This window comes from Aeromicrobium sp. P2_G6 (assembly GCF_056403535.1).
Genome location: NZ_JBFUFH010000004.1, coordinates 389,548 through 444,898, shown reverse-complemented (window position 1 = coordinate 444,898; position 55,351 = coordinate 389,548). Strand labels below are relative to the sequence as shown.

At 67.6% G+C, this 55,351-nt stretch carries 62 protein-coding genes and 1 pseudogene (2 of these 63 running past the window's edge); 53 read left to right on the top strand and 10 right to left on the bottom strand.

Going from position 1 to position 55,351, the window contains the following annotated elements; all coding sequences use genetic code 11:
- The 3 genes and pseudogenes from AC1DVU_RS15645 to AC1DVU_RS15635 all read left to right on the top strand — a co-directional run.
- A protein-coding gene (locus AC1DVU_RS15645) for a bifunctional riboflavin kinase/FAD synthetase (RefSeq protein ID WP_476923389.1) crosses the window boundary here: on the top strand, positions 1–280 show its 3' end. It extends 647 nt beyond the left edge of the window; 280 of the gene's 927 nt are visible here — the last part of the coding sequence; the start codon falls outside the window, past its left edge; the stop codon is at positions 278–280.
- A gap of 77 nt (positions 281–357) precedes the next feature.
- A pseudogene (locus tag AC1DVU_RS15640) lies at positions 358–2,022 on the top strand (glycoside hydrolase family 3 protein); the annotation flags it as partial.
- Positions 1,964–2,566 carry a fibronectin type III-like domain-contianing protein gene (locus AC1DVU_RS15635; protein ID WP_476923388.1) on the top strand — a complete coding sequence of 201 codons (603 nt, stop codon included), beginning with the start codon at positions 1,964–1,966 and terminating at the stop codon, positions 2,564–2,566. The pseudogene AC1DVU_RS15640 and the gene AC1DVU_RS15635, both read left to right, overlap by 59 nt.
- On the opposite strand, the gene AC1DVU_RS15630 is transcribed toward AC1DVU_RS15635, so the two are convergent.
- A complete protein-coding gene (locus tag AC1DVU_RS15630) occupies positions 2,563–3,459 on the bottom strand; it encodes an SGNH/GDSL hydrolase family protein (protein WP_476923370.1) in 897 nt (298 codons plus the stop codon). The two genes, AC1DVU_RS15635 and AC1DVU_RS15630, sit on opposite strands and share 4 nt — an antisense overlap.
- A 222-nt stretch (positions 3,460–3,681) precedes the next feature.
- Between AC1DVU_RS15630 and rpsO the strand changes: the two genes are divergently transcribed.
- From rpsO to dapB, 4 genes are all read left to right on the top strand, one after another.
- Entirely contained in the window at positions 3,682–3,936 is a 255-nt protein-coding gene (gene rpsO, locus AC1DVU_RS15625; protein ID WP_056215938.1) for a 30S ribosomal protein S15, read from the top strand.
- 226 nt (positions 3,937–4,162) lie between these two features.
- On the top strand, positions 4,163–6,391 hold the full coding sequence (locus tag AC1DVU_RS15620) for a polyribonucleotide nucleotidyltransferase (RefSeq protein ID WP_476923369.1): 2,229 nt from the start codon (positions 4,163–4,165) through the stop codon (positions 6,389–6,391).
- Positions 6,392–6,588: 197 nt separating this feature from the next.
- A complete protein-coding gene (gene kynU / locus AC1DVU_RS15615; protein ID WP_476923368.1) occupies positions 6,589–7,791 on the top strand; it encodes a kynureninase in 1,203 nt (400 codons plus the stop codon).
- Between the two features lie 9 nt (positions 7,792–7,800).
- Positions 7,801–8,544 (top strand): 4-hydroxy-tetrahydrodipicolinate reductase, encoded by a 744-nt coding sequence (gene dapB, locus AC1DVU_RS15610; protein WP_476923367.1) that lies wholly within the window; start codon positions 7,801–7,803, stop codon positions 8,542–8,544.
- Positions 8,545–8,643: 99 nt separating this feature from the next.
- Here dapB and AC1DVU_RS15605 read toward each other — a convergent pair whose 3' ends face one another.
- The 4 genes from AC1DVU_RS15605 to AC1DVU_RS15590 all read right to left on the bottom strand — a co-directional run bounded on the left by AC1DVU_RS15605 (position 8,644) and on the right by AC1DVU_RS15590 (position 10,730).
- A complete protein-coding gene (locus AC1DVU_RS15605; protein ID WP_476923366.1) occupies positions 8,644–8,949 on the bottom strand; it encodes an AzlD domain-containing protein in 306 nt (101 codons plus the stop codon).
- On the bottom strand, positions 8,946–9,617 hold the full coding sequence (locus AC1DVU_RS15600) for an AzlC family ABC transporter permease (protein WP_476923365.1): 672 nt from the start codon (positions 9,615–9,617) through the stop codon (positions 8,946–8,948). Before AC1DVU_RS15600 ends, AC1DVU_RS15605 begins: the two co-directional genes overlap by 4 nt.
- A complete protein-coding gene (locus tag AC1DVU_RS15595; RefSeq protein WP_476923364.1) occupies positions 9,614–10,150 on the bottom strand; it encodes an N-acetyltransferase family protein in 537 nt (178 codons plus the stop codon). The genes AC1DVU_RS15600 and AC1DVU_RS15595 overlap by 4 nt, the downstream gene beginning before the upstream one ends.
- A gap of 79 nt (positions 10,151–10,229) precedes the next feature.
- Positions 10,230–10,730, bottom strand: a complete 501-nt coding sequence (locus AC1DVU_RS15590) for a hypothetical protein (protein WP_476923363.1) — start codon at positions 10,728–10,730, stop codon at positions 10,230–10,232.
- A 50-nt stretch (positions 10,731–10,780) separates the two neighbouring features.
- On the opposite strand from AC1DVU_RS15590, the gene AC1DVU_RS15585 reads away from it, so the two are divergent.
- Both AC1DVU_RS15585 and AC1DVU_RS15580 read left to right on the top strand, forming a co-directional pair.
- A complete protein-coding gene (locus tag AC1DVU_RS15585) occupies positions 10,781–11,575 on the top strand; it encodes a thymidylate synthase (RefSeq protein WP_476923362.1) in 795 nt (264 codons plus the stop codon).
- The gene (locus AC1DVU_RS15580; RefSeq protein WP_476923361.1) at positions 11,572–12,045 is read left to right on the top strand and encodes a dihydrofolate reductase; all 474 of its coding nucleotides are present in this window, start codon (positions 11,572–11,574) and stop codon (positions 12,043–12,045) included. The genes AC1DVU_RS15585 and AC1DVU_RS15580 overlap by 4 nt, the downstream gene beginning before the upstream one ends.
- A 19-nt stretch (positions 12,046–12,064) precedes the next feature.
- Here AC1DVU_RS15580 and AC1DVU_RS15575 read toward each other — a convergent pair whose 3' ends face one another.
- Complete coding sequence (locus tag AC1DVU_RS15575; RefSeq protein ID WP_476923360.1) at positions 12,065–12,853, bottom strand: thioesterase family protein; 789 nt, start codon at positions 12,851–12,853, stop codon at positions 12,065–12,067.
- 54 nt (positions 12,854–12,907) lie between these two features.
- Here AC1DVU_RS15575 and dapA point away from each other — a divergent pair, with 54 nt between their 5' ends.
- The 24 genes from dapA to AC1DVU_RS15455 all read left to right on the top strand — a co-directional run bounded on the left by dapA (position 12,908) and on the right by AC1DVU_RS15455 (position 39,621).
- Entirely contained in the window at positions 12,908–13,816 is a 909-nt protein-coding gene (gene dapA / locus AC1DVU_RS15570; protein ID WP_476923359.1) for a 4-hydroxy-tetrahydrodipicolinate synthase, read from the top strand.
- A 91-nt stretch (positions 13,817–13,907) separates the two neighbouring features.
- Positions 13,908–15,587, top strand: a complete 1,680-nt coding sequence (locus AC1DVU_RS15565; protein WP_476923358.1) for a ribonuclease J — start codon at positions 13,908–13,910, stop codon at positions 15,585–15,587.
- A 369-nt stretch (positions 15,588–15,956) separates the two neighbouring features.
- Positions 15,957–17,516 (top strand): MFS transporter, encoded by a 1,560-nt coding sequence (locus AC1DVU_RS15560; RefSeq protein ID WP_476923357.1) that lies wholly within the window; start codon positions 15,957–15,959, stop codon positions 17,514–17,516.
- Positions 17,513–19,594: a molybdopterin oxidoreductase family protein gene (locus AC1DVU_RS15555; RefSeq protein WP_476923356.1), complete on the top strand. Its 2,082-nt coding sequence runs from the start codon at positions 17,513–17,515 to the stop codon at positions 19,592–19,594. The genes AC1DVU_RS15560 and AC1DVU_RS15555 overlap by 4 nt, the downstream gene beginning before the upstream one ends.
- Before the next feature lie 79 nt (positions 19,595–19,673).
- Positions 19,674–21,146: an FAD-dependent oxidoreductase gene (locus AC1DVU_RS15550; protein WP_476923355.1), complete on the top strand. Its 1,473-nt coding sequence runs from the start codon at positions 19,674–19,676 to the stop codon at positions 21,144–21,146.
- 46 nt (positions 21,147–21,192) lie between these two features.
- The gene (gene nirB, locus AC1DVU_RS15545) at positions 21,193–23,778 is read left to right on the top strand and encodes a nitrite reductase large subunit NirB (RefSeq protein ID WP_476923354.1); all 2,586 of its coding nucleotides are present in this window, start codon (positions 21,193–21,195) and stop codon (positions 23,776–23,778) included.
- A complete protein-coding gene (gene nirD / locus AC1DVU_RS15540; protein WP_476923353.1) occupies positions 23,775–24,125 on the top strand; it encodes a nitrite reductase small subunit NirD in 351 nt (116 codons plus the stop codon). The genes nirB and nirD overlap by 4 nt, the downstream gene beginning before the upstream one ends.
- Positions 24,122–25,240: a uroporphyrinogen-III synthase gene (locus tag AC1DVU_RS15535; protein ID WP_476923352.1), complete on the top strand. Its 1,119-nt coding sequence runs from the start codon at positions 24,122–24,124 to the stop codon at positions 25,238–25,240. Before nirD ends, AC1DVU_RS15535 begins: the two co-directional genes overlap by 4 nt.
- On the top strand, positions 25,237–25,950 hold the full coding sequence (locus AC1DVU_RS15530; RefSeq protein WP_476923351.1) for a sirohydrochlorin chelatase: 714 nt from the start codon (positions 25,237–25,239) through the stop codon (positions 25,948–25,950). The genes AC1DVU_RS15535 and AC1DVU_RS15530 overlap by 4 nt, the downstream gene beginning before the upstream one ends.
- A 269-nt stretch (positions 25,951–26,219) precedes the next feature.
- Positions 26,220–26,936 (top strand): sirohydrochlorin chelatase, encoded by a 717-nt coding sequence (locus AC1DVU_RS15525; RefSeq protein ID WP_476923350.1) that lies wholly within the window; start codon positions 26,220–26,222, stop codon positions 26,934–26,936.
- A gap of 69 nt (positions 26,937–27,005) precedes the next feature.
- On the top strand, positions 27,006–29,453 hold the full coding sequence (locus AC1DVU_RS15520) for a DNA translocase FtsK (protein WP_476923349.1): 2,448 nt from the start codon (positions 27,006–27,008) through the stop codon (positions 29,451–29,453).
- A gap of 4 nt (positions 29,454–29,457) precedes the next feature.
- Entirely contained in the window at positions 29,458–29,895 is a 438-nt protein-coding gene (locus AC1DVU_RS15515) for a hypothetical protein (RefSeq protein WP_476923348.1), read from the top strand.
- A gap of 30 nt (positions 29,896–29,925) precedes the next feature.
- Positions 29,926–30,549 (top strand): CDP-diacylglycerol--glycerol-3-phosphate 3-phosphatidyltransferase, encoded by a 624-nt coding sequence (pgsA, locus tag AC1DVU_RS15510; protein ID WP_476923347.1) that lies wholly within the window; start codon positions 29,926–29,928, stop codon positions 30,547–30,549.
- Entirely contained in the window at positions 30,546–31,034 is a 489-nt protein-coding gene (locus AC1DVU_RS15505) for a CinA family protein (protein WP_476923346.1), read from the top strand. The genes pgsA and AC1DVU_RS15505 overlap by 4 nt, the downstream gene beginning before the upstream one ends.
- Before the next feature lie 33 nt (positions 31,035–31,067).
- A complete protein-coding gene (locus tag AC1DVU_RS15500) occupies positions 31,068–31,382 on the top strand; it encodes a helix-turn-helix domain-containing protein (RefSeq protein WP_149689563.1) in 315 nt (104 codons plus the stop codon).
- A 2-nt stretch (positions 31,383–31,384) separates the two neighbouring features.
- A complete protein-coding gene (locus tag AC1DVU_RS15495; protein WP_476923345.1) occupies positions 31,385–31,579 on the top strand; it encodes a DUF3046 domain-containing protein in 195 nt (64 codons plus the stop codon).
- 140 nt (positions 31,580–31,719) lie between these two features.
- A complete protein-coding gene (locus AC1DVU_RS15490) occupies positions 31,720–33,012 on the top strand; it encodes an ABC transporter substrate-binding protein (protein ID WP_476923344.1) in 1,293 nt (430 codons plus the stop codon).
- Between the two features lie 128 nt (positions 33,013–33,140).
- Complete coding sequence (locus AC1DVU_RS15485) at positions 33,141–34,052, top strand: carbohydrate ABC transporter permease (protein ID WP_476923343.1); 912 nt, start codon at positions 33,141–33,143, stop codon at positions 34,050–34,052.
- A 1-nt stretch (position 34,053) separates the two neighbouring features.
- On the top strand, positions 34,054–34,875 hold the full coding sequence (locus AC1DVU_RS15480; protein WP_476923342.1) for a carbohydrate ABC transporter permease: 822 nt from the start codon (positions 34,054–34,056) through the stop codon (positions 34,873–34,875).
- Positions 34,872–36,233 (top strand): GH1 family beta-glucosidase, encoded by a 1,362-nt coding sequence (locus tag AC1DVU_RS15475; protein WP_476923341.1) that lies wholly within the window; start codon positions 34,872–34,874, stop codon positions 36,231–36,233. The genes AC1DVU_RS15480 and AC1DVU_RS15475 overlap by 4 nt, the downstream gene beginning before the upstream one ends.
- Positions 36,230–37,294, top strand: a complete 1,065-nt coding sequence (locus tag AC1DVU_RS15470) for a LacI family DNA-binding transcriptional regulator (RefSeq protein WP_476923340.1) — start codon at positions 36,230–36,232, stop codon at positions 37,292–37,294. Before AC1DVU_RS15475 ends, AC1DVU_RS15470 begins: the two co-directional genes overlap by 4 nt.
- Before the next feature lie 177 nt (positions 37,295–37,471).
- The gene (gene recA, locus AC1DVU_RS15465; protein ID WP_476923339.1) at positions 37,472–38,548 is read left to right on the top strand and encodes a recombinase RecA; all 1,077 of its coding nucleotides are present in this window, start codon (positions 37,472–37,474) and stop codon (positions 38,546–38,548) included.
- Positions 38,549–38,551: 3 nt separating this feature from the next.
- Positions 38,552–39,070, top strand: a complete 519-nt coding sequence (locus AC1DVU_RS15460; protein WP_476923338.1) for a regulatory protein RecX — start codon at positions 38,552–38,554, stop codon at positions 39,068–39,070.
- A gap of 23 nt (positions 39,071–39,093) precedes the next feature.
- Positions 39,094–39,621, top strand: a complete 528-nt coding sequence (locus AC1DVU_RS15455; protein ID WP_476923337.1) for a GNAT family N-acetyltransferase — start codon at positions 39,094–39,096, stop codon at positions 39,619–39,621.
- A gap of 10 nt (positions 39,622–39,631) precedes the next feature.
- On the opposite strand, the gene AC1DVU_RS15450 is transcribed toward AC1DVU_RS15455, so the two are convergent.
- A complete protein-coding gene (locus tag AC1DVU_RS15450; protein ID WP_476923336.1) occupies positions 39,632–40,183 on the bottom strand; it encodes a PadR family transcriptional regulator in 552 nt (183 codons plus the stop codon).
- A gap of 49 nt (positions 40,184–40,232) precedes the next feature.
- On the opposite strand from AC1DVU_RS15450, the gene AC1DVU_RS15445 reads away from it, so the two are divergent.
- The 16 genes from AC1DVU_RS15445 to AC1DVU_RS15370 all read left to right on the top strand — a co-directional run bounded on the left by AC1DVU_RS15445 (position 40,233) and on the right by AC1DVU_RS15370 (position 50,000).
- A complete protein-coding gene (locus AC1DVU_RS15445) occupies positions 40,233–41,318 on the top strand; it encodes a WD40/YVTN/BNR-like repeat-containing protein (RefSeq protein ID WP_476923335.1) in 1,086 nt (361 codons plus the stop codon).
- 46 nt (positions 41,319–41,364) lie between these two features.
- Positions 41,365–41,823, top strand: a complete 459-nt coding sequence (locus AC1DVU_RS15440; RefSeq protein ID WP_476923334.1) for a hotdog fold domain-containing protein — start codon at positions 41,365–41,367, stop codon at positions 41,821–41,823.
- 124 nt (positions 41,824–41,947) lie between these two features.
- Positions 41,948–42,550, top strand: a complete 603-nt coding sequence (locus AC1DVU_RS15435) for a hypothetical protein (RefSeq protein WP_476923333.1) — start codon at positions 41,948–41,950, stop codon at positions 42,548–42,550.
- Positions 42,550–43,812 carry an SRPBCC family protein gene (locus AC1DVU_RS15430; protein WP_476923332.1) on the top strand — a complete coding sequence of 421 codons (1,263 nt, stop codon included), beginning with the start codon at positions 42,550–42,552 and terminating at the stop codon, positions 43,810–43,812. The genes AC1DVU_RS15435 and AC1DVU_RS15430 overlap by 1 nt, the downstream gene beginning before the upstream one ends.
- Positions 43,813–43,817: 5 nt before the next feature.
- On the top strand, positions 43,818–44,069 hold the full coding sequence (locus tag AC1DVU_RS15425; protein ID WP_476923331.1) for a hypothetical protein: 252 nt from the start codon (positions 43,818–43,820) through the stop codon (positions 44,067–44,069).
- A gap of 5 nt (positions 44,070–44,074) precedes the next feature.
- Positions 44,075–44,524 (top strand): gas vesicle protein GvpJ, encoded by a 450-nt coding sequence (gvpJ, locus tag AC1DVU_RS15420; protein WP_476923330.1) that lies wholly within the window; start codon positions 44,075–44,077, stop codon positions 44,522–44,524.
- A gap of 2 nt (positions 44,525–44,526) precedes the next feature.
- A complete protein-coding gene (locus AC1DVU_RS15415) occupies positions 44,527–45,276 on the top strand; it encodes a GvpL/GvpF family gas vesicle protein (RefSeq protein WP_476923329.1) in 750 nt (249 codons plus the stop codon).
- Positions 45,267–45,503 (top strand): gas vesicle protein GvpG, encoded by a 237-nt coding sequence (locus tag AC1DVU_RS15410; RefSeq protein ID WP_476923328.1) that lies wholly within the window; start codon positions 45,267–45,269, stop codon positions 45,501–45,503. The genes AC1DVU_RS15415 and AC1DVU_RS15410 overlap by 10 nt, the downstream gene beginning before the upstream one ends.
- The gene (locus AC1DVU_RS15405) at positions 45,496–45,750 is read left to right on the top strand and encodes a gas vesicle protein GvpO (RefSeq protein WP_476923327.1); all 255 of its coding nucleotides are present in this window, start codon (positions 45,496–45,498) and stop codon (positions 45,748–45,750) included. Before AC1DVU_RS15410 ends, AC1DVU_RS15405 begins: the two co-directional genes overlap by 8 nt.
- Positions 45,750–46,130, top strand: a complete 381-nt coding sequence (locus AC1DVU_RS15400; protein ID WP_476923326.1) for a gas vesicle protein — start codon at positions 45,750–45,752, stop codon at positions 46,128–46,130. The genes AC1DVU_RS15405 and AC1DVU_RS15400 overlap by 1 nt, the downstream gene beginning before the upstream one ends.
- Entirely contained in the window at positions 46,117–46,896 is a 780-nt protein-coding gene (locus AC1DVU_RS15395) for a GvpL/GvpF family gas vesicle protein (RefSeq protein ID WP_476923325.1), read from the top strand. Before AC1DVU_RS15400 ends, AC1DVU_RS15395 begins: the two co-directional genes overlap by 14 nt.
- Positions 46,893–47,105 (top strand): gas vesicle protein, encoded by a 213-nt coding sequence (locus tag AC1DVU_RS15390; RefSeq protein ID WP_476923324.1) that lies wholly within the window; start codon positions 46,893–46,895, stop codon positions 47,103–47,105. Before AC1DVU_RS15395 ends, AC1DVU_RS15390 begins: the two co-directional genes overlap by 4 nt.
- Positions 47,105–47,740: a GvpL/GvpF family gas vesicle protein gene (locus AC1DVU_RS15385; protein ID WP_476923387.1), complete on the top strand. Its 636-nt coding sequence runs from the start codon at positions 47,105–47,107 to the stop codon at positions 47,738–47,740. The genes AC1DVU_RS15390 and AC1DVU_RS15385 overlap by 1 nt, the downstream gene beginning before the upstream one ends.
- Positions 47,737–48,072 (top strand): gas vesicle protein K, encoded by a 336-nt coding sequence (locus tag AC1DVU_RS15380; RefSeq protein WP_476923323.1) that lies wholly within the window; start codon positions 47,737–47,739, stop codon positions 48,070–48,072. The genes AC1DVU_RS15385 and AC1DVU_RS15380 overlap by 4 nt, the downstream gene beginning before the upstream one ends.
- A gap of 62 nt (positions 48,073–48,134) precedes the next feature.
- Positions 48,135–49,187: an esterase/lipase family protein gene (locus AC1DVU_RS15375; protein ID WP_476923322.1), complete on the top strand. Its 1,053-nt coding sequence runs from the start codon at positions 48,135–48,137 to the stop codon at positions 49,185–49,187.
- Between the two features lie 48 nt (positions 49,188–49,235).
- Positions 49,236–50,000 carry a hypothetical protein gene (locus tag AC1DVU_RS15370; RefSeq protein WP_476923321.1) on the top strand — a complete coding sequence of 255 codons (765 nt, stop codon included), beginning with the start codon at positions 49,236–49,238 and terminating at the stop codon, positions 49,998–50,000.
- Positions 50,001–50,002: 2 nt separating this feature from the next.
- On the opposite strand, the gene AC1DVU_RS15365 is transcribed toward AC1DVU_RS15370, so the two are convergent.
- Entirely contained in the window at positions 50,003–50,920 is a 918-nt protein-coding gene (locus AC1DVU_RS15365; protein WP_476923320.1) for an SPFH domain-containing protein, read from the bottom strand.
- Between the two features lie 144 nt (positions 50,921–51,064).
- On the opposite strand from AC1DVU_RS15365, the gene AC1DVU_RS15360 reads away from it, so the two are divergent.
- Positions 51,065–51,613 (top strand): hypothetical protein, encoded by a 549-nt coding sequence (locus AC1DVU_RS15360; protein WP_476923319.1) that lies wholly within the window; start codon positions 51,065–51,067, stop codon positions 51,611–51,613.
- A gap of 97 nt (positions 51,614–51,710) precedes the next feature.
- Positions 51,711–52,421 (top strand): GAF and ANTAR domain-containing protein, encoded by a 711-nt coding sequence (locus AC1DVU_RS15355; RefSeq protein WP_476923318.1) that lies wholly within the window; start codon positions 51,711–51,713, stop codon positions 52,419–52,421.
- A gap of 4 nt (positions 52,422–52,425) precedes the next feature.
- Here AC1DVU_RS15355 and AC1DVU_RS15350 read toward each other — a convergent pair whose 3' ends face one another.
- A complete protein-coding gene (locus AC1DVU_RS15350) occupies positions 52,426–52,734 on the bottom strand; it encodes a hypothetical protein (protein ID WP_476923317.1) in 309 nt (102 codons plus the stop codon).
- Positions 52,735–52,829: 95 nt separating this feature from the next.
- Complete coding sequence (locus tag AC1DVU_RS15345; protein ID WP_476923316.1) at positions 52,830–53,279, bottom strand: hypothetical protein; 450 nt, start codon at positions 53,277–53,279, stop codon at positions 52,830–52,832.
- A gap of 179 nt (positions 53,280–53,458) precedes the next feature.
- Here AC1DVU_RS15345 and miaB point away from each other — a divergent pair, with 179 nt between their 5' ends.
- Together miaB and AC1DVU_RS15335 are read left to right on the top strand one after the other, a co-directional pair.
- Positions 53,459–54,922 carry a tRNA (N6-isopentenyl adenosine(37)-C2)-methylthiotransferase MiaB gene (miaB, locus tag AC1DVU_RS15340; protein WP_476923315.1) on the top strand — a complete coding sequence of 488 codons (1,464 nt, stop codon included), beginning with the start codon at positions 53,459–53,461 and terminating at the stop codon, positions 54,920–54,922.
- 60 nt (positions 54,923–54,982) lie between these two features.
- Positions 54,983–55,351, top strand: the start of a protein-coding gene (locus tag AC1DVU_RS15335) for a glycoside hydrolase family 16 protein (protein ID WP_476923314.1). 393 nt of this gene lie beyond the right edge of the window; only the first 369 of its 762 coding nucleotides appear in the window; the start codon lies at positions 54,983–54,985; its stop codon lies beyond the right edge, outside the window.

Sequence of the window (55,351 nt, the reverse complement as noted above, 5' to 3'; positions counted from 1 at the left end):
CGTGCCCCCTGACGGCGTCTATGCCGGCCGGCTCGTGCGCGCCGACGGCGAGCGGCTGTCTGCGGCGATCTCGGTCGGCACCAACCCCACGTTCGACGGCGTCGAGCGACGGGTCGAGTCGTACGTCCTCGACCGCACCGACCTCGAGCTCTACGGCGAGGCGATCCGGGTCGAGCTGGTCGAGCGGCTGCGGGGCATGGTCAAGTACGAAGGCATCGAGCCGCTCATCGCGCAGATGCATCAGGACGTCGAGAAGACCCGCTCGATTCTGCAAACCTGAAACCTGTTCCACTTCGCGCAGAACGCCTGTACGTTGACGGCACTCTGCGCGCCTGCGCGCCCGACGTGGGGAGCCCCATGACATCGCGACGCCTCCTCGGCCTGGTCCTCGCTGCCGTGACGGTCGGTTCGACCCTTGCCCTCACACCGGCCCCTCCGGCCGTCGCCGCGGGCAGGTGCGGCAACCACCCGTGGTGCGACACCACGTTGAGCCCCAGCCAGCGGGCCGACCTGCTCCTCGCCGAGCTCACGCTCGACGAGAAGATCGGTCTGCTCGGCGGCGACGACCTGATGGGCGGCGCGTTCAGCAGCCCGGACACCCACACCGGCGTCCAGGAGGGCATACCCCGCCTGGACGTGCCGACGATCTACTACAGCGACGGACCGGTCGGCCCGCGTCAGGGCAAGTCGATCGGGCTGCCGGCACCGCTGACGCTTGCCGCGACGTTCGACCCCGAGCTGGCTCGGTCGCACGGCACGGTCGCCGCGTCGGAGGCCAAGGCCAAGGGCAACGACGTCATCTACGCCCCGACGGTCAACATCGCGCGTACCCCGCTGGCCGGCCGTACGTTCGAGGGCTATGGCGAGGACCCGCTGCTGACCAGCCGTCTGGGCGTGGCGTGGATCGAGGGTGCGCAGGCGACCGGTGTGATCGGCAACGTCAAGCACTTCGCGGCCAACAACCAGGAGGGCATCGACTTCACGGGTGGGCTCCTCAACGAGCACCTGCCCGCCGGGCTCGGCATCGTCGGGACCCGCTATGCGCAGAACTCGATCGTCGACGACCGCACGATGCGCGAGATCTACCTGCCGCAGTTCGAGGCCGCCGTCAAGGAGGCCAAGGTCGGCACGATCATGTGCGCATACAACAGGGTCAACGGTGAGTACGCCTGCCAGAACTCCACGTTGCTCAAGAAGATCCTGCGCGACGAGTGGGGCTTCAAGGGCTACACGATCGCCGACTACCTGGCGATCCACACGACCGACGGCGGCCTCAACAACGGGCTCGACTTCGAGCCGTGGCCACCGGTCGGCTATCAGCCGCTGCTGGTCTCGGCGGCGGTCACGCTCGGGCAGGTCAAGAAGTCCACGATCGACCAGCACGTCCGCGTGATGCTCGAGACGTGGTTCCGGTTCGGTGTCTTCGACCGCGCGGCCTACCGCAACGACGACGCGCAGATCGACAAGGTGGCCGACGGCCAGGCCTCCCAGCGGATCGCGGAGCAGTCGACGACGCTGCTGCGCAACCAGGGCGACATCCTGCCGATCTCGCCGTCGGTCAGGTCGATCGCCGTGATCGGCAAGCCCGCGACCGAGTTCGCGGTCGGCGGCGGGTCGGGCGAGGTCGAGCCGTTCGAGAACCACTCGCTCCTCGACGGCCTCACCGCTCGCGCGGGCGGCGGCGTCACGGTGACGTATGACGACGGGACCGACCGTGCCCGCGCGGCTGCCGCCGCCAAGGCCGCGGACATCGCGATCGTCGTCGCCAAGGACCAGTACGGCGAGGGCTCGGACCGCAACTGCCTGTCGCTCGAGTGCCCCGGCACCTACGGCGACCAGGACGCGCTGATCGAGGCCGTGGCGGCGGGACAGAGCAAGACCGTCGTCGTGCTCGAGTCAGGCGGCGCCGACCTGACACCGTGGCGCTCGAAGATCGCAGCGCTCGTGCAGGCTTGGTATCCCGGTGCGCACGGCGGGCCTGCGCTCGCCCGGGTGCTGTTCGGCGACGTCGACCCCGGCGGCCCTGCCCCTCACGCTGCCCGACAGCGAGTCCCAGCTGCCCACGGCGGTCAGCTCGTCCCGCTACCCAGGGAGCGGGGTGCTGGGCCTCGAGACGCACTACGACGAGGGCGTCTTCGTCGGCTATCGCTGGTACGACGAGAAGAACCTGACGCCGGCCTACCCGTTCGGCTTCGGGCTGTCCTACACGTCCTTCGCGCTGTCCGACCTCACCGTCGACCAGGGCAGCGGCGTCGTGAAGGCAGTCGTCACGAACACCGGCGAACGTACGGGCTACGCCGTGCCACAGCTCTACCTCGGGCTGCCGGACCAGTCGACGACGGTGCAGCAGCCGCCCGCCGCCCTCAAGGGATTCACCAAGGTCCAGCTGGCGCCGGGGGAGTCCCGCACGGTGTCGTTCCCGCTCACCAGTCGTGCGCTGTCCTACTGGGACACCGCGGCGTACGCGTGGAAGGTGACGAAGGGCTGCGCGCAGGTCAAGGTCGGGTTCTCCTCGCGGGACCTGCCGCTGAACGGCAAGCTGCCGATCGGTGGGGGCAGCTGCTAGCCCTCGGCGAGCTGATTCGCCACGGCCCGGGCGACGGCCTGCATGCCGGCGAGCCGAGGGTGGAAGGCGACGCCGTCGTCATCCTTGACTTGGGCGCCGTTGGTCCAGGCCTGTGTGCCCGCGCATGCGTCGTGGCCGCGCGAGGCCTTGCGCATCGAGACGTACGGGACGCCCGTCTGGTGCGCGGCATCGGCGAGCGCCCGGTCCAGGGCCTCCTCGGCACTGGCCACCGCGGTGGCATCGCCGGCTGAGATGCCGATCGTCGGGCAGCTTCCCGAGTCCGGCATGATCCGCAGGTAGCCCACGAGCAGCACCGTCGCCTTCGGCGCCTTGGCGCGTATGTCGGCCAGCACTGCGGCGATGTCCGTGACCGTCTGCCGGAGGATCACCGGGGCTGAGTCGCGCGAGAACGGGTCGCATGCGCCCTGGCCGCCCGTGCAGGCCGAGATGAGCGACGCGAACAGGTTGCCGTCGTTGCCGCCGATGCCGACCGTGACGAGGTCGGTTCCGGGCGTGACCGCCTCGATCTGCGGCCGCGCCTCAGCTGGTCCCGTCCCGTTCTGCAGGACGTCGTGGGTCGTCGCTCCGGCGCAGCTCACGTCGACGAACGTCGTGGGGTCGAGCTCGTGCGCGAGCAGGGACGGCCAGTTGTGGTCAGACCTGAGGCAGAACGCGCCGCCGTCACGCAGGTCGGCAAGCCCGGGCCCTGCGGTGAACGAGTCGCCGATCGCGACGTATGAGCGTACGGCCGGCAGGTCGGGACTCGCGCTCGGCGCGGGTGTCGCGGTCGTGGCGGTCCTCGTCGGGCTCGGATCGCCGGACGTCGACGAGCACCCCGTCAGCAGCAGGGCGACAACGACTGCGATGCCTGCGATTCGGCCGGACGACGACATGCCGACGACGCTAGCCGTACGGTGGTGACTCGCCCGACCGCGACCGGCTGCGCGGCCCGTCGGCGATTCGCCCCGGGAGCGTCGGCGCTGATACTCTGGACGTTGCCGTCTGATCGGCCACGGATCCAGAGTGCCCCGGTGGACAAGCCCGGGCGCGCCGTGCAACGAAACCCTCAGAGGAGAACAGTGTCAAAGAAGACTGCTGCGCCCACGGTCGCAGGCATTGCCAAGGAAGACATCATCAAGCAGTACGCGCTCAGCGACGGCGACACCGGATCCCCTGAGGTCCAGATCGCGCTCCTGACGGGTCGCATCTCGCACCTGACCGCGCACCTGCAGGAGCACAAGCACGACCACCACAGCCGTCGTGGCCTGCTGCTCCTGGTCGGACAGCGTCGTCGTCTGCTCAACTACCTGCAGAACAACGACATCGAGCGCTACCGCTCGCTCATCGAGCGTCTCGGTCTGCGCCGCTAGATCCCGTGAGGCGGTCACTTCCCCGTGGAGTGACCGCCTCTCTTCACAACTGCACATCGCACCACCCATGACGAGAGTGCCCAGGCACGACGTGCTCGGTCCTCGGTAGTGGCCCTCGGGACGTTCCACAGGAACGCCCGCAGGCCTCGATCGAAGACCGACAAGGTTCCACCGTCTGGCACCTCTCGTCCCAACAGGCAGGCATACGCCTGCGGAAGGGACTTCCATGTCGGAATCCACACTTCACACCGCTGAGACCGTCATCGACAATGGCAGCTTCGGCACCCGCACGATCCGTTTCGAGACGGGCGTCCTCGCCCAGCAGGCCGCCGGCTCAGTCGCAGCCTTCCTCGACGACGACACGATGCTCCTGTCGGCCACGACGGCCGGCAAGCACCCCAAGGACCACTTCGACTTCTTCCCCTTGACGATCGACGTCGAGGAGCGGATGTACGCCGCTGGTCGCATCCCGGGCTCGTTCTTCCGCCGTGAGGGACGCCCCAGCGAGGACGCGATCCTCACGTGCCGCCTGATCGACCGCCCGCTGCGCCCGACCTTCAAGAAGGGTCTGCGCAACGAGGTCCAGGTCGTCATCACTGTCCTGGCGCTCAACCCCGACACCCCCTACGACGTCCTGGCGATCAACGCGGCTTCCGCGTCGACCCAGATCTCGGGCCTGCCGTTCACCGGCCCGGTCGGCGCCACGCGCGTCGCCCTGATCGACGGCCAGTGGGTCGGCTTCCCGACGCACAGCCAGCTCGAGAACGCTGTGTTCGACATGGTCGTCGCCGGCCGCATCGCGGGTGACGACGTCGCCATCATGATGGTCGAGGCCGAGTCGACCGAGTCGACCTGGGACCTCGTCCAGAGCGGTGTCCAGGCGCCCACCGAGGAGATCGTCGCAGGTGGCCTCGACGCCGCCAAGGTCTTCATCAAGCAGCTTTGCGAGGCGCAGATCGCTCTCGCCGAGACTGCCGCCAAGCCGGTCCGCGAGTTCCCGATCTTCCTCGACTACGAAGACGACGTCTACGAAGCCGTCGAGTCCGTCGCCAAGGCCGATCTGGCCCAGGCCCTCACGATCGTCAGCAAGGCTGACCGCGAGGAGCGCGAGTCCGAGATCAAGGCCGACGTCATCGAAAAGCTCGGCGAGCAGTTCGAGGGTCGCGAGAAGGAGATCGGCGCTGCGGTTCGCTCCGTGACCAAGGCTGTCGTCCGCGAGCGCGTCCTGCGCGACAAGGTCCGCATCGACGGCCGTGGCCTCGAGGACATCCGTGCCCTCAGCGCCGAGGTCGGCATCGTTCCCCGCGTGCACGGCTCGGCGCTCTTCCAGCGCGGCGAGACCCAGATCATGGGCATCACGACGCTCAACATGCTGGGCCTCGAGCAGAAGCTCGACACGCTCTCGCCCGAGACGTCGCGTCGCTACATGCACAACTACAACTTCCCGCCCTACTCGACCGGTGAGACGGGCCGGGTCGGTTCGCCGAAGCGCCGCGAGATCGGTCACGGCGCCCTCGCGGGCCGTGCGCTCCTCCCGGTCCTGCCGACGCGCGAGGAGTTCCCCTACGCGATCCGTCAGGTGTCCGAGGCGCTCAGCTCCAACGGTTCCACCTCGATGGGCTCGGTGTGCGCCTCGACGCTCGGCCTGCTCAACGCCGGTGTGCCGCTGCGTGCGCCGGTCGCCGGTATCGCGATGGGCCTCATCTCCGGTGAGATCGACGGCAAGCAGACGTTCGTCACGCTGACCGACATCCTGGGAGCCGAGGACGCCTTCGGCGACATGGACTTCAAGGTCGCCGGAACGCGCGAGTTCGTCACCGCCCTGCAGCTCGACACCAAGCTCGACGGCATCCCCGCCGACGTGCTGGCCGGCGCGCTGACGCAGGCGTACGGTGCGCGCGTCGCGATCCTCGACGTCATGGCCGAGGCCATCGACGAGCCCGACGAGATGAGCCCCTACGCCCCGCGGATCATCACGATCAAGATCCCCGTGGACAAGATCGGTGAGGTCATCGGCCCCAAGGGCAAGATCATCAACCAGATCCAGGACGAGACGGGCGCCAACATCTCGCTCGAGGACGACGGCACGGTCTACGTCGGTGCGGAGAGCGGCGAAGCTGCCGAAGCCGCGCGTGACGCGATCAACGCCATCGCCAACCCGACGATGCCCGAGGTCGGCGAGCGCTACCTCGGCACCGTCGTCAAGACGGTCGACTTCGGCGCGTTCGTGTCGCTGGCACCGGGGCGCGACGGCCTGCTGCACATCAGCAAGCTGCGCGAGCTCAACGGCGGCCAGCGCGTCAACAACGTCGAGGACGTCGTCAAGGTCGGCCAGAAGATCCAGGTCGAGATCGCCGAGCTCGGCGACCGCGGCAAGCTCTCGCTGATCCCCGTGCTCGAGGACAAGGGCGAAGAGGCTGCACCGGCTGAGGAGCCGGTCAGCTCCGACGCCTGATCCGTACGTCTGTGAAGGGCCCCGTCGCACTGCGGCGGGGCCCTTCCGCGTTCGTGGTGACCGATCTCCATGCGTTTGCGCTGCTGGGACGACACGAACGCAGGGAGATCCGTCCCCATCGCGACCGACGTCCCTGCGTTTGCGCTGCTGGGACGACACGAACGCAGGGAGATCCGTTCCTGTGAGAGCATCAGCCGGTGACGACACCCCCTGACGTCCTGGATGCCGCCGACCCGCTCGCCGGGTTCCGCGACCGCTTCGCGATCGACGACGATCTCGTCGCCTACCTCGACGGCAACTCGCTCGGCCGCGTGCCGAAGGCGACGGTCGACCGCCTCGAGACCTTCGTGCGCCAGGAGTGGGGGAGCCGGCTGATCCGTGGCTGGGACGACTCATGGGTCGACCTCCCGGTCACGGTCGGCGACGAGCTCGGCACCGCCCTGCTGGGTGCCGCTGCCGGGCAGACGATCATCGCCGACTCCACCTCCGTCAACATCTACAAGCTGCTGCACGCTGCGGCCGGTCTGCGTCCCGATCGCGACGAGATCGTGATCGACGCGACGAACTTCCCGACCGACCGCTATCTCGTCGAGTCGGTGGCGGCCGCGCGCGGTATGACCGTGCGCTGGCTGCGGCCTGATCTCATCGACAACGTCACGCTCGACGCGCTGGGCGAGGCACTCAGCGAGCGTACGGCCGTCGTGGTGCTCAGCCAGGTCGACTACCGTTCCGGCACGTTGGTCGACCTGCCAGCCGTCACCCAGCTCGTGCACGATGCAGGGGCTGTGGTGCTCTGGGACCTGTGCCACTCGGCCGGTGTGATGCCGATCGGGCTCGACGAGGCGCAGGTCGACTTCGCGGTGGGCTGCACCTACAAGTACCTCAACAGCGGACCCGGCTCACCGGCGTTCATGTACGTCGCGCAGCGCCACGTCTCGCAGGTGACCCAGCCGATCGCCGGCTGGTTCAGCGCTGCCGACCTGTTCGCGATGGCCGACACGTACGAGGCTGCGCCGACGATCCGGCGGATGCTCAGCGGCACGCCGTCGGTCTCCGGCATCGTCGCCGTGCAGGAGGGCGTACGCCTGATCGCCGAAGCGGGCGTCGAGGCGATCCGCACCAAGTCGGAGGCCCTCACTGCGTACACGATCGAGCTCCTCGACGAGGCGGGCCTCGAGATCGCAACGCCGCGCGACCCTGCCCTGCGGGGCAGTCACGTGACGGTGCGCCATCCGGACTCGCGGGGCATCACCGACCGGATGATCGAGCGCGGCGTCGTCCCGGACTTCCGCGAGCCTGACCTCATCCGGCTGGGCCTGTCACCGCTGTCGACGTCGTTCGCCGAGGTGGAGGCGGGGGTGGGTGTCCTCGTCGACGTGGCCGCCGGCACGCGCCGATAGGCTGACGACATGACACGGGTCGCAGTGCTGGGCGCCAAGGGGCGTATGGGTTCGGAGTCGGTCCGGGCACTCAACGATGCCGACGGCATCGAGGTCGTGGCGCAGGTCGACGTCGACGATCCGCTCGACCTGCTCGTCGAGTCCGGCGCCGAGGTCGCGCTCGACTTCACCCAGCCGGCGGCGGCGCTCGACAACGTGACCTGGTGCGTCGAGCATGGCGTCAACGTCGTGGTCGGCACCTCGGGATTCGACGACGCCAAGATCGACCGCGTACGAGAGCTGCTCGGCGACGCACCGACGGTCGGCGTCCTGATCGTGCCCAACTTCTCGATCGGCGCGGTGCTGATGATGCGGTTCGCCGCCACCGCTGCGCCCTACTTCGAGTCGATCGAGGTCATCGAGCTGCATCACCCCAACAAGATCGACGCGCCATCAGGCACCGCCACCCGTACCGCAGAGATGATCGCCTCGGCGCGTGCCGAGGCTGGGTCGCCACCGCTGCCCGACGCCACGACGACGGATCCCGATGGTGCACGCGGCGCGAAGGTCGCCGGCATCCCCGTGCACGCTGTCCGCGCCCGCGGGTTCACCGCGTCGCAAGAGGTGCTGTTCGGCGGAGCGGGCGAGACGTTCTCGATCCGCCACGACTCGATCGACCGGGCATCGTTCATGCCCGGCGTCGTCGCCGCCGTACGAGCCGTGTCGGATCGCCCCGGCGTCACCGTGGGCCTCGACACCGTGCTCGGCCTCTAGCGACGGCGGTGGTTTACCAGGAGAACCTGGTAAACCGTCACTCCTCCGGCCAAATTTGCCCGGAGAGGTGTCCGTTTACCAGGTTCTCTTGGTAAACCGTCAGAGCATCCGGACGAGCGCTGCGACCAGCGCGGCGGCGAACACGACGACCAGGAACGGCATGCGCAGCGTCAGCAGCACCGCCGCGACGACGAGCCCCAGCAGCCGGGCGTCGATGCGGAGGGACCCGTCGTCGGCGAACACCTGGACCGCGATCAGGGCGCCGAGCAGTGCGACCGGGATCAGGTCGGCGGCGCGTACGGTCGCCGGGTGGTTGAGCACCCGCTCGGGCACCGACAGTCCGGCGTACTTCAGCGCGAAGCACCCCACGATCATGATCACGATGCCGACCCACAAAGTGGTCATAGCGACACCTTCGGTCGCCACAGCATGCCCAGCACGACAGCAGCGCCGCCGCCGATGATGATCGGCAGGCCCGGTGTCGTGAACGGCACGAATCCGAGGGCGACTGCTGCCCCGAACAAGGCAACGAGCCGGGCATGCCACGAGGTCAGCCGCGGCCACAGCAGCCCGAGGAACGCGGCGCCGACGGCGGCGTCCAGCCCGTACGTCTGGGGGTCGCCGATCCTCTCGCCGGCCAGGGCGCCGAGGAACGTCATGAGGTTCCACAGCACGAAGATCGAGATACCTGTCCAGTAGAACCCGAGCCGCGACTGGCGCGTCGTGTCCCGCGTGACGGCCATCGCGGTGGATTCGTCGATCACGAGATGTGCCGAGGCGAGCCGTTGTGGAGCCGTGAGCTTGAGCTTCTGGGCGAGGCTGACCCCGTAGAACAGATTGCGACTGCTCAGCAGGATCGCCGTCAGTGCACCAGTGACCGGGTTGCCGCCCGACGCGATGATGCCCACGAAGGCGAACTGCGAGGCACCCGTGAAAACCAAGAGCGACAGCACACACGTCTGCAGCACGTCGAGTCCCGAAGCGGCCGAGATTGCGCCGAACGAGATCCCGTAGGCGCCGGTCGCCACCCCAACGCCGAGGGAGTTGACGATGACGTTGCGGTCCGTCGTCATCCGATCGCGGTGTGCAGCCGGATCTGCTTGAGGGTCTCCCCGGTTTCGGTGGCGAGCTCGCGGTGTGCGCCGTCAGGCTCCCAACCGGACTCCGTGATGAAGGCCCGCAGCGCGTCGTCGGTCGACCCGACCCACCACACGGCGCGGGTGAATTTGTCGGCGGCGAGCGTGTCGATCGCCGCCTGCAGCAGCCGTGAGCCGTGGCCGGCGCGCTGGTGCTCCGGGTCGATGACGAACTCGCCGATCTCACCGTCGGCGACCTGGTCGGCGTCGGGGTCGTAGCTCGGGTGCACGAGAGCGAACCCGCGTACGTCCGCCCGCTCCAGCGCCACGAGGACTCGCATGCGGGCGTCCTTGGGCGAGCTGAGCGTGGCGGTCCATCGCTCGGCCAGCTCGGCCGGGTCGACCGACTCGAGCACCTCCGCGGGGATCACGTCGGCATAGCTCGCGCGCCAGCTGGCGAGCTGGACACGCACGATCGAGGTGGCGTCGTCCGGCCAGGCCAGACGCGCGCTGACATCAGCGCTGGTCACGCCGTCACCCGCATGGGAAAGGCAGGGTATGCACGCGTCGGCGTGATGGCTGTCTCATGGTTCGTTCGCTGGCGCTCACTCACGATTCGAGGAAGCTCTCGACGAGGTGCGACTCCGCGCCTTGTGAATCGAGCATCGCGGCGGTCATCGAGGTGTTGCGCAGGCTCGGCCAGGTCTCCCAGCCGATCACCGCGAGCCCCGGGAATCCGGCGATGACCAGCGGCCATCCGCCGTAGTCGCTCACGAACGTCACCACGCCGGCCGGGATGAGCGTGGCGAAGCAGTAGAAGAACTTGCGGACGGTCTGGCCCGCGAACACGCCGACCGCCTGGTTGCGCAGCTCGAGGGGAGGAGCGTCGGCGGGCAGCGGCGAGGCCGTCAGCCACACCCGCTCCGCGAAGAACGCCCCGATGGCGATCGGGACGACGAGGGCGATCGCGAGCCACGCGGGCGGATAGTCGGCGTCGGACCCACCGAACATGAAGAACAGCAGCACCAGGAATCCGCCGACCATCCCGATCTGGAGGAGCGCGAAGTTGCGTACCTCTTTGGGAGTGGCGTCGTACTCAGCGCTCGGCATGGTCAGAGTTTCGCACACGATCCGTCGGCCCCGATTGGTAGTCTTCGGACATGCGGGCCTACCTCGATCTCGTCCAACGAATCCTCGACGAAGGGGTCGCCAAGGGCGACCGGACGGGCACCGGCACGCGCAGCGTCTTCGGCCACCAGATGCGCTTCGACCTGAGTGAGGGTTTCCCGCTCGTGACGACCAAGAAGATCCATCTCAAGTCGGTCGTGGCTGAGCTGCTGTGGTTCATCGCGGGCGACACCAACACCGGCTACCTGCGGGACAACGGCGTGACGATCTGGGACGAGTGGGCCGATGACAACGGCGACCTCGGCCCGGTCTACGGCTACCAGTGGCGCTCCTGGCCGGCCCCCGGCGGCGAGCACATCGACCAGCTCGCCGCGGTGATCGAGCAGATCAAGACCAACCCCGACTCGCGCCGTCACGTCGTCAGCGCGTGGAACGTCGCTGACCTCGACGCGATGGCGCTGATGCCGTGCCACGCGTTCTTCCAGTTCTACGTCGCCGACGGCAAGCTGTCGTGCCAGATGTATCAACGCTCCGCCGACGTGTTCCTCGGCGTGCCGTTCAACATCGCGTCCTACGCGCTGCTGACCCACATGGTGGCGCAGGTGACGGGCCTCCTGGTTGGCGACTTCGTGCACACGCTCGGCGACGCGCACCTCTACGTCAACCACCTCGACCAGGCCCGCGAACAGCTCACCCGTGAGCCGCGACCGCTGCCCGAGCTGTGGCTCGACCCCTCGGTGACCTCGATCGACGGCTTCACGCTCGACTCGATCAAGGTCACCGGCTACGACCCGCACCCGGCGATCAAGGCTCCGATAGCCGTATGAGTGTCACGATCGTCGTGGCGATCGGGTCCAACGGGGTCATCGGCAGGGACGGTGACATGCCATGGCCGCGCACAGGCGACCAGCAGCAGTTCAAGGCATTGACGATGGGTCATCCGATCGTCATGGGCCGCACGACGTACGAATCGATCGGCCGTCCGCTGCCGGGGCGTACGTCGATCGTGCTGACCCGCAACGCCGACTGGCGTGCCGAGGGCGTCGAGGTCGCACACACCCTGACCGACGCGTTGGCAATGGCTCTTGGCCGTGACGACGAGGTGTTCCTGATCGGCGGCGCGCAGGTCTATGCCGAGGCGTTGGCCCAGGGCGTGGTCGACCGCATGGTGGTGACGCACGTGCACCTGTCGCCCGAGGGCGATGCCTGGTTCCCCGACCTCGACTGGTCGGCATGGACCGAGGTGGGCCGCGAGGCCTACGACGGCTACGACATCGCCACTTACGACCGCACCTGACGCTCCAGCTCCGCGCGTCCTACAACAGGATCGCGAGCTGGCGGCTCTGCGCCACGAGGTTGCCGTCCTCGTCCCACAGCTCGCAGTCCTCCTCGTGGAACCCGTTGATGACGTGACGGGTCGTCAGGCGGGTCGCGATCCAGCCCGGCACGGGCCTGCGGTGCAGGTGGACCGTCAGCTGCACCGTCATCGACAGGGGCTCGTCGATCTCGAGGACAGGAGGGGCGTACGAGTCGCAGAGGAACGCCAAAGCAGCCATGTCGATCTCCCGACCACCGGCGAGGCGCTGCCAGATCTCAAACGTGGGGTCGCCGGTGGGCTTGCCGAGTGCCCAACCCGGGGCTGAACCCAGCCGGTAGTCGACCCGGTCGAAGATGCTCGAGGCGGGCATCGCGTCGGGGAAGTCCTTGGGGTCGAGGCAGTCGTCAGGAGCCGGCAGCGCCGGGGGAGTGCCGAGCTCGATCGAGCGTCCACCGGAGCGTGCGCCGAAGCTGGCCAGCAGCTGCGCGATGTGCCGATCGCCCTCCCACAGCGCCGCCTCACCGGTCTGGACCCGGCGACCGTGTCGCAGGGAGGTCGTACGCAGCTCGGCCGCGCCCGTCTCGGGGGAGGCGAGGTAGGTCACCGCACCCACCATCGGGTCATCGGCTTCCATCTCCTCGCCGAGACCGCGCAGCATCGCCGCGAGGATGTAGCCGCCGTTGGGCTTGCCGAGCGGCGTGTTCCAGCGGTCGGTGAGGGTCAGGTCACGAACGCCGTCGCCTCGCGACACCGATGCGGTGTCGATGTCATAGATGTCATCGGTCACACGCCCATCCTGCCGGTCGTCGCCGACCCCGCCCCAAGCGGTAGCCTCGTGGGTATGACGTCGCCGCTCGCCACCGAGGCTGCGCCCTTCGGGCGCGTGCTGACCGCCATGGTCACGCCGTTCACCCGCGAAGGTGAACTCGATCTCGCCGACGCACAGAAGGTGGCGACCTATCTGGTCGACCAGGGCAGCGATGGACTGGTCGTCAGCGGCACGACAGGCGAGTCGCCGACGACGACGGTCGCCGAGGACGGACAGCTGCTCGCCGCCGTGCTCGAGGCCGTTGGCGACCGAGCCACGGTCGTGGCCGGGGTGGGCACCAACGACACGCGCCACTCGGTCGAGCTGGCCGAGCAGGCCAAGAAGGCTGGCGCACACGGGCTCCTGCTCGTGACGCCCTACTACAGCAAGCCTCCGCAGGCCGGCATCCTCTCGCACATCGAGGAAGTCGCCCGCGCCGGCGACGACACCCCCGTCATGCTCTACGACATCCCCGGCCGCACGGGTGTCCAGATCGCCAACGAGACCTACGCCAAGCTGGCGGACCACCCGCTGGTGATTGCCATGAAGGACGCCGTCAGCGACCTCAACCGGGGCGCCTGGCTCATGCGCGAGACCGGCATCAAGATCTACTCCGGCGACGACCCGGTCAACCTCCCGTGGCTCGCAATGGGAGCCAGCGGCATCGTGAGCGTCGTCTCGCACGCCGCCGCAAGCGCGTACGCCCAGATGGTCGCGGCGGTCGACGCCGGCGACCTCGCCACCGCACGATCGATCAACGACCGACTACTTCCCGCCGTCAAGGCGATGATGACCTACACGCAGGGCGCGATCACGTCGAAGGCTGCCTTGCAGCTTCTCGGTGTGCTCGAGCACCGCACGATGCGTTCACCACTCCTCGAAGCCACGGACGAGGAAGTCGCGATCGTTCGCGACGGCCTCACGGCTTCGGGCCTTCTCTGAAAGCTTCATACATGAGCGAGCGCAAGCGAGCGAACAAGACAATTCTCAGGCCGGTACCTCCGTACCGTGCCTTTTCAACGGAGGTCCCGGCATGAGCCACATGCACCTCGAGCTCGATCCGCCGCCTGCACTCCCCGAAGGCGCACTGCGCGTCATCCCCCTCGGCGGGCTCGGCGAGATCGGCCGCAACATGACGGTCTTCGAGTACGGCGGCAAGCTACTCATCGTCGACTGCGGCGTCCTCTTCCCGGAGGAGCACCAGCCCGGCGTCGACCTGATCCTCCCCGACTTCGGCCCGATCCGTGACCGCCTGCAGGACATCGTCGGCATCGTGCTGACGCACGGCCACGAGGACCACATCGGCGGCGTGCCCTACCTGTTGCGTGAGCGCGACAGCATCCCGGTCATCGGCTCGCAGCTGACCCTGGCGTTCCTGGACCCCAAGCTCAAGGAGCACCGCCTCAAGGAGGCGCCCAAGTACGTCGTCAGTGAGGGTGACGTCCAGACGTTCGGCCCGTTCGAGCTCGAGTTCGTCGCGGTCAACCACTCGATTCCCGACGCGTTGGCCGTCGCGATCAAGACCCCAGCCGGCGTCGCACTGCATACCGGTGACTTCAAGATGGACCAGCTGCCGCTCGACGGCCGCATCACCGACCTGCGGGCGTTCGCCCGGCTCGGTGAGCAGGGCGTCGACCTGTTCCTGACCGACTCGACCAATGCCGAGGTGCCGGGCTTCACGACGTCCGAGCGCAACATCACGCCGGCGATCGACGCGGTCTTCGCAAGCAGCAGCCGGCGGATCATCGTGGCGTCATTCGCCTCGCACATCCACCGCGTGCAGCAGGTCATCGACGCCGCCGCCAAGCACAACCGCAAGGTCGCGTACGTCGGACGGTCCATGGTGCGCAACATGCAGATCGCGCGCGAGCTGGGCTACCTGCATGTCCCCGACGGCGTGGTCGTCGACAAGATCGACGCCGCACCGCCGCACCAGATGGTGCTGATGTCGACCGGTTCGCAGGGCGAGCCGATGGCAGCCCTGTCACGCATGGCCAACAACAGCCACCAGCAGGTCAGCCTCGAGCCCGGCGACACCGTGCTGCTTGCCTCGTCACTGATCCCCGGCAACGAGAACGCGATCTACCGCGTCATCGACGGACTGACCAAGCTCGGTGCGAATGTGGTGCACAAGGGCAACGCGCTGGTCCACGTCTCAGGGCACGCGTCGGCCGGCGAGCTCCTCTACTGCTACAACATCGTCAAGCCCACCAACGTGCTCCCGGTGCACGGCGAGATCCGTCACCTTCACGCCAACGCCAAGCTCGCGACCGCCACCGGCGTGCCCAACGTGCTCCTGGCCGAGGACGGCTTCGTCATCGACCTCGTCGACGGACACGCGTCGATCACGGGTGCCGTGGAGTGCGGCTACGTCTATGTCGACGGCTCATCGGTCGGCGACCTGACGGACTCCGAGCTCAAGGACCGCAGGGTCCTCGGCGAGGAGGGCTTCATCTCGGTCGTCGTGGTCGTCGACTCGACCAACGGCAAGATCGTGTCCGGCCCGGAGATCCACGCCCGCGGCATCGCCGAGGACGACTCGGCGTTCGACGAGATCCTGCCCAAGATCGTGACGGCGCTCGAGGAGTCCATGGCGGAGGGCAATCACGACTCGCGCCAGCTTCAGCAGGTCGTACGCCGGGTCCTGGGCTCGTACGTCGGCCGCAAGCTCCGCCGCCGCCCGATGATCCTCCCAGTAGTCATCGAAGCCTGAGCGAACTCAACGACGCGACCCATCGCCGCAAGATTTCGAAGCTCGCTGCGGGAGGGCGCCGAGCTGAGGAGGCCGTTATGGCCCGTCGACGAGCAGGCCGCACTGCGCGAGAAGACATCGCAACCACGCTTGTCGATGGGCGATAACTGACTCGTCAGCGCTGGTGACCACAAGACACCGTGACACGAAAACGAGAACCCCTTCGGCCGAAGGCCGAAACTCGCGACTTCTCACACCAACGCTGTGGAGACTGTGCGGACAGTGTTACGTCGTCCTCATCGCGAGGTCTGCTGGTCTGAAACACGCGCTGCCTAGTTTCAGGGTTACAAGATCCGGCGAAGTGCCGGGTCCATGACCTCGGAGCGTTCCATGACCAGTGTCGTCAGCAGCCCCCCAGAACAACAGCCGACCCCACCGGCCTCCGCTCGCCGCACCGGCAAGTGGATCGACGACTGGGAGCCCGAGAACCCCGCGTTCTGGGAGTCCACCGGAAGTGCCGTTGCCAAGCGCAACCTCATCTGGTCGATCTTCGGTGAGCACCTGGGCTTCTCGGTGTGGCTGCTGTGGAGTGTCAGCGCGGCCCTGCTGACGCGCGCGGGCTTCGCGTTCACGCCGCAGCAGCTGTTCTGGCTCGTCGCCGTCCCCAACCTCGTGGGCTCGCTGCTCCGCCTGCCCTACACGTTCGCGGTGCCGAAGTTCGGCGGTCGCAACTGGGCGGTCTACAGCGCGCTGATGCTGTTGCTCCCCACCCTGCTGTTCGCCTACTTCGTCCAGCGCCCTGACACCCCGTTCTGGGTGTTCATCGTCATCGCTGCGACGGCCGGCGTCGGCGGCGGCAACTTCGCCTCGTCGATGGCCAACATCAACTTCTTCTACCCGACCCGGCTCAAGGGCACGGCACTCGGCCTCAACGCCGCGGGCGGCAACTTCGGCGTCTCGGTCATCCAGTTCTTCCTGCCGATCATCGTCGGCGGCGCCGGCGCCTTCGGCCTGGTCAAGGCCAGCCAGAGCGGGATCGTGCTCGAGCGCGCCGGCTACCTCTACGCCGCACTCGCGGTCGTCGCAGCCCTCACGTCGTACTTCTTCATGAACAACCTCACTGCGGCCTACTCCAAGCCCCGCGAGCAGCTCGCAGTCGTGAAGTACAAGCACACGTGGATCATGTCGTTCCTCTACATCGGCACCTTCGGCTCGTTCATCGGCTACTCCGCCGCGATGCCGCTGCTGATCAAGATCAACTTCTTCCGCTCGCCAATCCCGACCGAGTCCATCGGCATCAACTTCGCCTACTACGCGTTCCTCGGTGCCCTGGTCGGCTCGCTCACGCGTCCCGTCGGCGGCTGGCTGGCTGACAAGTACGGCGGCGCGCGGGTCACGTTCGTGACGTTCATCGTGATGATCGTCGGCACCCTGACCGTGTTCTACACGCTGACGCAGCTGCGGACGGTCCCGGTCGCTCCGCCGGAGAAGCTGGCCGCCTGGGCCAAGGATCCGTCGACGTTCCCCGGCTTCACCCCCGAGGTCGTCTCCGCGGTCAACCACAACTCCGACATCTTCCCGTTCTTCCTCGTCGCGTTCCTGTTCGTCTTCGCGGCGACCGGCATCGGCAACGGCTCGACGTACCGGATGATCCCGCTGATCTGGAAGAGCTACGCGCTCGAGACCGGCGCGGACGGCTCGCCGGAGCGCGCAGCTGCCGAGAAGAAGTCGACCAAGGAGGCCTCGGCCGTCATCGGCATCGCCGGTGCGATCGGTGCGCTCGGCGGGTTCCTCATCCCGATCACGTTCAGCTCGCCGTGGGTCGACGACCCGGTCGCCGCGGTCAAGAACGCGTTCATCGTCTTCGCGGTGTTCTACGTGATCTGCCTCGCCGTGACCTGGGTCTTCTACCTCCGGCCCAAGTCGCACATGACGAAGGTTGGCGTGTGACCGATACGCACTGCCCGTACTGCGCTCTGCAGTGCGCCCAAAAGCTCGGCGGCGATCCCATCGCCGCCGAGCCGCGGGCGTTTCCCACCAATGTCGGCGGCATGTGCCAGAAGGGCTGGACCAGCGCCGAGCTCCTGAGGGCACAGGACCGCATCACGACGCCGCTTCGCCGTACTCCGACGGGGTTTGAGTCCGTCGGATGGGACGAGGCGCTCGACGACATCGCCGCGCGCGTCCAGGCCATCCAGGCGACTGATGGCCCGGACGGCGTCGCGGTGTTCGGGGGCGGCGGCCTGACCAACGAGAAGGCCTACCAGCTCGGCAAGTTCGCCCGGCTCGCGCTGCGTACCCGGCTGATCGACTACAACGGCCGGTTCTGCATGTCCTCGGCCGCAGCCGCCGCCAACCGTACGCTCGGCGTCGACCGCGGGCTGCCGTTCCCGCTGACCGACCTCAACGACGCCGGCGCCGTSATGCTCTTCGGCAGCAACCTCGCCGACACGATGCCTCCGGCCGTCCAGCACCTCGGCGGCGTACGCGAGCGCGGCGGACTCATCGTGGTCGATCCGAGGCTCAGCGCCACGGCGAAGCTCGCCGAGGACGGCGCGGGGGAGCACGTGCAGCTCGTGCCCGGCACCGACCTGGTGTTCATCCTCGGGCTGCTGCACATCGTGTTCGCCGAGTCGCTCACGGACGACGACTACCTGGCTGCACGCGTCGAGGGTGTCGACGCCGTACGCCGCAGCGTCGCCGAGTGGTGGCCCGAGCGGGTCGCCGCAACGACCGGTGTCGCCGAGACGCAGCTTCGCCGCATCGCCCGCACTCTGGCCGATGCGAGCCCGCACCGCGGCGGCAAGGGAGCCTTCCTGCTCACGGGCCGCGGCTCCGAGCAGCACGTCGACGGCGCCGACACCGTCACCGCGGTCATCAACCTGGCCCTGTCACTCGGACTCGTGGGTGCCGAGCGCGGCGGCTATGGCGCCATCACGGGCCAGGGCAACGGTCAGGGCGGCCGCGAGCACGGTCAGAAGTCGGACCAGCTCCCCGGCTATCGCATGATCGCCGACCCTGCCGCGCGCGAGCACGTCGCGGCGGTGTGGGGCGTCGACCCCGACATCATCCCCGGTCCGGGCGTTCCTGCGGTCGAGCTGCTCATGAGCCTCGGTATGCCCGACGGTCCGCGTGCGCTGTTCGTGCACGGCAGCAACGTCCTGGTCAGCGCGCCGGACGCCGCTGCCATCCGTCGCCGGATCGAGTCGCTCGACCTCGTCGTGGTGTGCGACTTCATCCCGTCAGAGACCGCGATGCTCGCCGACTACATCCTCCCCGTGACCCAATGGGCCGAGGAGGAAGGCACCATGACGGGCCTCGAGGGACGGGTGCTGCGCCGCCGCAAGGCTGTCGAGGCACCCTCAGGCGTACGTTCTGAGCTCGAGATCTTCTCGGCACTCGCCGACCGGCTCGACGCGCCCGGTACGTGGGCGACCGAGCCGCGCGAGGTCTACGACGAGCTCCGGCTCGCGAGCGCCGGCGGTCGCGCTGACTACGCCGGCATCTCCTACGACCGGCTCGACGCGGGCGAGGCGCTCTACTGGCCCTGCCCGTCCGAGGATCACCCCGGCACCCCGCGCCTGTTCGCCGAGTCGTTCCCGACCAAGAGCGGTCGCGCCACGATGATCGCGGTGCGCCCGGTCGGCCCCGCCGATGCGCTGCGTGCCGAGGCGCCGGTGTGGCTCGTGACCGGACGAGTGCTGCAGCACTACCAGTCCGGAGCGCAGACGCGACGGGTGTCGAAGCTCAACGACTCGATGCCTCGGGCGTACGTCGAGATCCACCCGATGCTCGCCGAGCGCATCGGCGTCGAGGGCATCGACGACATCAGGATCACCTCCAAGCGGGGCTCGATGGTCGCCCAGGCGCGCATCAGTCCCGACATCCGCCCGGACACCGTGTTCGTGCCGTTCCACTTCGCGGACGAGGGGATGGTCAACACCGTCACCAACTCGGCGACGGATCCGGTGTCGGGCATGCCGGAGTTCAAAGTGTGTGCAGTCCAGATCGGAAGGGCAGAAGCATGAACGAGCGTCAGCGAGTGAATCATGAGACAGGGATCATGCCGCTGTCTCCGTATCGTGGCTTTTCTTCGGAGGCGGCGGCATGAAGGTCGTAGTCATCGGTGCCGGGATGGTGGGCAACCGCTTCGTCGACGAGCTGGGGCGCGTGGCGCCGGAGGTCGATGTCGACCTGCTCGGCGAGGAGTCGTACGAGCCCTACAACCGCGTCCTGTTGACCGAGCTCGTGGCGGGTCGAGTCGACCTCGCGGGCCTCGCTCTGCCCACACCCGACGAGGGCCGCGTTCGCGTACGTCCGGGGGTCGCAGCGCTCGAGATCGACCGCGAACGTCAGTGCGTCGTGACGGCGCAGGGTGACTTCGAGTACGACCACCTCGTGCTCGCCACCGGCGCCCGTGGACGGGTCATCCCGATCCCGGGCCTGCGCGACGGGCTGCCTCGCGGGGCGCACGTGCTCCGCAGTCTCGACGACGCCCGCGACATCTCGGCGGCGGCGCTCAACGTCGACACCGCAGTCGTCATCGGCGGCGGCCCGCTGGGCATCGAGCTCGCCTGCGGACTGCAGCACCGTGGCGTCAAGGTCACGGTCATGTCGATCATGCCGACGATGCTCGATCGTGACCTGGACGCCTCGGTGGCGCAGGTCGCCGAGGACGCCGCCAAGGACCTCGGCATCGACTTCGTGGGCAATGCGCAGATCGCCTCCGTCGGCGTCACGGATGGTCGGGTCACGGCCGTACGACTCGCGGACGGCACGTCGTACGCCGCCGGTTTGGTTGTCCTCGCGGCCGGCACCGCACCCGAGACGAGTCTGGCGGGAGCAGCGGGGCTCGAGACCAACATCGGCATCGTCGTGGGCGACGACCTGCGTACGACCCAGGACTCGCGCATCTCCGCGATCGGCGACTGCGCCGAGACACCCAGCGGCGTGAGCGGGCTGGTCGCGCCGGGTTGGGCACAGGCGCGGGCGCTCGCGCGGAGCATCGCCCAGGACACCGAGCTCGAGCTCCCGCCGATCTCGGGCTCGGCGATGCGGCTCAAGGCCGTCGGCATGAGCGTCGTGACGATGGGCATACGCGCATCTACCGCCGCCGAACGTGACCGCGTCGTGACGCTCTCCGATCCGCGCGAACGTCGCTACGTCGAGCTCGTCGCCCGCGGTGACACCCTCGTCGGCGTCACCTGCGTCGGCGCTCCCGACCTGGCGGCCCACCTCTCGACGCAGTTCGACCGTCCGGGCATGCTGCCGCTCGACCCCATGCACCTGCTGATGGGCAGCGGCTCGATGGGCGTCGTCGAGAGTGCCTCGCCGACGACCATGCCCGCCGCGACGACGGTGTGCCGCTGCAACGGCGTGACCAAGGGTGACCTGGTGCATGCGTGGGACGGCGGTGCGACGACCGTCGACGCACTCGCCAGCGCGACGCTCGCGACGACGGGCTGCGGCGGCTGCAAGAAGCTCGTCTGCGGCATCGTCGACTGGCTGCAGGAGACCGATCCGCCGGAGATCTCACAGCCGGCCGACGCCGCACGTGAGACAACCGTTCCGTCGAGGTAACACAGAGACCCCAGTTGTGAAATCTGGAATTCCTACCGTGGAAGGCATGATGAACCAGAAGAAGAAGCTTGCCGTTGTCGGCGCCGGAATGGTCGCCCACCGCCTCGTCGAGGCGATGGTCGAGCGGGGCGCTGACGAAGCCTGGGACATCGAGGTCTTCGGCGATGAGACCCGCCCGCCCTACGACCGCGTGGCGCTCACGTCGTTCTTCTCGGACCGTGATCCCGAGGACCTGCTCCTCGGCGACGGCGAGCTCTGGAAGCGCCCGGGCGTACGCCTCTATCGCGGCTCGATCGTGAGCCACATCGACCGCGAGGCCAAGCAGATCCACGCCCGGAACACCACGTTCGACTACGACCGTCTCGTGCTGGCCACCGGCTCCTACGCGACGGTGCCGCCGGTCGAGGGCTCGGACCTGCCGGGATGCTTCGTCTACCGCACGGTCGACGACGTCGCCGAGCTTCGCGCCTGGGTGCTCGATCGCGAGGCTGCACTCGGCCGCAAGGTCAAGGGCGCTGTCGTGGGCGGTGGCCTGCTCGGCCTGGAAGCCGCGGGAGCGCTGACCGCCCTCGGTGCAGACACGACGGTCGTCGAGTTCGCCGACTGGCTCATGCCGCTGCAGGTCGACCAAGCCGGTGGTGGCGCTCTGCGGCGCATCATCGAGCAGCTCGGCGTCTCGGTACGTACGTCCACCGCGACCTCCAAGCTGCGAGCCGGCCGCGACGGCAAGATCGCCCGGATGCAGTTCGCCGACGGCGAGAAGATCCCGGCCGACGTCGTGGTCTTCGCGACCGGTGTACGCCCGCGGGACGAGCTCGCGCGTGAGGCCGGCCTCGAGCTCGGCGAGCGCGGGGGAGTCATCGCCGACGAGGCGTGCACGACCAGCGACGACTCGATCTTCGCGATCGGCGAGGTTGCGCACATCGCCGGGCGCGTGTGGGGCCTCGTGGGCCCCGGCTACTCGATGGCCGAGGTCGTGGCGGACCGCCTGCTCGGCGGCGACGCGACGTTCGAGGGGGCCGACCTCTCCACCAAGCTCAAGTTGCTCGGCGTCGACGTCGCCAGCTTCGGCGATGCCTTCGCGGCGACCAACGGCTCGCTCGAGGTCGTCTACGCCGACCCGACCGCCGGTGTCTACAAGAAGCTCGTCATGAGCGACGACGCCCAAACCCTGCTCGGCGGCATGCTCGTCGGCGACGCCAGCGCATACACGAACCTGCGGCCCATGGTCGGCCGGGCGCTCGGCAGCGACCCGACCGCCTGGCTGCTCCCGGAAGGGATGGAGCCGCCGAGCGGCAGCTCCCTGCCCGACGACGCCAACGTCTGCTCGTGCAACAACGTCACCGCGGGCACGATCCGCGGCGCTGTGACGGACCACCAGTGCACCGACATCGGGGCCGTCAAGGCCTGCACCAAGGCCGGCACGAGCTGCGGCTCCTGCGTCTCCCTGGTCAAGAAGCTCATGGAGACCCAGATGGCCGAGGAGGGCCTCGAGGTCAGCACCGCGCTGTGCGAGCACTTCTCGGTGACTCGTGCGCAGCTGTTCGACATCGTGCGGGTCAGCGAGATCTCGACGTTCAGCGAGCTGATCGACAAGCACGGCACCGGCCGCGGCTGCGACATCTGCCGCCCGGTGGTCGCCTCGATCCTGGCGTCGCTCGGCAAGGGTCATGTGCTCGACGGCGAGAACGCGACGCTGCAGGACACCAACGACCACGTCATGGCCAACCTGCAGAAGGACGGCACCTACTCCGTCGTCCCGCGCATACCCGGGGGAGAGGTGACGCCGGCCGGACTCATCGCGATCGGGCAGGTCGCCGCCGACTTCGGGCTCTACACCAAGATCACCGGCGGCCAGCGCATCGACCTATTCGGTGCCCGCATCGAGCAGCTCCCCGAGATCTGGAAGCGGCTCGTCGACGCAGGGTTCGAGTCCGGGCACGCATACGGCAAGTCGCTGCGCACCGTGAAGTCGTGCGTCGGCCAGTCCTGGTGCCGCTATGGCGTTCAGGACTCGACGACGCTCGCGATCGACCTCGAGCTGCGCTACCGCGGCTTGCGTTCGCCACACAAGCTCAAGCTCGCGGTGTCGGGTTGCGCCCGGGAGTGCGCCGAGGCCCGCGGCAAGGATGTCGGCATCATCGCGACGGACAAGGGCTGGAACCTGTATGTCGGAGGCAACGGCGGGTTCACGCCCCGTCACGCGCAGCTGTTCGCGGAAGACCTCACCACTGAGGAGCTGGTGCAGGCGATCGACCGCTTCCTGATGTACTACATCCGCACCGCTGACCGGCTGCAGCGCACTGCGCCGTGGCTCGAGTCGATCGAGGGCGGCATCGACGCCGTACGCGCGGTGGTGTTCGACGACAGCCTCGGCATCGTCGACGACCTGGACGCCGCGATGGCTGCACATGTCGACACGTACGAGGACGAATGGGCGGCAACTCTGGCCGACGAGCAGAAACTTCTTCGGTTTGCATCATTCGTTAACGCGCCTGAAACACCCGACCCGGATCTTGTATATGTCGAGGAACGAGGTCAGCGTCGACCTGCCGACGACGAGGAGCGTGCCGTGCTGATCGCCGGCGCCAGCATTCCCGTACGTGACAAGGACGAGGTGGTGACCGTATGACCGAGGTGTGGGAGCGAGTGTGTGAGCTCGATGCGCTGGTCCCCGATCGTGGTGCTGCGGCGCTGATCGGCGGTCATCAGGTGGCGCTGTTCCGGCTCAGTGACACAGGCGAGGTCCACGCGGTCGACCACCTCGACCCGTTCAGCCAGGCCAACGTCATGGCGCGCGGCCTCGTCGGCAGCCGCAAGGGCACGCCGACCGTCGCTTCGCCGATGCACAAGCAGTCGTTCGACCTCGTGACGGGGCAGTGCCTCGACGATCCCGAGGTCTCGCTCGCAGTCTGGCCCACCCGGGTCACTGACGGCTGGGTCGAGGTCCTCATCGAAGCTCGGAGCGGCGCAGCGTGACCGCCCTCGGGCCGGTGTTGGCCGGTACCCAGATCCTGGTGACCGCTCAACGCCGGGCCGCTGACCTATCCCTGGCGCTCGGCCGTCGTGGCGCTGACGTCACGATCGCCGCATCGCTGGGAGTCGAGTCCCACATCGACGAGGACACCTTGCTGGCCCAGACCCGGCAGATGATCGCGACCGGCACGGACATCGTCGTCGTGACCACCGGCATCGGCTTCCGCGGTTGGCTCGACACCGCAGAAGCAGCCGGCATGGGCGACGAGCTCGTCGAGGCGCTCCAGAACGTACGCCTGATTGCCCGCGGGCCCAAGGCGCGCGGCGCGCTGCAGGCCGCAGGACTCGTGCCCGACTGGGTTGCCGAGTCCGAGACGTCCGCCGAGATCGCTGAGTTCCTTGCCACCGAAGGCGTCAAGGGGATGTCGATCGCGGTGCAGCACCACGGGGCCGGCGACGACGGCCTCGAGAAGCGGCTCCGCGCAGCGGGCGGTCGGCCGTTCGGCCTGGTCGTCTACCGCTGGGGCGCACCACCGGATGCCTCCGCCGTCGAACGGTCGGTGCGCGATGCCGCGGCCGGGCTGTACGACGCCGTGGTCTTCACCTCTGCTCCTGGCGCCGCTGCGTGGTTGGCGGCGGTCGACGAGGCAGGGGTCGACGACGACCTCCGCCGCCTCGAGAAGGACCGTCGGCTGGTCCTCGCCGCCGTCGGTCCGGTCACCGCTGACCCCTTGCGTGCAGCTGGCTTCGATCCCTTGCTGCCCGACCGGGCGAGGCTGGGGGCTCTCGTACGGTCGCTCGTGATGTACCTCGGCGATGCCTCCGACAGCGTCACGACCCCGGCCGGACACCTGCGCGTACGCGCGACAGCGGCCACCCTCGACCACGAGGTCCTGCCGGTCTCCCCGAGTGGACTGGCGATCCTGCGTGCCCTCGTGAGCGAGCCGGGATCCGTCCGCTCGCGCGAGGAGCTGCTCACGGTGCTGCCCGGCGACTCCGGCGACCCACACTCCGCTGAGGTCGCCGTCGCCCGGCTGCGTGAGGCCATCGGCCAGCCCATCGTGCAAACCGTCGTCAAACGCGGATACCGGCTCGCCGTTGCGGACACGACGGCATGACGATCACGCTCATCGCCACCAGCCACGGCACCGACGTCGCGGCTGCGCGCAGCTCGATCACGGCGCTCGTCGAGGCGGTCCGTGAGGCGTCGCCCCATCTGGACGTGCGCGAGGCATTCGTGGACGTCCAGGAGCCGCCTGTCGCGCGAGTCGTCGACAGCGTCGAAGGGCTGGCGGTGGTCGTGCCCTTGCTGCTCGCACCTGGATTCCACGTCCACGTGGACATCGAGCAAGCCGTTGACCGCCCGTCGGCCGTCGCATCGAGGACGCTCGGTCCGGATGCCCGGCTGACCGGAGTCCTGCTCGGCCGGCTCGCCGACGCCGGTGCGACGACCGACGACGTGATCGTGCTGGGCGCGGCCGGGTCGACCGACGTGCGCGCCCGGCGGAGCGTCGACGCCGCTGCCCGCATGCTCGGCGCGGCGTGGGGCTCGCCTGTGCCGGTGGGATACGTCGGCGGCACCGGTACGCCGATCGACGAGATCGTGCGCGACGTCTCCCGCTCCGGCCGTCGGGTCGTGGTGGCGAGCTATCTCATGGCACCCGGCTTCTTCTACGACCGGCTGCTCGGGTCCGGCGCTGACGTCGTGACGCGGCCGGTGCTCGATGGCCTCGACGTCGGTCCCGACATGGTCTCGCTCGTCCTCGACCGCTTCGCCGAGGCTGCCGGAGCGCTCGACTGGGCCTCGGCATCCTCAAGCCACATGTGAGACCAGATGTAACCAAAACCCGCACCTGAGTTAACCGTTGTGAAACAGGCCCGGCCGAGACTGAAGGTGCTGGTGGGGAAACCCTCGTCGACGATCGAGAGGTGAAGCATGAGACGCGCTGACACCTCGAGATCGCCCCGAAGAAGTCCCCAGGCCGCAGATTCGGGAGCCTCCGCCGTTCACGCAACGGCGGAGGCGTACCGACTCACCTCGCCCCCGACCGTGAACATTTCGGGCTTCCCGGTCGGTCGGACCCAAGGGCGACGCCCGTGAACCGCACTTTGATCGTGTGCGCTCACGGAGCAGAGAGCTCGCGCGGCCGCAGCGCACTGGCCGGCCTGGTCAACGCGGTGCGGCGTGAGGCGCAGGACCTCGATGTGGTCGACGCATTCGTCGACGTGCAGGAGCCGACCATCGCGGAGGTCGTGGCGGAGACCTCCGGGCCTCGGGCGCTCGTGCCGCTCATGCTGTCGTACGACAAGCCGGTCAGCGTCGACATCGTGCAGGCGTCGCACCTCGACCCCGCCGTCACGGTGACGCCGCCGCTCGGGCCGGACTGGGTGCTTGCGGAGATCGGTGTGCGGCGGCTGTTCGAGGCCGGAGCGCGCTCCCACGACACGATCGTGCTCGCCGCCGACGTGGCGACAGACGATCGTGCCGTCGCCGACATCGGCAAGGCTGCGCGGCTGCTCAGCGCGGTGTGGGGCGGGCGGGTTCATGTCGGGACGCTCGGGGGCCCCGACACACCCCTCGCCGACGCCGTCGACGTCGCGCGGGCGTACGGCCAACGGGTCGTGGTGTCGACCTACCTGCTGACTCCTGGCGACGTGCACGACCACATCGCCGCCGCGGGCGCCGATGTCGTCACCGAGCCGTTCCTCGACGGGGGACCCCCGGATGCCCGGATCGTGAGTCTCGTGCTCGCCCGTGCGCGATCCCGCGGCGCATGGATGCCTGTTGGCGACCCCGGCCTCGCGCACCAGTAGCCCCACGCGTCACGGGATTTCAGGCGTGGCCTCCGGCGAAACCTTCGACCTGTGCTTTAACCTTTGACCATGGCGACCCGAACGTCTTCCCCGCCGCGCAAGCGGCCGTCCGGCAGCCAGGCCCGCAAGAAGCCCGCCACGAAGCGTAAGCCGCAGACCCGCAAGCCTGCAGCCCGCCGACCGCCGGCTCGCACGGGACCTGGTCCGATTGCTGCTGTCTTCAACGCGCTGCTGCGCGGGTCGACGGCCATGTGGCTCGGCATCGCCGGGCTGGTGGGTGCGATCGCCCGCAGCATCGGTCACAGCGCCAAGGACCTCGACCCCGAGCAACGCCGCGACGGCGTCGGCTTCGGCATCCTGGGCCTGGCAGTCATCGTCGCGGCATCCGTCTGGGGAGACATCCCCGGTGCGCTCGGCGGCGCGGTCCGCGCTGCAACGACGGGCACGGTGGGCGTCCTCGCCGGTGCGGTGCCGCTCCTGCTGATCGTCATCGCCTGGCGCACCCTGCGTCATCCTGACCTCAACGGCCCGGCCGGTCGCCAGGCCATCGGCTGGATCTCGATCTGCGGCGGCATCCTCGGCCTCGTGCACCTGTCGCACGGCGTCCCGCGCTACAGCGACAAGGATCCGGACGCGATGCGCGCCGCCGGCGGCGCGATCGGCTTCCTGTTCTCCGCGATCCCGGTGGACCTGCTCAAGAGCTCCTACGCCGTGGCGCCCCTCCTGGTCCTCCTGGTCGTCTTCGGCCTGCTCATCGTGACCAGCACGCCTGTCTACGCCGTGCCCTCACGCCTGCGCGAGGTGCGGGACAAGGCCCTCGGCCGCAACAAGGACGAAGCCCCCGAGGCGGAGCCCAAGAAGCGCAAGCACCCGCGCACGGCCGTCGTCACCGACGACGAACCGTACGAGAATCCGCTGGTCGACGGGCCCGACGAGGACCGTCAGATCCCCGCGCGGGTGTTCGACGAGGACGACGAAGAGCCGAGCGCTGTCGAACGTCCCCCCATCGAGCCGATCCCCGCACGCGCCGAGCAGCTGGCGTTGTCCGGCGACGTCGTCTATTCGCTGCCCGACAGCACGATGCTGCGCGAGGGATCGCCGCACAAGGCGCGCTCCAAGGCGTCCGACGAGGTCGTGGAGCGCCTCACCGAGGTGCTCGAGCAGTTCCAGATCGACGCCACCGTCACGGGCTACACGCGTGGCCCGACCGTGACCCGCTATGAGGTCGAGCTCGGCCCCGCGGTCAAGGTCGAGAAGGTCACCGCGCTGTCCAAGAACATCTCGTACGCCGTGGCGTCCAACGAGGTCCGCATCCTCTCGCCGATCCCGGGCAAGTCCGCGATCGGCGTCGAGATCCCCAACATCGACAAGGAGATGGTGTCGCTCGGCGACGTCCTCCGGTCGGCCAAGGCCCGCAGCGACCACCACCCGATGGTCATCGGGCTGGGCAAGGACGTCGAGGGCGGCTACGTCGTCGCCAACCTTGCCAAGATGCCGCACCTGCTCGTCGCAGGCGCCACGGGCTCGGGCAAGTCGTCGTTCGTCAACTCGATGATCGCCTCGATCCTCATGCGCTCGACGCCTGAAGAGGTCCGCATGATCATGGTCGACCCCAAGCGGGTCGAGCTCACGGCGTACGAAGGCGTCCCGCACCTCATCACGCCGATCATCACGAGCCCCAAGAAGGCTGCCGAGGCGCTGCAGTGGGTCGTGCGCGAGATGGACATGCGCTACGACGACCTGGCCAACTTCGGCTATCGCCACATCGACGACTTCAACAAGGCCGTCCGGGCCGGCAAGATCCGCCTCCCCGCTGGCAGCGAGCGCATCCTGGCTCCTTACCCCTACCTGCTGGTCGTGGTGGATGAGCTCGCCGACCTCATGATGGTGGCTCCGCGAGATGTCGAGGACTCGATCGTCCGCATCACCCAGCTCGCGCGTGCTGCCGGCATCCACCTCGTGCTCGCCACGCAGCGGCCCTCGGTCGATGTCGTCACCGGCCTGATCAAGGCCAACGTGCCGAGCCGTCTGGCATTCGCGACCTCGTCGGTCACCGACAGCCGCGTCATCCTCGACCAGCCCGGCGCCGAGAAGCTCGTGGGTCAGGGCGATGGCCTGTTCCTGCCGATGGGCGCCAACAAGTCGATGCGTATGCAGGGCGCCTGGATCACCGAGGCCGAGATCCACACGATCGTCGAGCACTGCAAGACCCAGCTCCAGCCGGTCTACCGCGAGGACGTCACGGCGCCCGCGGCGGCCAAGCGCGAGCTCGACGACGACATCGGCGACGACATGGACCTCGTGCTGCAGGCGATCGAGCTGTGCGTCACGACCCAGTTCGGCTCGACCTCGATGCTGCAGCGCAAGCTGCGCGTCGGGTTCGCCAAGGCCGGTCGCCTGATGGACATCCTCGAGAGCCGCGGCATCGTCGGCCCCAGCGAGGGGTCCAAGGCGCGCGACGTGCTGGTCAAGGCCGACGACCTCGAGCAGGTCCTCGCCAGCATCCAGAGCGGCTAGTTCGATGCCCGAGCCGTTCGAGATCCGCCGGCGTACCAGCCTCTACCTGCTGCTGGCGGCCGCCTGCTTCGGGCTGGCCGCGGGCTACGGATGGCTGGCGTTCGACCGCGACAGGCCACTCCTGTGGGTCCTGACGGGCGCGCTCGGTCTGCTCGGCCTGATTCACCTGCGTGGCCTGCGAGACGCTCGCACGCCGTTGTTCGTCGCTGACGACCACGGCGTACGCATGAAGGCCCGCGAAGGCTGGGTCGGGCTGCTGTGGAGCGAGATGGGCGAGATCCGGGTCGAGCGGCGCATCGGCATCCGCTACGACCCGCGCGTCAAGGTCGTGAGCCGGGACGGCACCAAGTTCTACACCGCTCCGCTCGGCCTTGCGACGAACGTCTCACCGGGCGAGGCCGAGGTCCAGTTGGCGCGGCGACGCTCCGCTGCCGCATACTGAGTCGTTGGTTCAAGCCACCGAGAGGGACTCATGGCAGCGGCACAAGAGCCGAGCAACCTGAACATCGCTAACGCACTGACGGTGCTGCGCATCCTCGGTGTCCCGGTCTTCGGCTGGCTCCTTTTGAAGGACGGCGGCGAGTCGGTGGACTACCGGATCGCGGCCTGGGTGACGTTCTGCCTGCTGATGGTCACCGACAAGATCGACGGCGACCTGGCCCGCAAGCACAACCTCATCACCAACTTCGGCAAGCTCGCGGACCCGATCGCCGACAAGGCATTGACCGGTATGGCGTTCGTCGGCATCGCGATCATCCACCCGATCTTCTGGCCCGTCGCGATCATCATCCTGGTCCGCGAGTGGGGCATCACGCTGATGCGCTTCGTCGTCAAGAAGCACGGCGTCATGCCGGCCGGCCAGGGCGGCAAGATCAAGACGGTGCTGCAGGCCGTGGCGATCGGGGGATACCTGTTGCCGTTCGACCTGTGGAACAACGCGCCGAGCGACTGGAAGGACACCCCGAGCGACATCATGATCTGGGTGACCAACATCGTCATGGCCGCAGCGCTCGCGATCACGCTCAGCACCGGGGTGCAGTACGTCCGCGACGCGCGGTTGATGCGGCGCGAGTCCAAGGCCGCGGCAGGCCAGTGACGCTGGCTGCCGACGTCGTCGACGCCCTGAGGGCAGCCAACGCAACGGTGGCCACGGCCGAGTCGCTCACCGGCGGGCTGCTGTGCGCGACCCTGGTCAGCGTGAGTGGCGCCTCGGACGTCGTGCGGGGCGGCGTCGTGGCGTACGCGCCGGAGCTCAAGACCGAGCTCCTCGGCGTCGACGCGGACCTCATCGCCGAGCAGGGGACCGTGACGCCTGAGGTGGCGCTCAGTATGGCCGTCGGAGCCCGCGATCGCCTCGGCGCGACATACGGCCTGTCGACCACCGGGGTTGCCGGACCCGGGCCGGCTGAGGGCCAGCCCGCGGGCACCGTGCACATCGCGGTGGCCGGACCGGACGAGACCTGGACGACCCGGCTCGAGCTCGCCGGAGACCGCGACACGATTCGAAGTCAGACGGTCGATGCGCTGTTGTCATGGCTGGTCGCTAGGCTGGGGGAAGAATCCCGATCCGATCGGGGTTGAACCCCATATGGCATGCCAGGACGGAGGGTCCCGATGACCGCGATGCGTCAGCTCGTCGGTGAGGTGCTCCGCGCGCGGCGCATGTCCCAGGGACTCACACTGCGCGACGTCTCGGGCAAGGCCCGGGTCAGCCTCGGCTACATTTCCGAGGTCGAGCGCGGCCAGAAGGAAGCCAGCTCCGAGCTGCTCGCGGCCCTCGCCGCTGCCCTCGAGGTGCCGCTCTCCAAGGTGCTGCTCGACGTCAGCTCGCTGCTCGAGGTCGAGGAAGCTGCCGAGGCGCAGATCGCGAGCATCTCGTCGATTGCCTCCACCGATTCCCTCGGTGACGTCTCGGCCTCGGCCGCCTGACCTTGAAGCACAGCGAGTTCTGGCTCCGCATGGAGCAGCAGTTCGGACACGGCTATGCCAAGGTGTGGGCCGAGAGCCACGTCATGCGCGAGCTCGACGGGCGCACCGCGATCGAGGCCCTGGAGGCGGGGGAGGGCCCCAAGACCGTCTGGCGCGCCGTCCACGCCAACCTGCAGCTCCCTGCGTCGGAGCGCTGAACACGCGGTTCACACGTTTCAATATGTGAATTCGGACAACAAATTTGGGAACGCTCCCAAAATCCATTGACTTCGGCCTGTGACCTACCTCATACTCCCATGGAAGCGCTCCCATCGAGGGAGCCGGAGGAAGGTACGACGTGAATCGCACACAGCGCATCGCCGCCGCCGCGGCCTCAGCCCTCGTGGTGGGAGTGCTCGCCGCCGGCTGCGGAGGATCCGACGACAAGGGCTCGGGCGACGAGAACGTGACCCTGCGGGTCAACCTGTTCGGTCAGTTCGGCTACAAGGACCTCTACAAGAAGTTCGAGGCCGACCACCCGGGCGTCAAGATCGTGGAGACCGCCGAAGGTGACCTCGGCAAGTACAACACCAAGCTCAGCCAGCAGATCGCGGCCAACGCATCAGCCGGCGACGTCGTGGCGATCGAAGAGGGCCAGACGGTCAACTTCTTGCAGATCGCCGACAAGTTCGTCAACCTCCAGGACCACGGCTACGACAAGCTCAAGGACGCCTACCTGCCCTACGTCGCCAACGCGGCGACCAGCGCCGATGGCAAGACCACGATCGGTCTCGGCACGGACGTCGGCGGACTCGCGATGTGCTACCGACGCGACCTGTTCGAGAAGGCCGGCCTGCCGAGCGACCGCGAAGAGGTCGGCAAGCTCTGGCCGACGTGGGACGACTTCATCGCGACGGGCGAGAAGTTCAACGACGGCATCAAGGACGACAAGGTCCACTTCATCGACGCCGCCACCAACGTCTACAACTCGATCCTGATGCAGGGTGGCGACGAGACGTACTTCGACCGTGACAACAATCTGGTCGTCGACTCCAACCCCGCTGTCAAGAACGCGTGGGACCTCGCCAACAAGATGATCGACGCGAAGCTCACCGCCAAGCTCCAGGCATTCTCCGACGAGTGGAACGCGGGCTTCAAGAACGGCTCGTTCGCGACCATCGCCTGCCCGGCCTGGATGACCGGCTACATCAAGGGTCAGGCCGGCGACACGTTCACCGGCAAGTGGGACATCGCCACTGTGCCCGGTGGTGGCGGCAACTGGGGCGGTTCGTGGCTCGCAGTGCCCAAGTCCAGCAAGCACCAGGACGTGGCCATCGAGCTGATCAAGTTCCTGTCGAGCGAAGAGGGTCAGATGGGCGCCTTCGAGAGCGAGGGCCGACTGCCGTCGCTGCCGGCGCTCTACGACACGCCGCAGCTCAAGGACGCCAAGAACCCGTACTTCAACGATGCGCCGATCGGCCAGCTGTTCGTGGCCGGTGCGAAGAACCTGAAGCCGGTCTACCTCGGCGCCAAGAACGTGCCCGTCCGTGACGCGTTCGAGAACGTGCTCCGCAGCGTCGAGAGCGGCGAGCGTTCCGAGTCGGACGGTTGGTCCGCTGCCATCAAGGCCTCTGAGAAGGCCGCCAAGTAGGCTCCGGCCGGCGCCCCGCCCGCGGGTGTGGCGCCGGCCGAGCACGACCAACCCGTACGACCCATGTCTCCGGTGCCTGCGCCTGTCCTCCAGCGGGCGCAGGCACCGGACCCACCAGGAGAGCTCACTTGAGGATTCGCGATCGGTTCGCCAAGACCGAGGCCCGCGTCGCCCCGTACGCCTTCGTTTCTCCCTTCTTCATCATCTTCGCGATCTTCGGGCTCTTCCCGTTGATCTACACCGCGTGGGTCTCCCTGCACGACTGGAGCCTGCTCGCCGGTGACCAGGGCTACGTCGGCTGGGCCAACTACCGCGAGCTGATGCACGACGCCGATTTCTGGCGGGCACTGACCAACACCGTCGGCATCTTCCTGCTGGCCACGATCCCGCAGCTGATCATCGCCACGGTGCTCGCCCAGGTCCTCAACGCCCGGCTACGCGCCCGCACGTTCTGGCGCATGGGTGTGCTGCTGCCCAACGTGACCTCAGTCGCCGCGGTCGGGATCATCTTCAGCCTGATCTTCGCCCGCGACTACGGCGTCGTGAACTGGGCGCTCGACGGCATCGGCCTCAGCCCGGTCGACTGGCAGGGCCACCGGTGGTCGTCCTGGCTCGCCATCTCGGTCATGGTCGACTGGCGCTGGACCGGGTACAACGCGCTGATCCTGCTCGCCTCGCTGCAGTCGGTGCCCAAGGAGCTCTACGAGGCGGCCCGCATCGACGGCGCCTCCGAGTGGCGTCAGTTCTGGTCCATCACGGTGCCGATGCTGCGGCCGACCATCATCTTCGTCTCGATCGTCGCCACGATCGGCGGCATCCAGCTCTTCACGGAGCCGCTGCTGTTCGGATCGGGTGTCAACGCGATCTCGGGTGGCACGACCGGTCAGTTCCAGACCGTGGCGATGTACCTCGTGCAGCAGGCCTTCACGGGACAGCGCTTCGGGTACGCCTCCACGGTCGCGTGGGTCCTGTTCCTCATCATCGCGGTATTCGCGGTGATCAACGTGGCGCTGCTGCGCCGGATCAAGTCGGTGGACTGACATGAAGACCAAGAACCCACTGCTCTATGTCGGCCTGATCGCGACGTTGATCTTCTCCGCCGGTCCGCTCTACTTCATGCTCGTCATGGCCTCGCGGGCGAACGATGAGATCGTGTCGTTGCCGCCGCCGTTCTGGCTCGGCGGCAACCTGGCCTCCAACGTCGACCGGGTCTTCGGCAACGAGGACGTGCTGTTCGGCCAGGCCCTCCTCAACAGCCTGATCGTCGCCACGGTTGCAACGGTGTGTGTCGTCCTGACGTCGTCGCTGGCCGGCTTCGCGTTCGCCAAGCTCAAGTTCCGCGGCCGCAACGCGATGCTGCTGTTCGTGATCGGCACGATGATGGTCCCGGTGCAGCTGGGCCTCATCCCGCTCTACATGCTGATGACCAAGCTGGGCCTCAACGGTGGTCTCGAGTCGGTGACCCTGCCGTTCGTCGTGGCCGGCTTCGGGGTCTTCATGATGCGGCAGTTCGCCGAGCAGGCGATCCCCGACGAGATGATCGAGGCTGCCCGCGTCGACGGCGCGTCGACGTTCCGGATCTTCTTCAGCATCGTGTTCCCTGCACTTCGACCGGCCGCGGCCGTGCTCGGCCTCCTGACGTTCATGGAGCGCTGGAACGACTTCCTGTGGCCGTTCCTCACGCTCGACGCCGAGCACCCCACCGTGCAGGTGGCGCTGTCCCGGCTGTCCAGCGGCTACTACTCCGACCAGTCGCTCATCATGGCCGGCACGTTCATCGGCACCCTGCCGCTGGTCGTGGTCTTCATCGTGTTCGGTCGCCAGATCATCGGCGGCATCATGGAAGGTGGACTCAAGGCATGACTCTCGACATCTCGGCATTCCCCGCGGACTTCTGCTGGGGCGCGGCGACCTCGTCGTATCAGATCGAGGGCGCCGTCGAGGAGGACGGGCGTACGCCCTCCATCTGGGACACGTTCGCGGCGACCCCTGGCCGGGTCGACCAGGGTGACACCGGAGCGGTGGCGGTCGATCACTATCACCGCTGGCGCGAGGACGTCGACCTGATGTCGGACCTGGGCCTCAATGCGTACCGGTTCTCGGTGGCGTGGCCACGGGTCCAACCGGACGGGATCGGCGCCGGCAACGCACCCGGCATCGCGTTCTACGACCGTCTCGTCGACGGGCTGCTCGAGAAGGGCATCACCCCGTGGACGACGCTCTACCACTGGGATCTGCCGGAGGCGCTCGAGCAGGCCGGCGGCTGGCCCGTGCGCGAAACCGCTGAGCGGTTCGCCGACTACACCGCGATCATCGCCGAAGCGCTGGGCGACCGGGTCAAGCACTGGATCACCCTGAACGAGCCGTGGTGCGCGGCGTTCCTCGGCTATGCGAGCGGCATCCATGCCCCAGGTCGTACGGACCCGGCCGATGCGGTCGCGGCATCGCACCACCTGATGCTGGGGCACGGCCTCGCCGTGCAGCGCCTGCGTGAGATCGTGCCGGACGCGGAGGTCGGCGTCACGGTCAACCTCTACCCGGTCACCCCGCTCGACGACTCCGGCCGCCACGACGACGCAGTCCGGCGCATCGACGGGCTGATGAACCGCTGGTTCCTCGATCCGCTGCTCAAGGGCAGCTATCCCAAGGACGTGCTGCACGACATGTCGGCGATCACCGACGCGGCATTCATCCTCGACGGCGACACCGATGTCATCGCGCAGCCACTCGACTTCCTCGGCGTCAACTACTACACCCGCCATGTCGTCGGGGCGGGCCTGTGGCCGGGGAGCGCGGACGTGCGGTTCCACCTGAACAACGGGCTGGAGACGACCGCGACGGGGTGGGACATCGACCCGCAGGGCCTCGTCGACATCCTGAGCCAGGTCCAGCGGGACTATCCCGCCACGCCGATCTATCTGACCGAGAACGGCGCGGCGTTCGACGACGTCGCGGTCGACGGCGTGGTGCACGATGCCAACCGCATCGAGTTCCTCGAGACGCACCTGGCGTCGTTGGCCACGCTGCGAGCCCAGGGCGTCGACATCCGCGGCTACTTCGCGTGGTCGCTCCTCGACAACTATGAGTGGTCCGAGGGATACGCCAAGCGGTTCGGCATCGTGCACGTCGACTACGAGACGCAGAAACGTACACCCAAGGACAGCGCGCATTGGTACGCCGACCTGATCAAACGCCATCGAGCCGCGACAATGGGCTCATGAACGCGCAAAGCGGTGGTGGGCAGCCGACGCTCGACCAGGTTGCCGCCCGGGCCGGTGTCGGCCGGGGCACGGCTTCGCGCGTCATCAACGGATCGCCCCAGGTCAGCGACCGCACCCGCGAGATGGTCATGAAGGCCGTCGAGGAGCTCGGCTATGTCCCCAACCAGGCGGCCAGGACGTTGGTCACCCGACGTACCGGAACGGTCGCGCTGGTCATCGCGGAGTCCGAGGAACGGATCTTCGGCGAGCCGTTCTTCGCCGGCGTGGTCAGGGGGATCTCGGCGGCGCTCAACGAGGCCTCGCGGCAGCTCGTGCTGTCGCTGGTGCACACCAACGACCAGGCACATCGGCTGGGCAGCTACCTCACGCGCCAGCACGTCGACGGTGTGCTGCTGCTGTCACTGCATGACGACGAGGCGTTCCCGGTCGATCTTGACGCGAGACGACTGCCCGTCGTGCTGGGCGGCAGGTCGGCGCACTGGTCCGGCTCGTTCGTCGACGTCGACAACATCGACGGTGCGCGCCAGGCCGTGGCGCACCTGGTCGAGACCGGTCGACGTACGATCGCGACGATCTCGGGTCCGCGCGCCATGGCCTCCGGCCGCGACAGGCTCGAAGGCTATGCCGCCGCACTGGCGGACGCCGGGCTGCCGTACGACGAGGAGCTCGTCGTCGAGGGCAGCTTCAGCGAGGTCAGCGGCCGAACCGGCATGGAGGAGCTGCTCTCGCGGAGGCCCGACATCGACGGGGTGTTCGCGGCCAGCGACCTGATGGCGATGGGCGCGATGCGGGCGTTGCGGGCCCAGGGCCGGAGCGTGCCACGCGACGTGGGCGTCATCGGGTTCGACGGGACCAAGGCTTCGGAGACGACCGAGCCGCCGTTGTCGACCGTGCGCCAGCCACTGGTCGAGCTGGGCCGAGGCATGGCCGAGATGCTGCTGCGGCACATCGACGCGTCGGATGCGACGGTCGAGGCCGAGATCCTGCCGATCGAGCTGATCGTGCGGGAGAGCACGGTCGAAGGGCTGCCGCCGACGGTCCCGGAGGACTGCTGCAAGTAGGTCTTCTGTCCGGCGTGTCGTGACGTGAGATCGAACAGACGTTCGGGTAATCTCGTGCACAGGTTGGACGTTCGAAGGACGACATCCACAGACGGGTCGACGAGGCCCACATATGTCTGAGGGTCCTTCTAACGTCGTCGATGACCCGCCGCCCACGAGCAGAAACGGAAGCCCACCATGGCACAGCCCAACAGTTCCCTCGCCACCGCAAAGGACAGGGACAAGTCCCTCGAGAACGCAATGGCCCAGATCGACCGTGCCCACGGCAAGGGCGCCGTCATGCGGCTGGGTGACCAGGCCCGCGCGCCGATCGAGGTCATCCCCACCGGCGCCACGGCGCTCGACATCGCACTGGGCATCGGCGGTCTGCCGCGCGGCCGTGTCGTCGAGATCTACGGCCCTGAGTCCTCCGGCAAGACGACGGTCGCCCTCCACGCGGTGGCCAACGCCCAGAAGGCCGGCGGGGTCGCTGCCTTCATCGATGCCGAGCACGCGCTCGATCCTGAGTACGCCAAGCGGTTGGGTGTCGACACCGATGCGCTCCTGATCTCCCAGCCCGACAGCGGTGAGCAGGCGCTCGAGATCGCCGACATGCTGATCCGCTCCGGCGCACTCGACATCATCGTGATCGACTCGGTGGCCGCGCTCGTGCCTCGTGCTGAGATCGACGGCGAGATGGGCGACAGCCACGTGGGTCTGCAGGCCCGTCTCATGAGCCAGGCGCTCCGCAAGATGACCGGTGCCATCAACGGCTCGGGCACGACCGCGATCTTCATCAACCAGCTGCGCGAGAAGATCGGCGTCATGTTCGGCTCGCCCGAGACCACGACGGGTGGCAAGGCGCTCAAGTTCTACGCCTCGGTCCGCATGGACGTGCGTCGCATCGAGACGCTCAAGGACGGCACCGACATGGTCGGCAACCGCACCCGCATCAAGGTCGTCAAGAACAAGCTCGCCCCGCCGTTCAAGCAGGCCGAGTTCGACATCATGTACGGCCAGGGCATCAGCCGCGAGGGCAGTCTGATCGACGTCGGTGTCGAGGCTGGGATCGTCCGCAAGGCCGGCGCCTGGTACACCTACGACGGCGACCAGCTCGGCCAGGGCAAGGAGAAGTCGCGCCAGTTCCTCAAGGACAACCCGGATCTGGCCGAGGAGCTCGAGAAGAAGATCTTCGAGCACATGGGCATCGGCGCACAGGCCGACAAGCCTGCGCTTGAGGTCGTCGAGGAGCCCCCGACCGACATCGAGTTCTGACCCATGCCGCGCACTCCTGTCGAAGAGATGACGCCGGAGGAGCTCACGAGCTTCGCCAAGGAGGTCGTGGTGCGCAAGCTCAGCGAACGAGCGCACAGCCGGAGCGACCTTGCTCAGGCACTTGCCAAGAAGCAGGTGCCTGAGGGGGTCGTCGAGGCAACGCTCGCCAAGTTCGAGGCGGCCGGGTTGATTGACGACGAGGAGTTCGCGCGGTCGTGGGTGCAGGCCCGCCAGCGCGGCAAGGGACTGTCGTCGCGTGCTCTCGCGATGGAGCTGCGTCGCAAGGGTGTCGACGACGAGATCTCCAAGGAGGTCCTCTCCGAGATCGACCCCGACGCGGAGATCCAGGCGGCCCACCGGCTCGTGCAGGCCAAGCTCCGGTCGATGTCGCGCTTTGACGACACGACCAAGATCCGCAGGCTCACCGGCATGCTGGCCCGCAAGGGCTATTCACCGCAGGTCTCGTTCGATGTGGTGCGACAAGAGCTCGGCGCCGAGGCGCAGGCCCTCGACAGCATGTAGGTCTGTTCCTACGCTTCAGAGCCATGCACGCATTCGAGTTCCGTCGTCTGGTCGATGCCGACCTCGACAACCTCGTGCGGTGGATGGCCGCCGAGCATGCACAGCCTTGGTTCTGGGACGAGCCTCGGTCCGTTGAGGGGGCTCGCACGATCTACGCGAAGGAGCTCGCAGGGACGAGCCCCACGCGCATGTGGGTCGTGCTGCTCGACGGTCGGCCGATCGGCTACGTCCAGGACTATCCGGTCAAGGCGTATGACGATTACGCCGTGAGAGTCCAGGACCTCGAGGCGATCGCGTTCGACTACCTCATCGGCGAGCCCGATCTGGTCGATCGCGGCATCGGCACGCTCATGATCACGGCCTACTGCCGGGACGTGCTGTGCCGGGATTACCCCGACGCGCCGCGGTTCGTGGCGAGCCCCGATGTGCGCAACAAGCGGTCGATCCGGGTGCTCGAGAAGTGCGGCTTCACCCCGGGGCTGTGGATCCAGCCAGAGTCCGTGCAGTACCCCGAGATCGTGTGCACGGCGTCCCGCACGGTGTTCGAGTGACTGCGGGTCGCTAGAGCGTACGCCGCAACTTCTCGACGATCTCGACCTCGGCGTCGTAGTAGGCGAGTCCCCAGTCGGCGACTCGTGCGGGATAGGCCACGGCTTCTCGGTCACCGAGCATCTCGCGGACCGCCTCGAGCTCCTTGCGACGCGAGATCACCGCGTCGACATATCCGTCGAGCATCGCCTCGACTTCGCCGGGTCCCATCAGGCTGCCCATCATCAGACGCAGAGCGATGGGGTGCTTGAGCATTGGGAACTCTTCTTGCTTGGAAGTGTGCAGCCACGCGGTCAGTGCCTCGCGGCCATCGGGGGTGATGAGGAACCGACGCGTGGTGCGCTTGCCGCTCGTGTCGTCGACCGCCTCGACGAATCCGTTGCGGCGGAGTCGGTCGAGCTCGGTGTAGATCTGGCTCATCGCGGGGGACACCCAGTAGAACCGCAGCGTGCGATCCGCGCGCTGCTTGAGCTCGTAGCCGGTCAGCCCGTGCTCCGACGTCTCGCTGTCGAAGACCAGGAGACCCAACAAGGCGTACGACGTCGTTGACACGCTGCTGGACACGGATCTAGCGTACTGTTCCAATTAGGAACACGTATGGAGGCGGAGCGAGATGTCCGACACGGTCCTACTGGCAGGAACCCGCAAGGGACTCTTCATCGGCCGTTCGGACGCCGACCGCTCATCGTGGACCTGGGACAAGCCGCAGTTCCCGATGGAGGAGATCTACTCCGCGGCCATCGACACCCGTGGTGGGATTACCCGGCTGCTGGCAGGGGCAACGAGCCCTCACTGGGGGCCGCAGGTGTTCCGCTCCGACGACCTCGGGCGCACGTGGGACGAGACCAAGGGCGGTGCCGTGCGGTTCCCCGAGGAGACCGGCGGGGCGCTCGAGCGCGTGTGGCAGCTGCGGCCCGCTCCTGACGGCCAGGACGGAGTCGTCTACGCCGGGACCGAGCCCTCCGCGCTGTTCCGCTCGACGGATCGCGGCGAGACGTTCGAGCTCATCCGCGGCCTGTGGGATCACCCGCATCGACCCAACTGGCAGCCGGGTGGTGGTGGGCAGGCGATTCATACCGTCCTGCCGCATCCTGCGGACCCCGACGTCGTCACGGTCGCGATGTCGACGGGCGGTGTCTATCGCACCGAGGACAGCGGCGAGACGTGGAATCCGTACAACCGCGGCATCAGTGCCGAGTTCATGCCCGGAGAGACGCCGGAGTACGGGCAGTGCGTCCACAAGGTCGCGATCGACGCGGGCGATCCTGACCGGATGTATGCGCAGAACCACGGCGGTGTCTTCCGCACGGACGACGCCGGCCAGTCGTGGCAGTCCATTGCCGACGGGCTCCCGGCCGACTTCGGCTTCCCGATCGTCGCGCACCCACATCGCCCCGGCACCGTCTACGTGTTCCCGCTCGTCGCCGCCATCGAACGCTTCCCGCCGTCGGGCAAACCCGCCGTGTGGCGGTCGGACGACGCCGGCGAGACGTGGCAGGAGACCGGCCCGGGACTGCCGGCCGAGGCTCACACGGCCGTGCTGCGCGATGCCTTCGTGTCGGACCAGGCCGATCCGCTCGGTCTCTACATCGGCACGCGCCACGGTGCGATCTGGGCCAGCAACGACGAGGGCGGGACGTGGGCCGAGATCCGCAGCAACCTGCCAGACGTGCTCTGCGTACGCGCCGCCGTGATCTGAGACTCGTACCGCACAACCGCTGGTTACTCACTGGTAACCTCGGCCCATGTCCTCCACACTCGATCTGTACAAGAAGCTCACCGCGCTGCCGCAGGGCAGGCGGTTGTTCTCGATCGCGTACGGCCAGAAGGCGCCGTACTTCTCGTCGATCCACCTCGAGGTGCAGGAGATGAAGCCCCACCTCGGTCAGATCAGGATTCCCAAGCGCCGCTCGGTCAAGAACCACATCGGGACCGTCCACGCGATCGCCGCCTGCAACGGTCTCGAGGCAGCGATGGGCCTGCTCGCCGAGGCGACGTGCCCGCCCGACATGCGCTGGCTGCCCAAGGGCATGGAGGTCAGCTATCTCGCCAAGTCGACGACTGCGCTGACCTGTACGGCCGAGAGCACCGAGGCCGACTGGGCCGGCGGCCCGGACGTGCCGATCAAGGTCAAGGCTGTGACAACCGACGGCACCGTGACGGTCGAGGGCACCATCCACCTGTGGGTGACGCCCAAGCGCTGAGCCTGAATTCCCCGGCGTTGCTGGGGCAAGCGCGCCTGGCTGTCAACTGTGTGAAGCACGCCACAGTGGGTACGGCCCTCTCGTTACACGGATCTGGAGGGATCTGTGGCGAAGGGAGCGTTTGATGTCTACCACCGCAAGAGTGGGTTCAGCAGTGGCCGCAGGTTATCTGCTCGGCCGATTCAAAAAGCTACGGTTGGCGCTGGTCGTCGGTTCGGCGCTGGCCAACAAGGATGTCCGCAACTCGGGCAAGGGCCTCCTGCAACGAGGTGGGATCGGTCTGGGGACCGGCGGTCTCACCCAGCAGGTCAAGTCCCAGTTGATGGATGCCGGCAAAGCCGCGGCCGTGAGTGTCGCGGCGTCGAAGATCAACAGCCTCAGCGACCGCCTGCAGGAGCGCAGTGAGAACCTGCGCGGCGGGGGCAGGTCGAAGGCCGACGACGAGGAGGTCGACGACGTTCGTGACGAGGACGAAGACCTCGACGAAGACGAAGACGACGTCGACGAGCCGACCGACGAAGAAGAGGACCAAGAGGGCGACGAGGTCGAGGACGAGGAGTCCGATGACGAGGAGGCGGAGCCCGAGGACGAGTACGAGGACGAGCCTGAGGACGAGTACGAGGAGTCCGAAGAAGAACCGGACGAGGAACCCGAAGAGGAACCCGAGCACAATCGCCGTAGTTCCCGCAGGCGTCGTACCGCCGCTCCGGTAGGAGGAGGTGCGTGATGGCCACCAACAAGCAACGCGACACTGATGACGACAAGTCCGGCGGGCTCACCTCGGAGCTTCCGATCGATCGACTCCTCGAAGCCGTGAGCGGCTTCGGTCAGGCGCTCGGCGAGCGCGGGGTGGCGAAGATCGGCGACGGCATCGAGTCGATCAGCAACAAGTTCGGCGACCTCGGCGAGGGCAACGGAAGCGTGAAGTCCAAGGCCGTGGCGGGCATGGCGAAGGGAGCCTCGCCGGTCAAGGCCGGTGCCGAGGCAGTCGCCTCCAAGGTCAAGGACTCGGTCGGCGGTGCCGTCGAGAACGTCGGCGACGGGATCGGCAGCGCAGTCGGCGGTCTGACCGGCGGCAACGGAGGCAAGAAGTCCGACGACGGCGGAGGCAAGAAGATCAAGGTCACCAACATCGTCGAGTCCGTCGATGTGCCCGTCCCCCGTGAGGTTGCCTACGAGCAGTGGACTCAGTTCGAGGAGTTCCCGTCCTTCATGAAGAAGGTCGAGAACGTCACGCAGGAGGATGACGACACGCTCACCTGGCAGGCGCAGATCTTCTGGTCCCACCGCACGTGGAAGGCCAAGATCATCGACCAGGTGCCCAACGAGCGCATCGTCTGGAAGTCGCAGGCCGAGAAGGGCAAGGTCGACGGTGCTGTCACGTTCCACGAGCTGGCGCCAGACCTGACGCGTGTGCTGGTCACGCTCGAGTACCACCCCAAGGGTTTCTTCGAGCACACCGCGAACATGTGGCGCGCCCAAGGTCGCCGGGTACGCGTGGAGCTCAAGCACTTCCGGCGGTACGTCGCGACGCAGACCCTGCTCAGTCAGGACGACGTCGACGGCTGGCCCGGTGAGATCCACGACGGCAAGGTCGTCAGCAAGGGCGTCAGCAAGGGCGGCGGCGGCAAGCAGAGCTCGAAGTCGAGCGGCGGCGGGTCGACCAAGGCCAGCAGCAGCGGTGGCGGCAGGAAATCCGCGTCGAGCTCGACGAAGTCGTCGTCGGCCAAGAAGTCCACAGGCTCCAGCACGAGCAACAGTGGATCGTCTGCCAAGAAGTCGACCGCCAAGAAGTCGAGCTCGAGCTCATCGAACGGCGGCTCTGCGAGGAAGTCGACGGCCAAGAAGTCCACGGCCAAGAAGTCGACCGCCAAGAAGACGCCGGCCAAGAAGACGTCGTCAGCGCGAAGCAGCGGCGGTGGGTCCGCGACCCGCAAGCGGGCGGCTGCCAAGACGGCGAGCTCGCGCCGGTCGTCCAGCAGTAGGTGATCGCCGTGGCCGATGGAAACGAACGAGTCCGTCAGCTGGAGGAGGAGATCTCCGAGCTGGAGGAGGACGTCGATCGCTATCGCACTGCCATGGAGGACGCCTTGCAACAGCTCGACTGGTGCATCGGCTACTTCGTGGGATCCAACAAGCAGGGGCTGGCCAAGTCCCTCGGCAGCAACCGTTCATACATCCGCAAGCACATTCTCAAGGTGCCGGAGCAGCCTCTTCCTGAGGTCGACGGCACGGACAGGAAGTGACAGCCATGACCATGACGCACTCGAGCAACCGCTACCTCGACCGGCCTGCACCGAGCAGTCTGGCGGACGTCATCGACACGATCCTCGACAAGGGGCTGGTGATCGACATCTATGTCCGGGTGTCCCTCGTCGGGATCGAGCTCCTGACGATCGACGCCAGGATCGTCGTCGCGAGCGTCGACACGTACCTCCGATTTGCCGAGGCGGTCAACCGCCTCGATCTCACCGAGACCGAGACGCACGGCATCCCCGAGCTCATCGAGGGGGTGACCCAGTCGGGCGCCAAGGGCAAGACGTCCGGCGCGCTCGAAGGAGTGAAGGAGAAGCTCGGCGAAGTCTTCTCGGACGATGACGAAGACGAAGACGAGGACGAGGAGGACAAGGAGCCGGCGCCACGGCGCTCGAGCGGCGCGAAGAAGACCGCCGCGCGTCGTCGGCAGAGTGACAGGAAGTAGGCATGGCTCTCCACGTGTATGGCGTCGTAGGCGCCACGGGGGCAGTGCCGGGCGAGCTCGTCGGTCGCGCCGGTCAGCCGGCGCGGATCGTCGGCGACGACAGTCTGCGGGTCGTCGTCGGCGAGGTCGAGGAGGACGCACCGGTCAAGCGCGAGGACCTGCTGGCGCATGCCCACGTGCTGGAAGCGCTGGCTGAGTCCATGACGGTTGCTCCGATGCAGTTCGGCGTCGTCATGCCCGACGAAGAGACGGTGCGACGTGAGCTCCTGGCGGAGAGACGCGACGAGCTGCTCGAGCTGCTCAGGATATTCGACGGTCTGGTGCAGCTGACCATCACTGCGGAGTTCGCGGAGGACGAGGCGTTGCGGGAGGTCATGCAGCGTAATCCCGAGCTCGTGGCGTTGCGTGATGTCGTACGCCGTGGAGATGCTCCCGATCACCAAGCGTGGGAGGTGCAGCTCGGCGAGGCCGTCGCGGCAGACCTCGAACGGCTTCGAGACAGCGATGGCGCCTACATCACCGACCAGGTCGCGGCTCATGCCCAAGCGGTCGCGCCGCAGGAGGTGCGCGGCGCCTTGCAGGTGGCCAACGTCGCACTGCTCGTACGGCGTGACTCCCGCAGCGCCCTCGACCAGACGGTGGCGGTGCTCCGCGAGGACCTGCGCCCCCGCGTCCGGCTCCGCTACGTTGGGCCGCAACCGCCGTATGCCTTCCTCGACGCCGTCCGGACCGGGGAGCTGACATGGGCCTGATCAGCAACCTCTTGCTGCTGCCGCTGGCACCCGTTCGTGGTGTGGTCTGGGTCGCCGAACAGATCGAGGAGGAAGCCGAACGCCAGTGGTACGACCCCGCGACGATCAACGCTGCGCTCGACGACCTCGACGCGCGCCGCGAGGCTGGCCTGATCTCGGACGAGGACGCAGACCGGCTGGAGGAGGAGCTCGTGCGGCGACTGATGGAGGGAGGCCGACATGGTTGACATGGCCAAGATCGGCCGGATCGTCCTCGACGAGCTCGAGGAGCTGGTGGGCTGCCCGGCCGAAGGCATCACGGGCGTACGCAAGGATGGCGAGGGCTGGGTCGTGACAGCCGAGGTGCTGGAGCTGGAGCGCATACCGGAGACAACCGACGTGATGGGCAGCTATGAGGTCACGGTGCAGGAGGACGGCACACTGACCGGCTACCGGCGCGTGCGCCGCTACTTGCGGGCCCAGGTGGAGGACTGATGACCGAAACTTCGCAGTCGCCTTCCCAGTCCCCGGTGTTCGTGGGGCGCGGGCAGGCCCCGCAGGCGCAAAGCCTCGCTGACGTCCTGGAGCGTGTGCTCGACAAGGGCATCGTCATCGTTGGCGACATCCAGGTGCGCCTGCTCGACATCGAGCTGCTGACGATCAAGGTGCGGCTCATGATCGCGTCCGTCGACAAGGCCCGCGAGATGGGGATCAACTGGTGGGAGGGCGACGCGTTCGTCAGCAGCCTCGAGGGCGACGAGGACAAGGACAAGTCCGAGCTCGGCAAGGACAAGGGCAAGCCCGAGCTCGATGTCCAGAAACGCCTCGATGCGCTCGAAGCGCGGATCGCGGAGTCCGAACGTGAGCGCGCCTAGTGACACGGTCGTGCATGCGTACGGGCTGGTGCCGGCCGGCGCCACGATGACCTGGCCTGGCGCCGGCATCGACGGGACACGTGTCACGGGGCTCGAGCTCGATGACATGACCGTGGTCGTCGGGCACCTGGAGGCCGACCGCTACGGCGAGTCGGCCTGGGCGGAGTACGGTCAGGATCCGCGGTGGCTCGAGCCGGTCGCGCGCGAGCACCACGCGGTCCTGCAGGACCTGATCGAGCAGGGTGATGTGCTCCCGCTGCGCCTGCCCGGGATCTACACAACGGAGGAGACGCTGCGTGCCTCGGTCGCGGCAGCCCGGGATGCGCTCAAGGCGGCACTGGAGGAGGTTCGCGGCCACGCGGAGTGGTCGGTGCACCTGTTCCAGGGCGCGACAACGGTAGAGCCGGAGGAGCCCAAGGCGACGAGCGGTAGGGACTACCTCGAACGCCGCAAACGCGAGGGCGAACGGCGCGACGAGGCGCGCAATCGACGGGACTCGCTGGCAGGCGAGGCGTACGAGGCGTTGTCGAAACAAGCCAGCCGGAGCCGGCTCAACTCCCCGCAGGATCCCGCGCTCAGCGGTCGTGAGGAGCCGATGCTGCTCAACAGTGCCCACCTCGTGCCGCGAGGTGAGGAGAGCGCGTTCTTCGCGGTTGCCGAGGAGACCAATGCGTACATCGCGGCCGAAGGCGACCTCTTCCTCGAGGTCAGTGGTCCGTGGCCGCCCTACAGCTTCGTCGGCGATCTCAACCCGGAGGTGTCATGACAGCGGGTCAGGTCTCGAGAGGCAATGATGTCGCGCTGGTCGACCTGGTCGACCGGCTCATCGATGGCGGCGTCGTGATCGGTGGCGATCTCGTGCTCTCGCTCGCGGGTGTCGACCTGGTCTATCTCGGCCTACGGCTCGTGCTCGCACCGGCACACGACGTCGCCGAGGGCCTTCCGTACGTCTCCGGGAGCGGTGACCGCTCGTGATGCTCCTTTACGCCGTGCTGCCGCAGTCGTCCGTCGCGCTGACCATGGAGACCAAGCGACTGCATTTCCATACATCAGGATCGCTGATGGTCGCCGTCGGTCCGCGCGAACACGCGCCCGAACGCACGATGTCGGAGGTGCTCGCGTTCGGGAGGGTGCTGCGCCGCATCTGGGAACGCAGCCCGCTGCTGCCGATCCGTTTCGGCACCGTCGTGGCCGACGTGGACGAGCTCGAGCGAACGATCGATGAGCACCGCGAGCTGTGGCAGGAGCGGCTCGACGCCGTCGCCGGCCACAGCGAGTTCATCGTTCACGTACCGGCTGCCGACGGCGACCGTGCGGTGGCGGGAGCCGTCGGCAGCCGCTCGGGTCGCGAGTACCTCGCTCGTCGCGCTCAGACTCTGGAGCACCACAGGTCTCGGGTCGACGAGCTGCAGCGCAGGCTCGAGCCGTACGCGGATGAGCGGACGACGCTTCCGGGCGACGGCGGGCGTATCGCCTTCCTGGTGCGCGACGAGCACGTCAGCGATGCGCAAGCCGCGATCGCTGCGTGGTCGAACGACCTGGTGAACGAGCCCGTCGAGGTCACGGGCCCGTGGCCACCCTTCAGCTTCTGCCAGGAGGTGGGCGCATGACGTCGCGGGACTCGGATGCCTACTGGCCGTTCGACGATGAAAAGGACGTCGACCTGCCCTCGGCGCTGAGCCGACGCGTCAGTGCCGACCCGGAGACGGTGGAGAAGGGCCTGGTGCAGCTCGTGCTCACGATCGTCGAGCTCCTGCGCCAGCTGATGGAGCGGCAGGCGATCCGGCGGGTCGAAGCCGGCGGTCTCACCGACGACGAGGTCGAGCGGCTCGGCCAGACCCTGATGTTGCTCGACGAGAAGATGACCGAGCTCCGCGAGCACTTCGACCTGACACCTGAGGACCTCAACCTCGACCTGGGCCCGCTGGGGCGGCTGCTGTGAGGCGTACGTAACGCCGGTCACATCGCGTCGTTGGATCTTCCAACATACGAGGGAGACCGACGATGCGCCGTACGACGATCGCCACCATCTTCTGCGCGTTGACGTTGGTCGCCGCGTCCGCGATCGGTATGGGGCCGGCATCCGCCTCCTCGCCGTACGCTCCGCTGAGCCAGCCGGGTCCCCGGCTCAGCGTGCTGACTGCCACGCTCAAGGCTGCGCTGGAGTGCAGCGGCGACTTCGCGCACTCGACGCTTCAGCCGGTGCTGCTCAACCCGGCGACCGGGGTCACGGCCGACGAGAACTTCTCGTGGAACTACGAGCGCGCGTTCACCGCACAGAAGCGGCCGTGGTGCGCGATCCACATGCCGGCGCACACCCTCGGCGACATCCAGGTCGCGGGCGAGTACCTCGTCTACGCGATCCGCACGATGCGGGCGAAGTCGACGCGGGACATCGCGGTGCTCGGCCACAGCCAGGGCGGTATGTCGATGCGGTGGGCGCTGCGGTTCTGGCCCGACACCCGGTCGATGGTCGATGACATCATCGGCATGGCCGCGTCCAACCACGGCACGACCGTGCTGCCGAGCTGCATCGTGGGACTCACCTCGTGCCTGCCGGCGGTGTGGCAGCAACAGGATGACGCCGCGTTCATCGAGGCGCTGAACAGCCGTGCCGAGACCTTCAAGGGCATCTCCTACACGGAGGTCTACACGCGTACCGACGAGGTCGTGCAGCCCAACACGGACAGTGCGACGGCGTCATCTGCCCTGCACACCGGGGAGGGCGCCATCACGAACGTCGCGACGCAGGATGTTTGTCCGCTCGACGTCTACGAGCACCTCATGGTCGGCACGATCGACCCAGCGGCGTACGCCCTCGCGATGGACGCGCTCAGCCACGCCGGCCCGGCGCAGGTCTCGCGCATCAGCCCGCTGGTCTGCCTGCAGCTTTACCAGCCCGGTGTCGACCCCCTGAACGTGCAGAACTACCTGCAGGTCCTGTCGGCCGCCCCGGGCCTGATCAGCGTCCCGTTGCCGAACGTGAACCTCGTCGGGGTCGAGACCGTGCCGAGCGAGCCGAAACTCCGTTGTTACGTCTATGTAGGGGGCTGCTGATCGGCGATTTCGGCACCATGCCGGAGCCCCAACCACCACACTGAGTGCGTGAGCATCACGGAGTCGCCGCCGCAGCGCGTCGATGAAACCGACCACGAGGGCTACGCAGTTGGTTGGCTGACGGTGGGGTTGATATTCGCGCCCCTCGGCGCGGTGATCGGTGTCTATCTGGTTCTCCGGTCGACCCGGTGGTCACACCGGTGGAAGCTCGCCGTGCTTGCATTGCCACTCGCGCTCAACGTCGTGGCCAAGACGTTCCCCAACTCCCTTCCAGATTGGGCCTTCATCCTCGTTCCGATCGCCACGATCGGTCTGGTCTTCCGGGCCGTGCACGTGCTCGAGGCAGCCGCCCAGCGCGGGTCGGGGCAGCGGCGCGCGGGCAGGCTCAGCGCCTTGGTCATCGCCGCGGCGCTCGTATGGATGACTTCATTTCCGCTGGAAAGACTGCACGCCATCGGCTCGTACGACTACCACGACGACATCGTGGCCGCCGCCCACGATGCCGATGCCGCCGGGGAACCGTACGGCGTCATCACCGAGTCACTTGTCAACGGTCAAGACGAACACACGGTTGAGACCATCCAGCGTCTGGTCGGGCCGGGCAACGCCCGATTCGTGGCGATCTTCGACGAGCTCGAGGCCAAGTCCGGTGGCTTCGAGAGCTTCAAGCTCTCGCCGCAGCAGCTCGGCACCTGTTATGTGTTCCCGGTCGTCGCCTCGCGACACAAGGGGGTCGAGAGCGTCACCGATCTGTCCCGACAGTGCACCGGCCCGTCCGAGGCGGGCTCGACGGTGCGCGTCAGCAACCGCTGAGCTCACTGAGCCTGGGGGAGTACGACTGACGTCGCGCTTCCACCGGGCCAGCAGCTGAACCCGATCGGGATCTTCTGCCCTTCCTTGACCATCTCGTTGAGCGTGTCGAGGCATTGGCTGACCAGCACGTTGGGGTCCTTGCTGACCGACTTGCTGAGGCGCTCGTTGGCGCGAGCCTGCGCCGTGGCGGTCTGCTCGCGCTGGGTCGCGATGCGGGTGTTGGCGACCTCGGCCTGGTAGAGGTTGATCTTGCTCTGGGTCGGCTTGTCGAAGTGGATCAGCGGAATGATGACGTTCTCGATCTCGATCTGATCGCCGACCTGCTCGCGCAGGCGCTCGGCGACGTCGCGGGAGAACTCGTTGAGGTTCGGGTTCGTCGGGTTCTGGTCGTCGTTCTGGATCTCGCTCAAGGGGTTGTAGTCCGACAGCACCTCGTTCAGCGCAGCGGTGAGCTCACGGGTCACGAGCGACTTCCGGATGTTGTCCATGTCGCGGTAGTCCTTGTAGAGCGCCTCGCCCGCAGCGAGCTTGATGCGCCAACGGATCGAGTTGTCGACGCACGCAGTCGACTCGTTGCCGATGCGGATGTCTGTGCAGCCTTCGTCGTTCTTCTCCAGATATGAATCGGTCTGGATCGCACCGTCGAGCGTCTTGACCTTCTCCCACGGCAGCTTGGCGTGAATGCCGTTGTCGAGGTTGCCGACAGGCTTGCCGAAGCTCGTCACGATTCCGATGTCGCGGGTCGGCACGACGGTGAAGACCGAGAGGATCAGCAGGAGCAGAGTCAGGCCGAACGCTGCCGTCGCGGACAGCGTCAGGGTCCGTCGCAAGACGGATGCCTGGGCCGTGCGTGATCTGGCCACCAGCAGGCCGAGCGCGACGATCAGGAAGAAGATCGTGAGGACGAACGTGGATGCCATGCCGCTCCTTGGGTCATTCCCTCCGGGAGCCTGAGCCTAGGAGACAGTCGGTCGTGCGGCACCCGAGACGCGCGAAAGCGCGGGATGTGTTTGGTCGATGATGCTTCGGGTAGTGCATCGACTCCCGACCACAGGAGATTCTCGATGGCCCGCAACACCGTTTCCCGTTCACTGCACGACCTCGGACTCGCTGCCTGGTTCGGCGGCACGTTGGCGAACGCCATCGCTCTGAACCCCGCCGCCTCCGCTGCGCAGAGCGAGTCCGACACGGGCGCCGTGGCCAATGTCGGCTGGGACCGCTGGACCCCAGTCAACGCCACCGCCATCGGTGCACACGTCGTCGGCAGCCTCGGCCAGATCCAGGGCAATCTCGGGCGCATCCAGGCACAGAAGGGCGTCGCGTCGATGGCCCTGGTCAAGACCGGCCTCACCGCCGCCGCGCTGGGCGTCACGGCCTACAGCCGGGTCCTCGGCCGGAAGGTCTCGGAGCACACGCGCGTACCCGCAGAGTCGGGCACGGAGCCCGCGGCCTCGACACCTCCCGACGTCGCCGCGGCTCAGAAGCAGCTCCGGATGCTGCAGTGGGCTGTGCCGGCGGTGACTGGCGCACTGGTCGTGATCAGCGCGTTCGCGGGTGAGCAGGAGCGCGCCTCGGAGGTCAACAAGGGCTTGGTTCAGAGGATCGTCGGGTAATTCAGGGAGACAGTCGGTCCGCCCGCCGGCGAGGGCAGACAGGCCTATGCTTCAAGGGTGTACCGCTGCCGCGGCGCGCGGGCGGAGGTGCACCAGCATGCCGATCGACGATCCGACTGTCTTTGCGAGTCTTGCCGAGTCCTTGGCCGACGTCGACGGTGTCACCGAGACGATCGACCAGATCGTGAGCTTCGCGGTCCAGGAGATCGACACGTCGTACGGCGGCATCACGCTCGTCAAGTCGGGCGGCCGGACGTACCAGACCGTCGGGGCGACCCATCAGTCCGTGGTCGAGGCCGACCGGATCCAGTACGAACTGCGGCAGGGCCCGTGCGTCGACGCCGCGGTGGACTCCAAGATCGTCGTGTCGTCATACCTGGCGACCGACGAGCGGTGGCCGAATTGGGGCCCGAAGGCCAGTGCCCTCGGGTTCAACAGCGTGCTGTCGGCCGAGCTGCACGCGCGTGGACGTCGGATCGGCGCGCTCAACCTCTATGGCACCTCGGAGGCGACCTTCACGCCTGAGGACATCGCCCTGGCTGCGCTGTTCGCCCGTCAGGGAGCACTGGCGCTTGGGTACGCCCGGAGCGAGGAGGGCCTCCGCGAGGCTCTCGAGACGCGCACGGTCATCGGCCAGGCGCAGGGTGTACTGATGGAGCGCTTCGAGATCGACGCCGATCGCGCGTTCGCGACCCTCCGCCGCTACTCGCAGCACCACAACATCAAGCTCAAGGCACTGTGCCACCAGCTGGTCGAGACTCGGGCGCTGCCGCAGCAACCCGATGAGGCGCTGTCCGAACCGGCGTGACTGGTCAGAACGTACGCCCGTTACCTCCGCGCCAGTTGATCTTGGACAGCCCACGGCTGATGAGGAACCCGACCGTCAGCAGCGTGACGTAGAACCAGGCCTGCGATGCGCTGAAGCCGGGCCCCGGGCCGTCCTCGTCGATGATCGCCGAGGTGATGAAGACGCCAAGGACTGCGAGGACGTACAGGATCATCTCGATCGTGATGTACGCCGACTGTGAGCCGGTGGAGACGCGGAGGTCCCCGAGGTCGCGGGTGTCGCCGTCGTCGTCGCCTCGCTGATGCCGCGGGTCTGTCGGGTCGTTGCTGGTCATGGCGGTCCCTCTCTGCCTGTGGATCGAGCTAGAAGCTCGTCACGAGGGTTACCCGCGGCGTCGTAGAGCCAAACCGGCTCGCGGTGACCTGGCGATCAGTCCTGGATGTTGATGTCAGCGATGTGAAGAACCCTGTCGATCTCTTCGAAGTCCACCCAGACTCGGACAGGGCCAGTGCGTGGTGGTGAGTTCGCGATCCATCCAGCGCCAAGTGCGTGCAGCTCTTCCATCGTGAGGTGCCGGCGGATGGCGAGGATCGCTGAGCCACGCCCTGCCAATGCCTCAGGAAGAACCGCCCAATCGCGCTGCCACCCGGCAAGGGCCTCCTCTGCGAACAACAGCCACAGGCGATGGTCGACGTCCATCGTCGCCAGGGCTTCAGTAGCTTCCTCTCGCTCCGACCACTTGAGAAGGTCTCGGCCGTCCTCGAGCTCGCCGACGATCCAGTCGTTGGCCCATTCCCGCCTGTTGTCCGGGCTCATCATTGTCATCGCGCGGTGCATGCTCTCCGCCTCGAACACTGCCACGCAGAACTGTTCGAGCACTTGGCGGGCAGCGTGCTCGTCGACTTCGGGAGGGCCGCTCATGCGCCGACATCCCACTTCACGACGGCGGTCATGCGGCTACGTGGCGGGTGATGTCGAATCTGATCGCATGGAGCATGCCGCCATCATCCCCAACTGCGTGATGGACTCGTGGAGATTTCACGTAATCTTGACCAGTCATGACGAAGACCTACGAAGTGCGCACCTACGGCTGCCAGATGAACGTGCACGACAGCGAGCGACTGTCGGGCCTGCTGGAGACTGCCGGGTACGCGCGGGCGGAAGAGGGCACGCCCGACCTGGTCGTGTTCAACACCTGCGCCGTGCGCGAGAACGCCGACAACAAGCTCTACGGCAATCTCGGCCACATCGCGTCGGTCAAGGAGCAGAACCCCGGCATGCAGATCGCCGTCGGCGGTTGCCTGGCGCAGAAGGACCGCGACACGATCACGAAGCGCGCCCCGTACGTCGACGTCGTCTTCGGCACGCACAACATCGGCTCGCTGCCGGTCCTCCTCGAGCGGGCCCGCATCGCCGAGGAGTCGCAGGTCGAGATCCTCGAGTCGCTCGAGGTGTTCCCGTCGACGCTGCCGACCAAGCGCGACTCGGTGTTCGCCGCCTGGGTGTCGATCAGCGTCGGCTGCAACAACACCTGCACGTTCTGCATCGTCCCGAGCCTGCGCGGCAAGGAGAAGGACCGCCGACCCGGCGAGATTCTCGCCGAGATCGAGGCGCTCGTGGCCGATGGGGTCGTCGAGGTCACGCTGCTGGGCCAGAACGTCAACTCGTACGGCGTGGAGTTCGGGGACCGTCAGGCGTTCGGCAAGTTGCTGCGTGCGTGCGGCGCGATCGAAGGACTCGAGCGCGTACGTTTCACCAGTCCGCACCCCAAGGACTTCACGGACGACGTCATCGCGGCGATGGCCGAGACCCCCAACGTCATGCCGCAGCTCCACATGCCGCTGCAGTCCGGATCCGATCGCGTGCTCAAGGCGATGCGCCGGTCATACCGCCAGGAGAAGTTCCTCGGCATCATCGATCGCGTACGCGCGGCGATGCCCGACGCGGCGATCACGACCGACATCATCGTGGGCTTCCCGGGCGAGACCGAGGAGGACTTCCTCGAGACGATGGAGGTCGTGCGCAAAGCGAGGTTCACCAGCGCGTTCACGTTCCAGTACTCCCAGCGCCCCGGCACGCCGGCCGCCGACCTGCCCGACCAGCTTCCCAAGGCCGTCGTGCAGGAGCGCTACGACCGGCTCATCGAAGTCGTCAACGAGGTTGCGTGGGCTGAGAGCAAGAAGCAGGAGGGCCAGGTCGTAGAGCTGCTCGTCGCCGACCACGAGGGCAAGAAGGACGGTGCCACACATCGGCTCACCGGCCGCGCCCGCGACAACCGCCTCGTCCACTTCGTGCCCGGCGACCACGCCGTACGCCCGGGGGACATGGTCGAGGTCCGCATCACGTACGCCGCGCCGCACCACCTCGTGAGCGACGATGCGCCGATCACCTTCCGGCGTACGCCCGCCGGCGATGCCTGGGAGGCGCGCCAGGGCAAGACAGAGGTCCGCTCGGTGGGTCTTGGCATGCCGAGTCTGGGCGTGCCCGCGCCGCTGCCGCCCGCCGAGGCCTGCGCGATCTGACGCAGACTCAACACGTCAGACCTCGCGCCTAATATCTGCTGCAGGCGAGAGGGGCAGCGAGTGGACCAGACGTTTCACGAGACGTTCGACGGGCCTGGGCTCGACGAGAGCCGCTGGCTGCCGCACTACCTGCCGCAGTGGAGCTCCCGCGCTGAGTCCGCGGCGACCTACGAGGTGGCCGGCTCGGAGCTCAGGCTGAGCATTCCGCTCGACCAAGGCCTCTGGTGTGCCGACACCCACGCCAAGCCCTTGCGGGTCTCGGGGGTCCAGTCGGGTGTCTTCTCCGGACCGGTCGGCAGCACGTTCGGTCAGCAGCCATTCGTGGCTGACCAGGTCGTACGCGAGGAGCAGCCGGCCTGGTGGGGCTGGACACCAGAGCTCGGCCGCCTCGAGGTCCGCGCGCGTATGGAGCTGTCGCAGACCTCCATG

Bases quoted from the DNA above. Each gene is read 5' to 3' on its own strand.
- AC1DVU_RS15630 (WP_476923370.1), bottom strand. From the start codon at position 3,459: ATGTCGTCGTCCGGCCGAATCGCAGGCATCGCAGTCGTTGTCGCCCTG.
- AC1DVU_RS15620 (WP_476923369.1), top strand. From the start codon at position 4,163: ATGTCGGAATCCACACTTCACACCGCTGAGACCGTCATCGACAATGGC.
- dapB (WP_476923367.1), top strand. From the start codon at position 7,801: ATGACACGGGTCGCAGTGCTGGGCGCCAAGGGGCGTATGGGTTCGGAG.
- AC1DVU_RS15605 (WP_476923366.1), bottom strand. From the start codon at position 8,949: ATGACCACTTTGTGGGTCGGCATCGTGATCATGATCGTGGGGTGCTTC.
- AC1DVU_RS15600 (WP_476923365.1), bottom strand. From the start codon at position 9,617: ATGACGACGGACCGCAACGTCATCGTCAACTCCCTCGGCGTTGGGGTG.
- AC1DVU_RS15590 (WP_476923363.1), bottom strand. From the start codon at position 10,730: ATGCCGAGCGCTGAGTACGACGCCACTCCCAAAGAGGTACGCAACTTC.
- AC1DVU_RS15585 (WP_476923362.1), top strand. From the start codon at position 10,781: ATGCGGGCCTACCTCGATCTCGTCCAACGAATCCTCGACGAAGGGGTC.
- AC1DVU_RS15580 (WP_476923361.1), top strand. From the start codon at position 11,572: ATGAGTGTCACGATCGTCGTGGCGATCGGGTCCAACGGGGTCATCGGC.
- dapA (WP_476923359.1), top strand. From the start codon at position 12,908: ATGACGTCGCCGCTCGCCACCGAGGCTGCGCCCTTCGGGCGCGTGCTG.
- AC1DVU_RS15565 (WP_476923358.1), top strand. From the start codon at position 13,908: ATGAGCCACATGCACCTCGAGCTCGATCCGCCGCCTGCACTCCCCGAA.
- AC1DVU_RS15560 (WP_476923357.1), top strand. From the start codon at position 15,957: ATGACCAGTGTCGTCAGCAGCCCCCCAGAACAACAGCCGACCCCACCG.
- AC1DVU_RS15550 (WP_476923355.1), top strand. From the start codon at position 19,674: ATGAAGGTCGTAGTCATCGGTGCCGGGATGGTGGGCAACCGCTTCGTC.
- nirB (WP_476923354.1), top strand. From the start codon at position 21,193: ATGATGAACCAGAAGAAGAAGCTTGCCGTTGTCGGCGCCGGAATGGTC.
- nirD (WP_476923353.1), top strand. From the start codon at position 23,775: ATGACCGAGGTGTGGGAGCGAGTGTGTGAGCTCGATGCGCTGGTCCCC.
- AC1DVU_RS15530 (WP_476923351.1), top strand. From the start codon at position 25,237: ATGACGATCACGCTCATCGCCACCAGCCACGGCACCGACGTCGCGGCT.
- AC1DVU_RS15520 (WP_476923349.1), top strand. From the start codon at position 27,006: ATGGCGACCCGAACGTCTTCCCCGCCGCGCAAGCGGCCGTCCGGCAGC.
- AC1DVU_RS15515 (WP_476923348.1), top strand. From the start codon at position 29,458: ATGCCCGAGCCGTTCGAGATCCGCCGGCGTACCAGCCTCTACCTGCTG.
- pgsA (WP_476923347.1), top strand. From the start codon at position 29,926: ATGGCAGCGGCACAAGAGCCGAGCAACCTGAACATCGCTAACGCACTG.
- AC1DVU_RS15500 (WP_149689563.1), top strand. From the start codon at position 31,068: ATGACCGCGATGCGTCAGCTCGTCGGTGAGGTGCTCCGCGCGCGGCGC.
- AC1DVU_RS15480 (WP_476923342.1), top strand. From the start codon at position 34,054: ATGAAGACCAAGAACCCACTGCTCTATGTCGGCCTGATCGCGACGTTG.
- AC1DVU_RS15475 (WP_476923341.1), top strand. From the start codon at position 34,872: ATGACTCTCGACATCTCGGCATTCCCCGCGGACTTCTGCTGGGGCGCG.
- AC1DVU_RS15470 (WP_476923340.1), top strand. From the start codon at position 36,230: ATGAACGCGCAAAGCGGTGGTGGGCAGCCGACGCTCGACCAGGTTGCC.
- recA (WP_476923339.1), top strand. From the start codon at position 37,472: ATGGCACAGCCCAACAGTTCCCTCGCCACCGCAAAGGACAGGGACAAG.
- AC1DVU_RS15460 (WP_476923338.1), top strand. From the start codon at position 38,552: ATGCCGCGCACTCCTGTCGAAGAGATGACGCCGGAGGAGCTCACGAGC.
- AC1DVU_RS15455 (WP_476923337.1), top strand. From the start codon at position 39,094: ATGCACGCATTCGAGTTCCGTCGTCTGGTCGATGCCGACCTCGACAAC.
- AC1DVU_RS15445 (WP_476923335.1), top strand. From the start codon at position 40,233: ATGTCCGACACGGTCCTACTGGCAGGAACCCGCAAGGGACTCTTCATC.
- AC1DVU_RS15440 (WP_476923334.1), top strand. From the start codon at position 41,365: ATGTCCTCCACACTCGATCTGTACAAGAAGCTCACCGCGCTGCCGCAG.
- AC1DVU_RS15435 (WP_476923333.1), top strand. From the start codon at position 41,948: ATGTCTACCACCGCAAGAGTGGGTTCAGCAGTGGCCGCAGGTTATCTG.
- AC1DVU_RS15430 (WP_476923332.1), top strand. From the start codon at position 42,550: ATGGCCACCAACAAGCAACGCGACACTGATGACGACAAGTCCGGCGGG.
- gvpJ (WP_476923330.1), top strand. From the start codon at position 44,075: ATGACCATGACGCACTCGAGCAACCGCTACCTCGACCGGCCTGCACCG.
- AC1DVU_RS15415 (WP_476923329.1), top strand. From the start codon at position 44,527: ATGGCTCTCCACGTGTATGGCGTCGTAGGCGCCACGGGGGCAGTGCCG.
- AC1DVU_RS15410 (WP_476923328.1), top strand. From the start codon at position 45,267: ATGGGCCTGATCAGCAACCTCTTGCTGCTGCCGCTGGCACCCGTTCGT.
- AC1DVU_RS15405 (WP_476923327.1), top strand. From the start codon at position 45,496: ATGGTTGACATGGCCAAGATCGGCCGGATCGTCCTCGACGAGCTCGAG.
- AC1DVU_RS15400 (WP_476923326.1), top strand. From the start codon at position 45,750: ATGACCGAAACTTCGCAGTCGCCTTCCCAGTCCCCGGTGTTCGTGGGG.
- AC1DVU_RS15390 (WP_476923324.1), top strand. From the start codon at position 46,893: ATGACAGCGGGTCAGGTCTCGAGAGGCAATGATGTCGCGCTGGTCGAC.
- AC1DVU_RS15385 (WP_476923387.1), top strand. From the start codon at position 47,105: ATGCTCCTTTACGCCGTGCTGCCGCAGTCGTCCGTCGCGCTGACCATG.
- AC1DVU_RS15380 (WP_476923323.1), top strand. From the start codon at position 47,737: ATGACGTCGCGGGACTCGGATGCCTACTGGCCGTTCGACGATGAAAAG.
- AC1DVU_RS15375 (WP_476923322.1), top strand. From the start codon at position 48,135: ATGCGCCGTACGACGATCGCCACCATCTTCTGCGCGTTGACGTTGGTC.
- AC1DVU_RS15365 (WP_476923320.1), bottom strand. From the start codon at position 50,920: ATGGCATCCACGTTCGTCCTCACGATCTTCTTCCTGATCGTCGCGCTC.
- AC1DVU_RS15360 (WP_476923319.1), top strand. From the start codon at position 51,065: ATGGCCCGCAACACCGTTTCCCGTTCACTGCACGACCTCGGACTCGCT.
- AC1DVU_RS15355 (WP_476923318.1), top strand. From the start codon at position 51,711: ATGCCGATCGACGATCCGACTGTCTTTGCGAGTCTTGCCGAGTCCTTG.
- AC1DVU_RS15350 (WP_476923317.1), bottom strand. From the start codon at position 52,734: ATGACCAGCAACGACCCGACAGACCCGCGGCATCAGCGAGGCGACGAC.
- miaB (WP_476923315.1), top strand. From the start codon at position 53,459: ATGACGAAGACCTACGAAGTGCGCACCTACGGCTGCCAGATGAACGTG.